66 protein-coding genes (2 of these 66 cut by a window edge) are annotated in these 54,260 nt (G+C 62.6%); 15 read left to right on the forward strand and 51 right to left on the reverse strand.

The genetic code is table 11. The features are described 5' to 3' along the window. The 5 genes from DIE03_RS15575 to DIE03_RS15590 form a co-directional block, all read left to right on the forward strand. Positions 1–775, forward strand: the 3' portion of a protein-coding gene (locus tag DIE03_RS15575) for an MFS transporter (RefSeq protein ID WP_124451771.1). 482 nt of this gene lie to the left of the window's left edge; only the last 775 of its 1,257 coding nucleotides appear in the window; its start codon lies beyond the left edge, outside the window; it ends in the stop codon at positions 773–775. Positions 776–989: 214 nt separating this feature from the next. Continuing rightward, a complete protein-coding gene (locus DIE03_RS15580) occupies positions 990–2,090 on the forward strand; it encodes a nitronate monooxygenase family protein (protein WP_124451773.1) in 1,101 nt (366 codons plus the stop codon). 117 nt (positions 2,091–2,207) lie between these two features. Beyond that, a complete protein-coding gene (locus DIE03_RS15585; RefSeq protein ID WP_124451775.1) occupies positions 2,208–2,579 on the forward strand; it encodes a GFA family protein in 372 nt (123 codons plus the stop codon). Then, entirely contained in the window at positions 2,576–2,704 is a 129-nt protein-coding gene (locus DIE03_RS38750) for a hypothetical protein (RefSeq protein WP_260434894.1), read from the forward strand. The genes DIE03_RS15585 and DIE03_RS38750 overlap by 4 nt, the downstream gene beginning before the upstream one ends. Positions 2,705–2,806: 102 nt before the next feature. Next, complete coding sequence (locus DIE03_RS15590; protein ID WP_124451777.1) at positions 2,807–3,262, forward strand: MarR family winged helix-turn-helix transcriptional regulator; 456 nt, start codon at positions 2,807–2,809, stop codon at positions 3,260–3,262. Positions 3,263–3,310: 48 nt separating this feature from the next. On the opposite strand, the gene DIE03_RS15595 is transcribed toward DIE03_RS15590, so the two are convergent. The 5 genes from DIE03_RS15595 to DIE03_RS15615 form a co-directional block, all read right to left on the reverse strand. Further along, a complete protein-coding gene (locus DIE03_RS15595; RefSeq protein WP_124452008.1) occupies positions 3,311–4,027 on the reverse strand; it encodes a GNAT family N-acetyltransferase in 717 nt (238 codons plus the stop codon). A 167-nt stretch (positions 4,028–4,194) separates the two neighbouring features. Continuing rightward, a complete protein-coding gene (locus DIE03_RS15600) occupies positions 4,195–4,524 on the reverse strand; it encodes a DUF4148 domain-containing protein (protein ID WP_124451779.1) in 330 nt (109 codons plus the stop codon). A 74-nt stretch (positions 4,525–4,598) separates the two neighbouring features. Continuing rightward, positions 4,599–4,928, reverse strand: a complete 330-nt coding sequence (locus DIE03_RS15605) for a DUF4148 domain-containing protein (protein ID WP_124451781.1) — start codon at positions 4,926–4,928, stop codon at positions 4,599–4,601. 66 nt (positions 4,929–4,994) lie between these two features. After that, positions 4,995–5,414 (reverse strand): organic hydroperoxide resistance protein, encoded by a 420-nt coding sequence (locus DIE03_RS15610; protein ID WP_124451782.1) that lies wholly within the window; start codon positions 5,412–5,414, stop codon positions 4,995–4,997. Positions 5,415–5,692: 278 nt separating this feature from the next. Further along, positions 5,693–6,157, reverse strand: coding sequence for a RidA family protein (locus tag DIE03_RS15615; RefSeq protein WP_124451784.1), 465 nt, complete (start codon positions 6,155–6,157; stop codon positions 5,693–5,695). Positions 6,158–6,372: 215 nt separating this feature from the next. Here DIE03_RS15615 and DIE03_RS15620 point away from each other — a divergent pair, with 215 nt between their 5' ends. Next, positions 6,373–7,338 (forward strand): LysR family transcriptional regulator, encoded by a 966-nt coding sequence (locus DIE03_RS15620; protein ID WP_124451786.1) that lies wholly within the window; start codon positions 6,373–6,375, stop codon positions 7,336–7,338. A gap of 45 nt (positions 7,339–7,383) precedes the next feature. Here DIE03_RS15620 and DIE03_RS15625 read toward each other — a convergent pair whose 3' ends face one another. Both DIE03_RS15625 and DIE03_RS38290 read right to left on the reverse strand, forming a co-directional pair. Beyond that, positions 7,384–8,091, reverse strand: coding sequence for an SDR family NAD(P)-dependent oxidoreductase (locus DIE03_RS15625; protein ID WP_124451788.1), 708 nt, complete (start codon positions 8,089–8,091; stop codon positions 7,384–7,386). Between the two features lie 225 nt (positions 8,092–8,316). Continuing rightward, complete coding sequence (locus tag DIE03_RS38290) at positions 8,317–8,457, reverse strand: hypothetical protein (RefSeq protein ID WP_185658166.1); 141 nt, start codon at positions 8,455–8,457, stop codon at positions 8,317–8,319. Between the two features lie 434 nt (positions 8,458–8,891). Between DIE03_RS38290 and DIE03_RS15635 the strand changes: the two genes are divergently transcribed. Together DIE03_RS15635 and DIE03_RS15640 are read left to right on the forward strand one after the other, a co-directional pair. Beyond that, the gene (locus DIE03_RS15635; protein ID WP_124451790.1) at positions 8,892–9,908 is read left to right on the forward strand and encodes a hypothetical protein; all 1,017 of its coding nucleotides are present in this window, start codon (positions 8,892–8,894) and stop codon (positions 9,906–9,908) included. Positions 9,909–10,231: 323 nt separating this feature from the next. Further along, complete coding sequence (locus DIE03_RS15640; protein WP_260434896.1) at positions 10,232–10,741, forward strand: IS21 family transposase; 510 nt, start codon at positions 10,232–10,234, stop codon at positions 10,739–10,741. Positions 10,742–10,865: 124 nt separating this feature from the next. Here the strand turns inward: DIE03_RS15640 and DIE03_RS15645 are convergent, their stop codons facing one another. Beyond that, a complete protein-coding gene (locus DIE03_RS15645; protein WP_124451792.1) occupies positions 10,866–11,585 on the reverse strand; it encodes an SOS response-associated peptidase family protein in 720 nt (239 codons plus the stop codon). 103 nt (positions 11,586–11,688) lie between these two features. Here DIE03_RS15645 and DIE03_RS15650 point away from each other — a divergent pair, with 103 nt between their 5' ends. Beyond that, a complete protein-coding gene (locus DIE03_RS15650) occupies positions 11,689–12,027 on the forward strand; it encodes a hypothetical protein (RefSeq protein ID WP_124451794.1) in 339 nt (112 codons plus the stop codon). Between the two features lie 152 nt (positions 12,028–12,179). Here the strand turns inward: DIE03_RS15650 and DIE03_RS15655 are convergent, their stop codons facing one another. The 27 genes from DIE03_RS15655 to DIE03_RS15785 all read right to left on the reverse strand — a co-directional run bounded on the left by DIE03_RS15655 (position 12,180) and on the right by DIE03_RS15785 (position 33,816). Next, positions 12,180–13,145, reverse strand: coding sequence for a hypothetical protein (locus tag DIE03_RS15655; RefSeq protein WP_124451796.1), 966 nt, complete (start codon positions 13,143–13,145; stop codon positions 12,180–12,182). 78 nt (positions 13,146–13,223) lie between these two features. Next, the gene (locus DIE03_RS15660; RefSeq protein WP_124451798.1) at positions 13,224–14,306 is read right to left on the reverse strand and encodes a phage late control D family protein; all 1,083 of its coding nucleotides are present in this window, start codon (positions 14,304–14,306) and stop codon (positions 13,224–13,226) included. Continuing rightward, entirely contained in the window at positions 14,306–14,824 is a 519-nt protein-coding gene (locus DIE03_RS15665) for a phage tail protein (protein WP_124451800.1), read from the reverse strand. The genes DIE03_RS15660 and DIE03_RS15665 overlap by 1 nt, the downstream gene beginning before the upstream one ends. Before the next feature lie 9 nt (positions 14,825–14,833). After that, a complete protein-coding gene (locus DIE03_RS15670; protein ID WP_124451802.1) occupies positions 14,834–18,094 on the reverse strand; it encodes a hypothetical protein in 3,261 nt (1,086 codons plus the stop codon). Continuing rightward, a complete protein-coding gene (locus DIE03_RS15675) occupies positions 18,091–18,204 on the reverse strand; it encodes a GpE family phage tail protein (protein WP_124451804.1) in 114 nt (37 codons plus the stop codon). Before DIE03_RS15675 ends, DIE03_RS15670 begins: the two co-directional genes overlap by 4 nt. An 11-nt stretch (positions 18,205–18,215) precedes the next feature. After that, positions 18,216–18,521, reverse strand: coding sequence for a phage tail assembly protein (locus DIE03_RS15680; RefSeq protein ID WP_124451806.1), 306 nt, complete (start codon positions 18,519–18,521; stop codon positions 18,216–18,218). 56 nt (positions 18,522–18,577) lie between these two features. Then, positions 18,578–19,087: a phage major tail tube protein gene (locus DIE03_RS15685; RefSeq protein ID WP_124451808.1), complete on the reverse strand. Its 510-nt coding sequence runs from the start codon at positions 19,085–19,087 to the stop codon at positions 18,578–18,580. A gap of 47 nt (positions 19,088–19,134) precedes the next feature. Further along, a complete protein-coding gene (locus DIE03_RS15690) occupies positions 19,135–20,322 on the reverse strand; it encodes a phage tail sheath protein (RefSeq protein WP_124451810.1) in 1,188 nt (395 codons plus the stop codon). 69 nt (positions 20,323–20,391) lie between these two features. Then, on the reverse strand, positions 20,392–20,724 hold the full coding sequence (locus DIE03_RS15695) for a hypothetical protein (protein WP_124451812.1): 333 nt from the start codon (positions 20,722–20,724) through the stop codon (positions 20,392–20,394). Between the two features lie 50 nt (positions 20,725–20,774). Continuing rightward, the gene (locus tag DIE03_RS15700; RefSeq protein WP_124451814.1) at positions 20,775–21,200 is read right to left on the reverse strand and encodes a tail fiber assembly protein; all 426 of its coding nucleotides are present in this window, start codon (positions 21,198–21,200) and stop codon (positions 20,775–20,777) included. Beyond that, complete coding sequence (locus DIE03_RS38295) at positions 21,197–24,823, reverse strand: phage tail protein (protein WP_185658167.1); 3,627 nt, start codon at positions 24,821–24,823, stop codon at positions 21,197–21,199. Before DIE03_RS38295 ends, DIE03_RS15700 begins: the two co-directional genes overlap by 4 nt. A 2-nt stretch (positions 24,824–24,825) precedes the next feature. Continuing rightward, positions 24,826–25,371: a phage tail protein I gene (locus DIE03_RS15710; protein WP_124451816.1), complete on the reverse strand. Its 546-nt coding sequence runs from the start codon at positions 25,369–25,371 to the stop codon at positions 24,826–24,828. Further along, the gene (locus DIE03_RS15715; RefSeq protein WP_124451818.1) at positions 25,361–26,272 is read right to left on the reverse strand and encodes a baseplate J/gp47 family protein; all 912 of its coding nucleotides are present in this window, start codon (positions 26,270–26,272) and stop codon (positions 25,361–25,363) included. The genes DIE03_RS15710 and DIE03_RS15715 overlap by 11 nt, the downstream gene beginning before the upstream one ends. After that, entirely contained in the window at positions 26,269–26,649 is a 381-nt protein-coding gene (locus DIE03_RS15720; protein ID WP_124451820.1) for a GPW/gp25 family protein, read from the reverse strand. Before DIE03_RS15720 ends, DIE03_RS15715 begins: the two co-directional genes overlap by 4 nt. Then, complete coding sequence (locus DIE03_RS15725) at positions 26,646–27,380, reverse strand: phage baseplate assembly protein V (protein WP_124451822.1); 735 nt, start codon at positions 27,378–27,380, stop codon at positions 26,646–26,648. The genes DIE03_RS15720 and DIE03_RS15725 overlap by 4 nt, the downstream gene beginning before the upstream one ends. Before the next feature lie 120 nt (positions 27,381–27,500). Beyond that, positions 27,501–27,971 carry a phage virion morphogenesis protein gene (locus tag DIE03_RS15730; RefSeq protein WP_124451824.1) on the reverse strand — a complete coding sequence of 157 codons (471 nt, stop codon included), beginning with the start codon at positions 27,969–27,971 and terminating at the stop codon, positions 27,501–27,503. After that, positions 27,968–28,444: a phage tail protein gene (locus tag DIE03_RS15735; RefSeq protein WP_124451826.1), complete on the reverse strand. Its 477-nt coding sequence runs from the start codon at positions 28,442–28,444 to the stop codon at positions 27,968–27,970. The genes DIE03_RS15730 and DIE03_RS15735 overlap by 4 nt, the downstream gene beginning before the upstream one ends. Next, the gene (lysC, locus tag DIE03_RS38560) at positions 28,441–28,686 is read right to left on the reverse strand and encodes an Rz1-like lysis system protein LysC (RefSeq protein WP_260434897.1); all 246 of its coding nucleotides are present in this window, start codon (positions 28,684–28,686) and stop codon (positions 28,441–28,443) included. The genes DIE03_RS15735 and lysC overlap by 4 nt, the downstream gene beginning before the upstream one ends. Then, positions 28,574–29,014 (reverse strand): Rz-like lysis system protein LysB, encoded by a 441-nt coding sequence (lysB, locus tag DIE03_RS38760; protein ID WP_124451830.1) that lies wholly within the window; start codon positions 29,012–29,014, stop codon positions 28,574–28,576. The genes lysC and lysB overlap by 113 nt, the downstream gene beginning before the upstream one ends. After that, complete coding sequence (locus DIE03_RS15750; protein WP_124451832.1) at positions 29,011–29,460, reverse strand: D-Ala-D-Ala carboxypeptidase family metallohydrolase; 450 nt, start codon at positions 29,458–29,460, stop codon at positions 29,011–29,013. The genes lysB and DIE03_RS15750 overlap by 4 nt, the downstream gene beginning before the upstream one ends. Before the next feature lie 30 nt (positions 29,461–29,490). Beyond that, positions 29,491–29,895: a phage holin family protein gene (locus tag DIE03_RS15755; RefSeq protein ID WP_027808298.1), complete on the reverse strand. Its 405-nt coding sequence runs from the start codon at positions 29,893–29,895 to the stop codon at positions 29,491–29,493. Then, positions 29,883–30,326, reverse strand: a complete 444-nt coding sequence (locus tag DIE03_RS15760; protein ID WP_124451834.1) for a hypothetical protein — start codon at positions 30,324–30,326, stop codon at positions 29,883–29,885. The genes DIE03_RS15755 and DIE03_RS15760 overlap by 13 nt, the downstream gene beginning before the upstream one ends. 7 nt (positions 30,327–30,333) lie before the next feature. Further along, on the reverse strand, positions 30,334–30,540 hold the full coding sequence (locus tag DIE03_RS15765; protein ID WP_124451836.1) for a tail protein X: 207 nt from the start codon (positions 30,538–30,540) through the stop codon (positions 30,334–30,336). Further along, positions 30,540–31,040 carry a head completion/stabilization protein gene (locus DIE03_RS15770; RefSeq protein WP_124451838.1) on the reverse strand — a complete coding sequence of 167 codons (501 nt, stop codon included), beginning with the start codon at positions 31,038–31,040 and terminating at the stop codon, positions 30,540–30,542. Before DIE03_RS15770 ends, DIE03_RS15765 begins: the two co-directional genes overlap by 1 nt. A 102-nt stretch (positions 31,041–31,142) precedes the next feature. Continuing rightward, positions 31,143–31,829 carry a phage terminase small subunit gene (gene gpM, locus DIE03_RS15775; RefSeq protein ID WP_124451840.1) on the reverse strand — a complete coding sequence of 229 codons (687 nt, stop codon included), beginning with the start codon at positions 31,827–31,829 and terminating at the stop codon, positions 31,143–31,145. A 9-nt stretch (positions 31,830–31,838) separates the two neighbouring features. Next, the gene (locus DIE03_RS15780; protein ID WP_124451842.1) at positions 31,839–32,891 is read right to left on the reverse strand and encodes a phage major capsid protein, P2 family; all 1,053 of its coding nucleotides are present in this window, start codon (positions 32,889–32,891) and stop codon (positions 31,839–31,841) included. 46 nt (positions 32,892–32,937) lie between these two features. After that, positions 32,938–33,816 carry a GPO family capsid scaffolding protein gene (locus DIE03_RS15785; protein WP_124451844.1) on the reverse strand — a complete coding sequence of 293 codons (879 nt, stop codon included), beginning with the start codon at positions 33,814–33,816 and terminating at the stop codon, positions 32,938–32,940. A 153-nt stretch (positions 33,817–33,969) separates the two neighbouring features. Here DIE03_RS15785 and DIE03_RS15790 point away from each other — a divergent pair, with 153 nt between their 5' ends. From DIE03_RS15790 to DIE03_RS15810, 5 genes are all read left to right on the forward strand, one after another. Beyond that, a complete protein-coding gene (locus DIE03_RS15790) occupies positions 33,970–35,787 on the forward strand; it encodes a terminase large subunit domain-containing protein (protein WP_124452012.1) in 1,818 nt (605 codons plus the stop codon). After that, entirely contained in the window at positions 35,787–36,824 is a 1,038-nt protein-coding gene (locus tag DIE03_RS15795; protein ID WP_124451846.1) for a phage portal protein, read from the forward strand. Before DIE03_RS15790 ends, DIE03_RS15795 begins: the two co-directional genes overlap by 1 nt. Positions 36,825–37,245: 421 nt before the next feature. After that, positions 37,246–37,500, forward strand: coding sequence for a type II toxin-antitoxin system HicA family toxin (locus tag DIE03_RS15800; protein ID WP_015875749.1), 255 nt, complete (start codon positions 37,246–37,248; stop codon positions 37,498–37,500). Then, complete coding sequence (locus DIE03_RS15805; RefSeq protein ID WP_124451848.1) at positions 37,497–37,889, forward strand: type II toxin-antitoxin system HicB family antitoxin; 393 nt, start codon at positions 37,497–37,499, stop codon at positions 37,887–37,889. The genes DIE03_RS15800 and DIE03_RS15805 overlap by 4 nt, the downstream gene beginning before the upstream one ends. 117 nt (positions 37,890–38,006) lie before the next feature. Beyond that, positions 38,007–39,818 carry an ATP-dependent endonuclease gene (locus tag DIE03_RS15810; protein ID WP_124451850.1) on the forward strand — a complete coding sequence of 604 codons (1,812 nt, stop codon included), beginning with the start codon at positions 38,007–38,009 and terminating at the stop codon, positions 39,816–39,818. A gap of 93 nt (positions 39,819–39,911) precedes the next feature. Here the strand turns inward: DIE03_RS15810 and DIE03_RS15815 are convergent, their stop codons facing one another. The 11 genes from DIE03_RS15815 to DIE03_RS15860 are packed head-to-tail and all read right to left on the reverse strand — an operon-like array spanning position 39,912 to position 45,960. Next, entirely contained in the window at positions 39,912–40,841 is a 930-nt protein-coding gene (locus DIE03_RS15815) for a chromosome partitioning protein ParB (protein ID WP_124451852.1), read from the reverse strand. Between the two features lie 3 nt (positions 40,842–40,844). Further along, positions 40,845–41,117: an ogr/Delta-like zinc finger family protein gene (locus DIE03_RS15820; RefSeq protein ID WP_124451854.1), complete on the reverse strand. Its 273-nt coding sequence runs from the start codon at positions 41,115–41,117 to the stop codon at positions 40,845–40,847. A 1-nt stretch (position 41,118) separates the two neighbouring features. After that, positions 41,119–41,397, reverse strand: coding sequence for an ogr/Delta-like zinc finger family protein (locus DIE03_RS15825; protein ID WP_124451856.1), 279 nt, complete (start codon positions 41,395–41,397; stop codon positions 41,119–41,121). After that, on the reverse strand, positions 41,394–43,298 hold the full coding sequence (locus DIE03_RS15830) for a replication endonuclease (protein WP_124451858.1): 1,905 nt from the start codon (positions 43,296–43,298) through the stop codon (positions 41,394–41,396). The genes DIE03_RS15825 and DIE03_RS15830 overlap by 4 nt, the downstream gene beginning before the upstream one ends. Before the next feature lie 30 nt (positions 43,299–43,328). Next, the gene (locus DIE03_RS38300; RefSeq protein WP_174914010.1) at positions 43,329–43,472 is read right to left on the reverse strand and encodes a hypothetical protein; all 144 of its coding nucleotides are present in this window, start codon (positions 43,470–43,472) and stop codon (positions 43,329–43,331) included. Between the two features lie 16 nt (positions 43,473–43,488). After that, positions 43,489–43,704 (reverse strand): hypothetical protein, encoded by a 216-nt coding sequence (locus DIE03_RS15835; RefSeq protein WP_124451860.1) that lies wholly within the window; start codon positions 43,702–43,704, stop codon positions 43,489–43,491. A 1-nt stretch (position 43,705) separates the two neighbouring features. After that, the gene (locus DIE03_RS15840; protein ID WP_260434898.1) at positions 43,706–44,629 is read right to left on the reverse strand and encodes a DNA adenine methylase; all 924 of its coding nucleotides are present in this window, start codon (positions 44,627–44,629) and stop codon (positions 43,706–43,708) included. Then, positions 44,626–44,856: a hypothetical protein gene (locus tag DIE03_RS15845; protein ID WP_124451862.1), complete on the reverse strand. Its 231-nt coding sequence runs from the start codon at positions 44,854–44,856 to the stop codon at positions 44,626–44,628. Before DIE03_RS15845 ends, DIE03_RS15840 begins: the two co-directional genes overlap by 4 nt. Beyond that, entirely contained in the window at positions 44,853–45,032 is a 180-nt protein-coding gene (locus tag DIE03_RS15850) for a hypothetical protein (RefSeq protein WP_124451864.1), read from the reverse strand. Before DIE03_RS15850 ends, DIE03_RS15845 begins: the two co-directional genes overlap by 4 nt. A gap of 30 nt (positions 45,033–45,062) precedes the next feature. Continuing rightward, positions 45,063–45,365, reverse strand: coding sequence for a hypothetical protein (locus tag DIE03_RS15855; RefSeq protein ID WP_124451866.1), 303 nt, complete (start codon positions 45,363–45,365; stop codon positions 45,063–45,065). Between the two features lie 7 nt (positions 45,366–45,372). Beyond that, positions 45,373–45,960, reverse strand: coding sequence for a hypothetical protein (locus tag DIE03_RS15860; protein WP_185658168.1), 588 nt, complete (start codon positions 45,958–45,960; stop codon positions 45,373–45,375). A 346-nt stretch (positions 45,961–46,306) separates the two neighbouring features. Here DIE03_RS15860 and DIE03_RS15865 point away from each other — a divergent pair, with 346 nt between their 5' ends. Further along, complete coding sequence (locus tag DIE03_RS15865; RefSeq protein ID WP_124451870.1) at positions 46,307–46,645, forward strand: DUF3693 domain-containing protein; 339 nt, start codon at positions 46,307–46,309, stop codon at positions 46,643–46,645. A gap of 109 nt (positions 46,646–46,754) precedes the next feature. Here the strand turns inward: DIE03_RS15865 and DIE03_RS15870 are convergent, their stop codons facing one another. The 5 genes from DIE03_RS15870 to DIE03_RS15890 form a co-directional block, all read right to left on the reverse strand. After that, the gene (locus DIE03_RS15870; RefSeq protein WP_124452016.1) at positions 46,755–49,928 is read right to left on the reverse strand and encodes a multidrug efflux RND transporter permease subunit; all 3,174 of its coding nucleotides are present in this window, start codon (positions 49,926–49,928) and stop codon (positions 46,755–46,757) included. A 76-nt stretch (positions 49,929–50,004) separates the two neighbouring features. Further along, entirely contained in the window at positions 50,005–51,639 is a 1,635-nt protein-coding gene (locus DIE03_RS15875; RefSeq protein WP_124452018.1) for an ABC transporter ATP-binding protein, read from the reverse strand. Further along, a complete protein-coding gene (locus DIE03_RS15880) occupies positions 51,639–52,742 on the reverse strand; it encodes an ABC transporter permease (RefSeq protein WP_124451872.1) in 1,104 nt (367 codons plus the stop codon). The genes DIE03_RS15875 and DIE03_RS15880 overlap by 1 nt, the downstream gene beginning before the upstream one ends. Further along, on the reverse strand, positions 52,696–53,748 hold the full coding sequence (locus DIE03_RS15885; protein WP_124451874.1) for a microcin C ABC transporter permease YejB: 1,053 nt from the start codon (positions 53,746–53,748) through the stop codon (positions 52,696–52,698). The genes DIE03_RS15880 and DIE03_RS15885 overlap by 47 nt, the downstream gene beginning before the upstream one ends. Positions 53,749–53,760: 12 nt before the next feature. Then, positions 53,761–54,260, reverse strand: partial view of an extracellular solute-binding protein gene (locus tag DIE03_RS15890; protein WP_124451876.1) — the 3' portion only. It continues 1,384 nt past the right edge of the window; the window shows 500 of its 1,884 coding nt (coding positions 1,385–1,884); its start codon lies beyond the right edge, outside the window — the gene reads right to left on this strand; its stop codon occupies positions 53,761–53,763.

Below are 54,260 nucleotides of genomic sequence, written 5' to 3' on the forward strand. Positions count from 1 at the left end.
CATCCTCTCGACCGGCGCGCTCGCGGGCAACCTGGTCGGGCCGCTCGTCGGCGGATTGCTGCCGGGCTGGGTCGGCATTCGCGGTACGTTCTTCGCCGGAGGCGCGATGATCGCCGTCGCCGCGTTGCTGACGATCTTCGTCGTGAAGGAAGACTTCCACGCGGGCACCGACGCGAAAACGCGCACCGCCGGCGCGGCCGCAGGCTCCGCGCACCGCACGAATCGCGCGGCAGTCGCCGCGTTGCTGGTGACCGCGATGATGGTGCTGCTCGCGAACATGTCGATCGAGCCGATCATCACGGTCTATATCGGCGGCCTCGGCGTAGGCGGCGACCACCTCGCACGTGTCGCCGGTGTCGTGATGGCGTGTTCGGCACTCGGCAGCATGCTGACGGCCGCGCGGCTCGGCGCGCTGGCCGACCGGATCGGCAGCTGGAACGTGATCGTCGGCTGCCTGCTGCTGACCGCGCTCGCGATGGTGCCGCAGGCGTTCGTCACGCACTGGTGGCAGCTTGCCGCGCTGCGCGGGCTGATGGGCATGACGCTCGCGGGGCTGCTGCCGTCGATCGGCAAGCTCGTGCGGCAGTCCGTCGACGAGCGTGCGACGGGACAGATGCTCGGCTACCTGCAGTCCGCGCAGTTCAGCGGGCAGGTGATCGGCCCCGTGATCGGCGGGCAGATCGGCGTCGCATTCGGCCTGCATTCGGTGTTCTTCGTGACGGGCGCGCTGCTGGCCGCTTGCGCCGGGCTCGCACATTGGGCACGCGGCCGCTAGCGGCCGGCCTGCGGATCGACGCCTGGCGTAGGATGGGCACAGCGGCTCGCGCCGCATCCGGAAGCCAGCGGCACCGCATGGCCGCCCATCGTTTTCTCGCGACCGGCTGCGCGCGAAGTCCGACCTACGCGCGTCGATCCGAACCCGACTCACGCGCTTCGGCCTGCATGCAGCCGAAGCGTTTCGATCACGGATATCGCAGGAGGCAAGCGACATGAATCAACCGACCCACAACCGGACACTGTTGCGCACGCTCGGCATCCGCGCACCGATCGTCCAGGCGCCGATGGCCGGCGTCAGCACGCCGGCGCTGGCCGCCGCCGTATCGAACGCGGGCGGGCTCGGCTCGCTCGGCGTCGGCGCGACCAACGCCGACGGCGCGCGCAAGATGATCCGCGACACGCGCGCGCTCACCGGCCGGCCGTTCAACATCAACGTGTTCTGCCACAGCCCGGCCCGCGCCGATGCAGCGGTCGAACGCGCGTGGCTCGACTGGCTTGCGCCAGTGTTCCGCGAATACGGCGCGACGCCGCCCGCGTCGCTGGCGGAGATCTACACGAGCTTCATCGCGGACGCCGCCATGCAGGCGATGCTCGTCGAAGAAAAACCGGCCGTCGTCAGCTTCCATTTCGGGCTGCCGTCCGCGGACGTGATCGCCGCGCTGAAGCACGCGGGCATCACGCTGTTCGCCTCCGCGACGAATCTCGACGAGGCACGGCAGATCGCCGCCGCGGGCATCGACGCGATCGTCGCGCAGGGCATCGAAGCCGGCGGGCATCGCGGCGTGTTCGATTCGACCGCGCACGACGATCGCCTCGGCACGTTCGCGCTGACGCGCCTGATCGCGCGCGAATGCGCGCTGCCCGTGATCGCCGCCGGCGGCATCATGGACGGCGAAGGCATTGCCGCCGCGCTCGCGCTCGGCGCGCAGGCCGCGCAGCTCGGCACCGCGTTCGTCGTGTGCCCGGAAACGTCGATCGACGACGGCTATCGCCGCGCGATCCTCGGCGACGCTGCGCGCCGCACGACGCTGACCGCCGCGATCTCGGGCAGGATCGCGCGCGGCATCGCGAACCGGCTGACCGCGCTCGGCGACGACCCGCACGCGCCGGCCACGCCCGCGTACCCGATCGCCTACGACGCGGGCAAGGCGCTGCACGCGGCCGCGAAAGCGCGGGGCGAATTCGGCTACGGCGCGCAGTGGGCCGGGCAGGCCGCGCCGCTGGCGCGCGCGCTGCCGGCCGCCGAACTGTTCGCCGCGCTCGAGCGCGAAACGCGCGCGGCGATCGAGCGGCTGCAGCACGCGCTGGACTGATCGCGCGAGCCGGAGATTTGCAATGATCTGTATCTGACCGGACCGCGGATACAGCGCGATACAACCACCGCGCGCGGGTTCGCTATAAAGCAGGCATGACCTCTTCCGGAGTCCATCATGTCTGCCACGTGGTTCAAGGGATCCTGCCATTGCGGGGCCGTCAAGTTCGAAGTCAGGACGGCCATTACGCCGGCCGTCCGCTGCAACTGCAGCCTGTGCCGCCGCCGCGGCGCGCTGATGAGCCCGATGTTCGCTGCCGCCAGCCTGAACATCGTCGAAGGCGAGGGCGCGCTGACGTGCTACCGCTTCAACACACGCACGGCCCGTCACTATTTCTGCAGCCGGTGCGGCGTCTATCCGTTCCATCAGACGCGCAAGGACCCGGCATGCTGGCGCGTCAATCTCGGCTGTCTCGACGGCATCGATCCGTACGCGCTCGACGCGACGGTCGCCGACGGCGCGAGCCTGTCGGTCGTGGAGGACGCATGAAACGCTGGCTGATGATCCTGCTGTTTGCCGCAGGCGGGCTCGCGACCGAAATCGCGCATCCGGTGCAATGCTCGCTGCTGTCGATCAGCCGCCGGCAGGCCGGCAAGCGTCGCGGGCAGGGCTGACGTCACACCGGTTCATCGAGGCCGATTATCATGCTTCCGATAAGATCGCATGCGATATATAATGTGTTCGTGTGCGACCGTTCACGTCGCTGGAGGAAGCCCATGAAACCGACCGAAACCCCATCGATCGCCGCGCCGAAGCTGTCCGAGTTCCTGTGCTTTGCGATCTATTCGACGAACCTCGCGTTCGGCAAGGCGTACAAGCCGATCCTCGACGAGCTCGGCCTCACGTATACGCAATACATCACGATCATCGCGCTGTGGGAGCAGGACAACCAGACCGTCGGCCAGCTCGGCGAGAAGCTGTTCCTCGAATCCAATACGCTGACGCCGATCCTGAAGAAGCTCGAGGCGATGGGCTACCTGGAGCGGCACCGCGATCCGTCCGACGAACGCCAGGTGCTCGTCAGCCTGACGAAAAGCGGCCGCCGCGTGCGCGAGAAGGGCCTCGACATGGATCTGGTCGAAGCCACCGGGTTGAAGCCGGACGAATTCGCGAAGATGCAGAAGGCGATCGTCACGCTGCGCGGCAACCTGATCCGCTCGACCGAAGCATAAGCCGATGAACCACCTGCGGCCGGCGCGTGCCTCGCGTCGGCCGCGTCGTCATGCGTGCGCGTCGCCCAGCACCAGCAGGCGCATCTCGCGACGCACGACGAAACCGAGCGCGACGTAGCGCTCGATCGCCACCTGGTTCGTCGTGAGGACGTGCAGGAAGGGCGTTTCCGATCGCGCGCCGATCGACGCAATCAACGACCGGATCAGGCGCGCCGCAAGGCCTTGCCGCCGAAACGCGGCATCCACGCACACGGCGCTGATCTCCGTATACCCGTCGAGTTGCATCCGCTCGCCGGCCATCGCGGCCAGCCGGCCCTCGCTGCGCACGCCGATATAGCGGCCGAGCTCGAACGTGCGCGGGCCGAACGGGCCCGGCTGCGCGGCGGTGGTCAGCGCGAGCATGTCCGGCACATCGGCTTCGCCGAGCGTGACATGCTCCGTTTCATACGCCGGATCGGGTGTTCCTTGCCAGACCATTTGCAGCAGCGCCGCGCGCCGGATGACCGTCAATTCCGCAGGCGGTTCGATCTCGTCGGGCGTCACAAGCGCCGTTGGCCCGTGCGCGGCAACCAGTTCGCGCAGCGCGTCGAACGAGGCCGCGCTCGTGTCGGCGATCGCGGCAAACGGCGCGACGGCCGCTGGAAATCGCCATACGTGCTCATTGCCGAGCGCGAAGCGGCGCTGCTTGCTCGTGAGTGCATTCCAGACAACCCGGTCGAGCGCGTGCGCATCGCCTGTCGCGTTTCCGGTCGTAGCATCCCGCATCGGGTGCTCCTCGATTGATGGTGGGGTGCCGCACAGCATAGACCTGTTCGGTCGAACAGGTAGTGCCGTCGATCCGGATTCCGTCACCTCAACGATAAAAGCGCATGCGATTATATCGCATGCGCTTTATATGATCGGGATGGACGACTGTTTTCGTCGCGCCGTGCTCAATGACCGAAATAAATCGAGCGCTCGGCCGTGCGAACCACGTTGCGGCTGCCGGATTGCGTCGCGCTGCCGGCATCGCTCCCGTAACCGGCTGCCTGCGCGTCGGCCGCGACGGCACCGCTGTCGTGAATCCGGCTCAGCGCCGCCTGGATATTGGCCGGATAGTTCGGATCGTTGGGACGGTTCGGCAGGTAGCCGGCCTGCTGCAGCGCGGCCAGTTCCGCGCGCACCTGCGCACGCGTGACGGTGGTTTCGCTGGCGAACGCCGGTGCTGCAACGGCGGCCGACACGGCGACGAGGAGGGTGGCAATCAGTCGGGTCTTCATCATGTACCTCGAGACGGAAACGGGGATTCAGGGGATGCGCACCGGACGCCGGCCATCGGCGCCGTTCGCGGATTCATTCAATGGCCGAAGTAGATCGAGCGCTCGGCGATGCGCGTCGCAGGCCGGCTGCCCGACTGCGTCGTGGCGGCAGCGTCGCCGCCGTAGCCGGACGACGTGGACGAGTCGGCCGCCACGGTGTCGTTCGCATGAATGCGCGTCAACGCGGCCTGCAGGTCATCCGGGTAGTGCGGATCGTTCGCACGGCCTGGACGATAGCCGGCCTGTTCGAGCTGGACGAGCTCGGCACGCACTTGCGCACGGGATACGACGGCCTGGTCGGCAAACGCCGGTGCGGCAGCGGAAGCGGAAACAGCCACGAGAAGGGCAGCGATCAATTGCGTTTTCATCATTCACCTCGATAGGAAAGGAATCGGATCTTCGGCAAGGCGGCGTTCGGCCGCCCGCCACAGCGTTCAGGCGATACGGATGTCGACGTCGATGTTGCCGCGCGTCGCTTTCGAATACGGGCAGGTCTGGTGCGCGGCGTCGACGATCTGCTGCGCGACCTCACGGTCGAGCCCCGGCACGCTCACGTTCAGCCGGGCCTGCAGGAAGTACGCGTTGCCGCCGGTGCCGAGATCCACTTCGGCGTCGACCGCGAGCTCGGCCGGCAGCGTCACCTTGGCGGCACGCGCCGCAAGCTGCATCGCGCCGATGAAACAGGCCGACCAGCCGGCTGCAAACAGCTGTTCCGGGTTGGTGCCGGTGCCGGCACTGCCCGGCGACGACAGCTGGATGTCGAGGCGACCGTCGGAACTGCGCGCCGCACCGTCGCGGCCGCCGGAAGTCGTATGCGTCTTGCCCGTGTACAGCACTTTTTCGATCTTGCTCATCATTTGCTCCGTCAGTTGTCTGGTTTGTTTCAGATGCGATTCGATCGCATGCGACGCAGTTTGATCGCGTCGAGCCCCGTCGTCAAGCGCATTCGATTAAATCGCATGCGATATTTTGTATTTCAATGTATCTGGAACGTGTCTCGCCTTTCGGGACAAGGCTTTCGGATGATCAAGCCCCGATATCGAATAGATCGACGACTGGGCCGAAATTCGGGCAGGGCACACGCAAACGCCCACGGAAGTGCGAAATGGCCACCCGCAGGGCGGCCGCTCCGTCACGCTGCGTCGATCTCGGCGATCACGACGAGGATCACGGCCGCATCGGCCGGCAACTGGCGCTGGGAAAACGCGGAACGCGCGTGTCCGGCCTTCTCGCCGAGCACGGCGGCGAACAGGTCGGATGCCCCGTCGATCACGGCCGGCTGCCCGAAAAAGCCGTCGGCCGAACTGACGTGCCCCTCGACGCGCACGATCTTGCGCAACCGATCGAACCCACTCAGATGCTTGTGGATCTGCGCGAGCACGTTCAGCGCCGCCAGCCGGGCAGCGTGCTTGCCTTCGTCGACGCTCAACTGCTCGCCGACGCGGCCGGTACAGACGACCTTGCCGTCGACGAGCGGCAATTGGCCCGACACGAACAGCAGGTTGCCGGCTTCGCTGACGGCCGTATAGCTGCCGAGCGGCGTCGGCGGTTCGGGTAGCGTGAGGCCGAGTTCGGCCAGCTTCTGTTCGACGGTCATGTCGTACTCCTGGGAGATCAATGGTTCGGGTGGCCGGAAGTGCCTGTCAGTCACTGTAGTCAGGCGCCCGAAGCCGGTAAATGTCAGCCGCGCAATTGATTCGGGACGCCATGTAACGAATCACGTGCGCGGCGCTGGCTGGTTTCCCGCTCGATATTCATGCACACTCGGTGCTCCATCGCACGCCACATGCGGAAGACGGCAGGAACCGCCCCATGCAACGTAAATTCGACGACCTGCTGCTGGGCAGCATCGAGCTGTTCTGCCTCGCTGCCGAACTCGGCAGCTTCACGCTGGCGGCCACCGCGGCGAGCGTCACGCCGGCCGCGGTCAGCCGGTCGGTCGCGCGGCTCGAGGAGCGTCTCGGCGTGCGGCTGTTCGTGCGCACGACGCGGCAGATTCGCCTGACCGATTCCGGCCGGCGCTATTTCGAGCAATGCCGCGATGCGCTGTCGCAGCTCGTCGACGCGGAACGCGAAGCGACCGGCCAGCAGGCGACGCCCGCCGGCGTGCTGCGGATCAGCATGCCGACACCGTACGGACACTATCGCGTGCTGCCGCTGTTGCCCGCGTTTCGCGAGCAGTATCCGGACGTGCGCGTCGAAACCCACCTGAGCAACCGCAACATCGACTTCGCCGAGGAAGGCTTCGATCTCGCGATCCGCGGCCGCGCGCCGGCCGATTCGAACCTGGTCGCGCGCAAGCTGGAAGATGCCGAACTCGTGATCGTCGCGACGCCCGATTACCTGAAGCGCGCGGGCATGCCGACCGCGATCGACGATCTGCATGCGCACGAGTGCATCCAGTTCGAACTGCCAAGCAGCGGGCGGCCGATTCCCTGGCTGTTCGACGACGGGTCGGACGAACTCGACGTTGCGACGACCGGCAGCTACGGCACCTCGGGCGACGTCCTGGCCGGCGTGACGCTCGCACGTAGCGGCGCGGGGCTGTTCCAGACCTACCGCTTCATCGTCGAACAGGATTTGCGCGCCGGCACGCTCGTGGAAGTGCTGCCCGGCCTTGGCGGCCGGTCGCGGCCGTTCATGCTGCTGTATCCGCATGCGCGCTATCTGTCGTCGCGCGTGCGCGTGTTCGTCGATTTTCTCGTCGAGCAACTGGCGCGTGCGCCCGCCAAACAGGCGGGCCGCGCACGCGCCAAGCGCGCCACCGTACGGCGCTAGGCCAGCCGGCGCGTCATCTCGATGCTGGCGCTCAATGCCTGACGCTTAATGCCCGGCGCTCTGGCCGCCGTCGACATGCAGGATCTCGCCCGTCACGAACGGCGCCGAATCCAGATACAGGATCGCGTCGACGATGTCGCTCATCTCACCCATGCGGCCGACCGGGTGCAGCGACGCGAGCGTCGCATGCGTGTCGGGCGCATGCATCGGCGACTTGATGACGCCGGGCGACACCGCATTCACGCGGATGCCGGCCTTCGCGTACTCGATCGCGAGCGACTTCGTCGCCGCATTCAGCCCGCCTTTCGTCAGCGACGCGAGCACCGACGGCACGTTGCTGTTCGCGTGATCGACGAGGCTCGTCGTGATGCTCACCACGTGGCCTCCGCCATGTTTCTGCATCGCGTCGATCGCACGCTGCGTGACGTGGAAGAAGCCGTCCAGGTTGACGCTCGTGATCTGCGCGTAGTCGTCCGCGGTGTATTGCGTGAATGGCTTCGCAATGAACACGCCCGCGTTGTTGACGAGCGTGTCGACGCGGCCGAAGTGTTCGATTGCTGCGTCGACCACGCGGCGCGCGACGGCCGGATCGCCGATGTCGCCCGCGACGGTAACGAGATCGGGATCGTTCGACGGGCCGATCGAGCGGGACGTCGCGACGACGCGATGGCCGCGTGCGCGAAATGCGTTGACCGTTTCCGCACCGATGCCTTGCGATGCGCCGGTGACGATGATGACTCTGGATGTGCTCATGATGTGCCTCGACAGGTGAATGGTGTTCGGCTTCAGTGCCGACCGGATCGATGAATCCGATGGGCAGACTGTAGGCGCGCCGGTCGCGATTTCGAACACCCACCGTGGAGCAACAGTCTTGCGTCGCGGGAACAAATGCGGGGGAGGCTGGTTGCCGCGGTGGCAACGGAAGCGCCGCCGCTTGCGCCTTGCTGGTCGGAAAATCGGCGTCGTCACTCGACGTCGTCACTCGACGTCGCGCTCAAGTGCCTCATTGCGGTGCGTACGACTGCTGAAGCGTGGCGCGATCTCGGCGAAGAGACCGATTTTCCGGCGACTCGACGCGCGGATTTGGCTGCCACGAAACGCGTAGTTGGACAAACCCATGTGCCTATCAGGATAACTTTTCTTATCATAATAGCGTCATTAAAAATCCAAACTTGCGTCCATGGAAACGCGCTCGACCCGACACGCTCCTATGCCCTGATGTCGAATGTGACCCCGTCAGGGCAGGGGAATTGCCGTAAAAGCGTGTTTGCAGTGGTCGGTGTGCATTGAAGTCGCTCTTCGGCGATTTCGCGAAGCGGGCGTAACAAGCGGCCATTAAAGAGGGCGCGCAAGCGTTGGCGTCGGCCACCGCGTTGATGCCGCACAATCGCATCTGGCGAGGAGGTGTGCGGTTGCATCGCCGATGGCTTCGTCGTCGATGTGGCCGCACGATGTCGTGCATGCGATGCACGCCAGCCGCCTGACCGGACGCCGCCTATAATCGCTATCAACCTTTCCAGGAAATCGCGGTTACAAGGTGAGGGGGTGTCCAAATGGGAGAGTGCCGTTACATCTGTTCGCGCTTCGTCCTCGCAAGCTCGATCGCTGGTCTGACAATACTGACGGTTCCGGTACACGCGTACGCCGAGGATGCCCCTTCGAGTAGTTCATCGAGCGGGCTCAAACCATCGGAGAGAACACTCAACGTCTATGCGGTGTACGGCGACGGACGCGCGACCGAGGGTGGCGATATGCATTGGCGTGCGTACGAAGTCGGCTTCGGTGACGTCTTGAACGATTATTGGTCGGTCTACCTCGCGTACATGAACGAGGGGCATCCGCTGAATCACCACCGTGACGGTTTTGCCGCCCTGGGTTCGTTTCGTTGGCCGGTCGGCAGTCGTGTGGCGCTCGAATTTTCGGCGGGCCCGTATTTCAGCATGGACACGACCCATGTCGACGACCAGCCACGCAATGACAAGCGCTGGGGCGTGCGCGCGTCGGCAGCGGTGCGGTATTACGTCGTTCCAAAGCGCTTCTTCCTCAAGGTGCAGTACAACCACGTCCAGATGATTGGCGGCTTCAATTCCGATGCGGTGCTCTTCGGCATCGGCTCGGATTTCGGCGGCGATCCTGGCCCGGCGTTTTCGGACGGCAAGACGCAGGTCAGCGTTTGGGCCGGTACGTCGCAGACGAACCGTCCTCAAGTGCCGATCGAAAAGGGATACATGGTCGAAGTCAAGCGGCCGCTCGGCAATGCGTGGGCTTATTCGGCGAGCTTCATCTACGAAGGCAACAATGGCGTTGCCGGCCGACGAGGCGTGGCCGCGCAATTCTGGTACGTCGCGCCGATCAGGACCAAATGGACGCTTTCGGCAGGTGTCGGCCCGTATCTCTCGCGGGATCGGGACGATGCCTCGGGCAGGACGCGACTCAATGCGTTGCTCAGCGCGCAAGTGACCTATCAGGTCACGAACGATTGGGCGGCGAGCTTGCGCTTCAATCGTGTCGCAACCCGCAACGACAAGGACCAGGACATGTTCATGGTCGGCGTGGCGCGTAATTTCTAGGCGTTCGTTCTTCTGCGCCGGTGCATTCTGTCGAGAATGCGTTGACGCTTGCATCCGTTCGTTCCAGCCATCGCAGCCTCCGGCGCCGGACAACCGGCGGCCGGACAGCTTACGCACCCCCGAAGCGGACATTTCTAACTGGCTCAAACCGGACATTACTAAATGGCCGTTACATACAAACTGTCGATAATTATGATTATGTCAAATTGGTTTGCTAACTTCTCCGATGCTTCGCATTGGCTGCGGCACTGCTTTCGTCTGAGCAAAGATCGCGGGTTTACGATAGTTTACGCCCGCCTTTCCGCAGCCCTACACAATACATCGTGTCTGACCAAACACGCCACGGCACGCTGCGGGAGTTTCTCGACCTGATCGACGGTCTATCGACCGGCGAAATTGCCCGTCGATTGCGCTGCTGCACACGCACTGTTCGCAATTATCTCGCCGGGCGCGCCCCGATCCCTTGGCACCGTATCGAAATGCTACGCTTGCTCGCGCTTCAAGCGCTTGGGGAAATCGGTCGGGGTTCGGCCGTCGATGAGACTCCCGTCGTCGCCACACTCGATCCAGATCCGGCCGCGCCGGACGTGACCCCTGACGAAATGCTCGCATGGGTCGGCGTCCACTCGCCGCATCACCTGTCGAGCAAGCGCAGCCTCAAACTTTACGTGCGCGGATGGAATGTGGTGGACAAGATTCGACGCGCAAAATCCGAAGGAACGTTTGCAGCCGTACTTGCGCGCTGGCGCACGCTGGCGGTCGAACTGCCGCGTATGTGGCGCTCTGGTCCAATGTGGACCGGAATCGGTCCTCCGGCATTCGAGCCAAAATGAGCGGGATCGCAAACTTTCACCGTATCGCGATCCCTCGCCAGCCTAGCGACAGAAAAACAAGGACGTCTATGACCATTCTGGGGACGCCGCGCGTGCGGCGTGTTCTCTCGCGCTCGTTCCGGGCTCAGTTCTCTGTCTTTTTCTCGCGCGGCGCAGCCTCTGCATGTAGCTCTTGCTCCGACAGCAACGTGAAAAACGATCGTGCCTCTTCAGCAGTCGGACACCGCAGCCAATCGTCGTACGCACCTTGTCGAATGATGACCACGGAGCGTTTTTCTTCCGGCGCGCCCGTCCTGGCATCTCGGTTTCGGTGAAACTCGCGCAACAGAGGGTGTTCGTCAGCATTGACAGTGATCATCGACATTGCATGCATTACCTGCCCACCGCTGGCTTGTATCGTGCGCCAGATCCCTGCAATCGCACATGGTTCACCTGTCGCGAGCCCGATGCGCCAGCGTTCGTTTGTGCGATCGTCCGGGGTGTATTTGGGTTCATAGAACCACGACGCAGGAATCAAGCAACGACGCCCCGCACGCCACGAAGGCCCGTAAAGCGGCGACTCGCCGATTCGTTCCGCACGTGAATTCACCGTGTCCCGAATCAGTGGCACCTTTTTGCCTTCTTCCTTCGCTCGATCCCGTGCGTCTCGCTGCAATGCCTTCGGCCAGAAACCGAAATTTGCCAACAGCGCCTCTGGTCGCCCTTCGTTCAATCTGACGATCGGGGCCAGATAGTCGGTGTAGATTTCACGCTCCCAAGGCTTTTCACGCCATAGATCACCGAGCCCGATCTTAAGCTCACTGAGGCCCGGATCTTCGTCGGGCGCGCGGTAGTTCGTACACATAGCGGGGTCCGATTGGAGAGGTTCGCCTCATCTTACGCCGATCGTTGACTTCGGCTCGCGCGCCTTGGATACTGTATAACTATACAGTGTTTTTTGTACGATCATGAAGCGCGACGACGACGCGAACGTGTGGGAATTCTTCAATGAGCGCGCCGCGATCATGACGTTCGATGCCGGGATACCGCGACACGACGCTGATTTTCGCGCGATGGTCCGCACGCGCCTTTACTTCGAACCGCGCGGTATCACCATGCCGACGGGCGGCTATTTCTCGTGCTACTGGAACAGCGAATTCGGATGGAATGACAGCACCGGCACGGCCGTGACGTTTCCATGCGCCGTCGTCCTGCTTTCCATGTGGTACGCGGCACAAATTGAAGCCGACCGGGCCGGGCGATGCTACACGTGGCTGTTACGGCCCCCTGATGTCCGGCATTGGTAGCCCCCCATCGAATCATCCGAACAAAACTAACCACGGTGCGGACTCTCCACATCTGACGCAATCCTCTACAACAAAAAAAGCCCGCTCATGCGGGCTTTTGGTGCTTCGAGGACTTACTTGAATGTCGCTTGCCGTCGGCGAGGTAGCTTGTCTCAGCCCGAGGTAAATGAGGCTCCAGATCCCGCCGTGAAAATTGCCTGAAGGTGTGCTCGCAAAGCCGCCTCGACTTTACTTTTCCCTTCAATGGTGTTCTTGTACATCAAAACGCGAAATGGAGAAACGTCGAATGGTAATTTGATGCCCTCCTCCGCTATCAAGATAGTTGGCTTGCCTTTTGCGTGCGCGTATCCAACCTCGTAATAAACATTCGGGTTGCTTGGTGTTATTTCCGCGATTACGACCGAGGCCTCATTGATCTGCTGAATAATATCGTTAATTATCAATCCGGGACCATATTTCTCATCCACACGGATAACGTCAATCTTTTGATCCAAGCAAACTGGCTTTATTACACTGTCGTACAGTTCATTATATGGGGTTGAAAACTGCATTACAACAAAGGCTTTCGGCTTCTGCGACGAAACGTGAAAATCTGAAAATGCAACCTTCCCTTTGGATAGAGAATATAGGCCAATCGGTCGCCCATTGAGCGCGATCGGCAGAATCGTATCAACCACCGGAACGCCATTTACCTTAAGCACCACCCGTTGGCCAAACACGGAGACTGACAATATATATTCTCTGCCAGGAGAAAGATTCTCCAAATCCCCTGAACTTGCATTATCGAAGGGCACCCACCGTTTTCCGTCGAATGCGGTCACTGAGAACATCGCACCTTGGAACGAGCCCAACCCGGCTACTAGTTGAGAATTGGCTGCTGGGTTTGCAGCTAAGCATATCGATGCATTAAATTTTGTACCAACCTGTTCCGCGACAACCTTGACCGATATTGTTCCACTGAGAAAGCTCGAGTCACATAGTGCTAAACCAACAGCCGCGCCGTCAGGATGTGAAACTTGCTTGTCGTCTAAATATGTTATCTCGCGACCATTGAATACGACACTTCCATCAGGATTGAAAGTGAAGTCCCCGAATAACGGTACCCAGTTTATGTTCATGGCGCAAACAGGTTAGGAAGGACGACACATACTACTACGGACCCAGCCTCCGTCTATCAAGTTGCGATGCCCCGCTTTCTACTTCCCTCCCTTGCGAAAGTGCGTCCGGTGTCGACTCGTCGTCGGATCGTCGCGCATCTCCATTTCAAGCGACGTAGTGAACCCGCCATTTCCGTCCAGGCGGGACGTTACGCGTTTCACGAGCCACGGCGTTTCGTCTATGTCCGGCTTGAACCCCTTCGCTGTTGCGGGCATTTCCGGATACACATCGGCCCGGCCGAGCGCCAGCGAAATGTCGAACGTCGCCTGCCCGCGCTGCGTGCGCGTGTACTCCGCTTTCGCTGCGGCCGTCGCTTCCGCCTGCGTCGCGTAGGTTTCCGGCAGCAGCTTCACGCTGCTGCCGTTGTCGCCGCCGACCGTGACCGACTGCGCGCGCCCCTTCTTCGATGAGTGCCAGCGCGCGCGAACGGACGAATAGCTTTCGCGCTGCGACACGTGATAGCGGTACGAGTCACCGCTCGATCGCAGAATCTGAATCGCCGGCAACGGCTTGCCGCTCGCGGTTGCGCCCGCGCCGATCGGCAGGAACAACAGCCGCCCGTCCTTCACGGTCATAACGGCGTCGTACCGCTTGGCGAGCCGCGTCAAAAATGACAGGTCGCTTTCGCCCGTTTGGTCGATGTGATCGATCTTAATTTTGCCGAGCGCTTCACCGACAACCGGCGTCATTTTATGGCGCACTGCGACCGCTTTCACAATCGCGCTGATGGTCTGCGCGTGCCAACTTTTATCCCGGCGTTCGTGCATTGCTCCCGTCATGGATGCCGATCGCGCGCTGATCGTGATCTGATCCGGCGCGCCGTGGAATTCCACTTCATCGACCGTAAAACTGCCCTTGTCGACCAACGGTTGACCGACCCACCCGAGCATCAGTTTTATCGTGACGCCGCGCTTTGGAATCGCCAGATCGCCGCGCGTGTCGTCCAGAACGAGATCGAGTCTGTCAGCTTCGTCCGCGCGGGACTCACTCAGCGTCAGATAGATCAGATACGGGGCGATGCTACGGGAAATGTCGCGCCCGTCCAGCGTGATCCAGTAGTCGCATTGCGGCACGATGCGACCTGCATCCGCCGATTTCTCACGTGTCGGCCTTGTCGACATTACTTCCCCTTCTTCGCACGCTTCGTCTTGCCCGTCTTGATGTACGGCGGCGCTTCCGACATCGGCGCGTTGTCCACCTTCCCGTTCGCTGGCGCCGCTTTCTCATTCTGCGACCCGCCGTCGACGGTCGCGCCCAATGCCTCGTTATCCGCGACCTTCAACGTCAACTCGAACTCGATTTTCAGCGCCACGCCAAGGAAGTTGAAGTACGAGTGTGTTTCGTTCAGCGAATCCACCGTGAACGCGCCGTATATGCGCCCCGTGCCATCGACCAACACGTGCGCGTCACCGACGTTCGCCATCGCTTCGAGAATGTCGAGCGAAAGCGGCGTGCCGATTTCGCCGGTCGCAATCATCCCTTCAATCCTGATCGTGTCCTCACCCTGCCCGACGTATTGCGTGCTGTCGCGCGCGCCGACGCGTGAATTGCTCGCGTGCTTCCACGTCCGCTGACGTTGAAACTGATGGAACGGAGCGATTTCCGTACTGAAAACGAACTGCCCGAGAGAAACCAACATGCCTCACCCTCACCCGATATCCGAAAGACTCGACCCACCGCGTCGACGGCGTTCACGCTCGGCATCTTGCAGCGCTCGACGCACCGCTGCCTCGATATCGGCGGCATTGCCCGACGGAACGGAAATGTGGAACTCGTAGTGATTTACGGTCGGCTCGCCCCCTCCACCTTGACGACCACTCCCGGCCGACGTCGCCGACGCTGCGAGCGGCCCGCGCTGATCTATCAGCGGTCGATACTGTTCGGCCCGAACCGGGCTCTGCATCGGCTCCATCGACGCAGCCAGTGCGGTCCCCGCGCCCGTCGCCGCGCCGAACGTCACAGCAGCAACGCCCGCGAGTCGCGCGGCCGACGATGCAACACGCACACGCTCACCGTCGATCCCGTTCGCGGCCCCCTGCCCGATGAATCCGCCCAGCTCGCCGAATACGCGGCTAGGGCTGTGAATGCCAAGCTTTTCCTTGAACCACTCCACCGTCGAACTCGCAACGTTCGTGATCGCATCCTTGACTGATTTCAGCCCGTTCGTGATGCCATTGACCAAGCCTTGCATCATGTTCGCGCCGAAGTCTACGAACTGCTTTGACGCCTCCGCTGCCGACACGATCAGGTCGCCCAGCCACTTGCCGAACGCCTTCCCGCTCGACGCGGCCTTGTCCAAACTTTCCTTTGTCGTATCGACCGGCCCGAAAAGTTTCTTGAACCAGTCCCACGCGGCCTGCACCTTTTCCAGCAGCCAATCCCACACCGGTTTCAACGGTGCGAACAGTTCGCCGAGCGACGCAAACAACCCGGAGAAAATGCCGCTCAACGGCGCTAACCCTTCTTTCAGACCTTCCCAGAAGCCGGAGAAAAACGCCTTGATCGGCTCCCAATATCGAATGATGAGAAGCGCCGCGACCGCGATAGCCGTAATCACGAGCCCGATCGGGTTCATGAGCGCCAGCCGCCCGACGAACAGCAGCGTTTGACCGAGCCCGGCAAGCGCACTCGTTACGCCCGTGATCGCCCCGCGCGCCCCGCCCTTCACGATGTTGACGCCACCGCGCACGGCGTCGCCGGCGATACCGCGCACTCCGCGGCTCGCGACATACTGGCCCGCGCTCACCACGCGCCCGGCGATCGCCGCCCGCTTCACGGCGGCGGCACGCCCAAGTTCACGCATCGCGCTCGTGCCACGCTTCGCGCTCGCAACGGTATCCGCCCCCCACTTCACCGACGCGTCGCGTGCAGCGCGGTAGGCGGCAGGAATTCGCGTGGACACGGATCGCGCGAAATTGCGTGGCGATGATGCGTCCCATGCGACCGCCAGCGTCGACCGCAAACGCGACGCCGTTTTGGTTGCCGCACCGCCTGCCGAACTGAACACCTTCGTGACCTTCGAGAACCGCCCGAGCGCGCCCGATCCGACATTGATCCCGCCGACCGCCGCCTTGCCTTCGACGCCGAGCATGCGCAGGCCGAATCGCACCATCGCGAGCGGGCCGATCAACGCCGCGAGCCCGATCATGAGCGTTCCACCCACGCCGAGAATGACGCCGAGCGCGGCCAGCGAGATAAGCGCAATGCGGGTCGCTTCGCCGTGCTGGCGGGTGAATTCCGTCACCCGCGACAGCAGCTTGGAAGTCAGTTCGAGCCCCCGGTTATACAAAGGCAGGATTTTTTCGCCTAACTCAGCTTCGAGCGTGGCGCGCTTCGCGAGCGCGTCCATTTCCTTGCCATAGGCGATATTCGTCCCTTCGTTGTAGAGCGCTTCGACGCCGAACGCCTTCGGTGCGTTCTCGCGGTGCTTCATGATGTTCGCGCGCTCGAGAAACAGCGATGCGAAAAAGTCGCCGCCCTTGCGCGACGAAAACAGATGGCCGATCTTCGATACAACCTGCATGTCCGTCAGATTCCCTTTCGGGTTGAGCTTCGGGATTACCTGTTTCATCAAGAATTCGAATGGGTCGGTCTTGTATAGCTCGATCTTGTCGAGCGCTTCGGGCAGGATCTTTGTAACGTGCCCGGTTTTCCCGTACTGGACGGACTTCTTGCCGATCAGTCCGGCTTTCACCAGTTCTTCGCCCGACTGCTGCGTAGTGCGCCCCTGCGCCCAGTTCGTGTATGCGCTCATGAGCCCCGTACCGGCACGGAAGCCGCCCATTTCCTGCATCGTGTGCAGCAGGCCGAAATAGAACGCGTTGTCGCCCAACTGCTTCGCGGCGATGCCGCCCGTCTTGATCGCGTTCAAGAAATCTTCCGGCTTCACGGTGCCGCCCGACGCAACGTAGGCTTTCGTCGCATTGTCGACGGCCTGTTTAAACGCCTCCGGGCTCTTGAGCGATCCCCGCAATTCCGTCGTCTTTACGAGGTCCATCAGCATGTTTTCTGCGACCTCGCCGTGCCCCTCGCCATACCCGCGCCGAGCCATCACGGATTCGATGCCGACTTTCATCTTGGCGAGCAACGGGGCCATTTCCTCTGCGTGGTGCATGTCCCGCGTGATGGTGTACGTTTCTTTCAGCAGCTTGAGCTTGTCGAGCTTGCTTAGACCCTTCACGTCGATGCCGTCGGCGAACTTCGTTGCCTCGCCGAGCTTTGTTTCACCGACGCCGAGCGCGCGGAATTGCGATACCTGTTGTTCGTATTCCTTCGCCTCGTTCAGCGTGTGCCCCAAACCACCGAGCACCCGACCGCCGACGGTACGCGTCGCGTATCCGGTTACAGCCATCCCGGCCGCGAACGTCTGCGATTTCTGCAACTGTTCACGCGCTGGGACGAGCGCGGCCTTGCGTGCCTGCACCGCCTTCAACTTGCGTCCTTGATCGGACAGCGCGTCGTTCGTGCGCGTGATGCTCGAATGTAGCGAGCGCTCGTATTCGGCGAGTGTCCGTGTACCTCGCCCCGCCTGCTGCATCCGGCTATTCAGTTCGCCCAGGCGGTCGCGCTGGCGCGCCTGCTGCGCCGTCAGGGATACGACAGCAGCCGACGCGCGACGCAATGAATTCTGCATGCGTACCGTCGGCTCCTTCGTATCCCGGATTTTCGCGCTCAGTTCCGCGACGCCCGCGCGCGCCTCTTTCAGCTTCGTTGCGGTGCGCCCCATTTCCGCGCGCAGGGACTTCATCGCATCGACCGACCGTTTCTGATTCTGGAGTTGCGATAGCTTCTGTTGGAGCGTCCCTAACTCCTTCGACGCGGCCCGGCTACCGCCGATGATCTTCTTCAGCGGCGCGGTGATTTTCTCCACCATGCCGAATACGACACGCAGTTTCAGTTCGTTGTTCATTGCTTTTCGTATCGTTCGCGCGCGCGCTCGCGCCAATCCATCAATTCAGAAACGGACATGCTGTCCATGACGGACGGCGACCAGTGAAACACCAGCGCCACGTCCGCCATTGCGTCCTCGATTACAGGCGGGAATCCATGCTTTCCCGCATAGCCTTCGTCAGAAAAAAACCACTCATGACGCCCCCGATTTGCAGCAAGTCGGCCGGGTCGAGCTGTGCCACGTCGATTTCGTTCAGCGTCGGGGTCGTGATGCGGGGAATTACCTTCTGCAGAGCGGTCACGTCCAGATTCACCAGTTCCGTGAGCGACACGCCGCGCAGTTCGCCAGCCATCGGCTTACGCAGCGTAACGGTCGTGATTTCGGTGTCGCCGCGCTGAATCGGTTGATCGAGAGTGATCGTGTTGTCGGTTGCCTTCGTTTTCATTTCGTTCGGTCCTTCGAGAATGGTTGAGTGGCCCGGATCAGCCGGGCCGAGTGAAGTTAGACGCCGATGATCTTGCGCACGTCGGCGAGCGAGTCGATCCCGCCGATGTTCAGGATCGAGTTGAGAACATCGATTTCGATTTCGGTGCTCCCGTTGATCGACAGCTTGTAATACGCCAGCGGCATCGTCGCCTTCACCGTCGTGTCGTCGCCGGGCTTCGCCGTGCCGAAGTCCAGTTCTTTGAAGCGGCCACGCACGACGATTTCGACGGCCATCCACAATTCGGACGTTTCGTCCTGATACGCGCCAGCAAAGCGCAGCATCACACCGTCGGCCGTGCTTTTCCCGTACAGGCGCAGCATGTCGCGCTCGATGCCGCCGAGCGTCCATTCAATCTCCATCGCCTCCTGACCGAGATCGATCTGAACCGGCCCCGGCATGCCGCCGCCGCGATATTCCTCCATCTTGCGCGACAGCTTCGGCAACGTCAGTTCAGGCGTCTTGTGCAGGTACGACGTACCGTTGACAAACACATTGAAGTGTTTCAGTTTGCTGGGCATCCCCATGTTCTTTTCCTCCCTTCAATCGTGCGCGGCCGTCGCCGCGCGCCGTGTTAGCTGTTGACCTGCGACGCGAAGTCGACCAGATACGAATCGGTGATCGTCTGACGCAGCGTGAGGTTTTCGAGCGGCGGAACCGGCGTGTAGTCGTAATCGACCACCAGCTTGCCGTCGCGCAGTTCGGCGACGCCGTTGCGGTCCATGTCGTAGCTGGCCGACGCACCGATCAGATAGCCGTTCGTCGTCATCGAACGCAGCTTCGCGCTGATGCTTTCGATAATGTCGCGCGGCAGCTTCGGCACCATCGCGCCGTCGATCGACGGAAACTGCGCCTCGGCGATCGTGTCTGCGAGCACCTGCCCGGTGCGGGTGTAGTTCTCGAACTCGAAATCGGTATCGGCCGAAGCGGTACGCGAACCCCAAAACCGAAAACCGTCACGGCTGATAAGCGTCGTCACCTGATTCTCGTTGAGGAAACCGGCATCCGTCGCCGGGTTTTGCAAGTCCCACGAAACCGGCTTGCTGATGCCCTGCACACCGTTCACCGCGACGTTCGACAGCGTTTTGTGCCAACCGACGAGCTGATCGATTTTCGCTCGCATGCCGACCGCATACGCGACAGCGGGCACGACTGCCGCTTGCGACGTAACGTCGTCCCATGCGATGAAGTCCGGCCAGATCACCATGATTTCGCGCTGACCGAACGTCTTGCGGTAGGCCACGGCGTCCTCCTTCGTCGCAACCAGTTCGCCATCCACGCCGCGCGCGGCGATGTACGCGAACCCGCGCAGCATTTGCGCGGTCATCGCCAGCGCGTTCGCGACCGGCTGCGTATCGAGCCCCGGCGCAGCGAGAATGCGCGGCTTGACCTGCACAACGCCCGGTGCGGATTCGAGCGCCTTGATACCGGTTTTCGTGCCGTCCGGGTTCACCGAGCCGATGACGTTCGACGTCGTTTCGTCTGCATCTTTCCCTTCCGGGACACGCACGACGACGACGAACGGGCGCGCCTGCTTCGAAATCGCGTCGAGCGTCTTGTACAGCGTCCCCTTGCGCCCTGCCCTGCCGAGCGCTTCAACAACGTTCGTGATGAGCACGGGCTTGTTCATGGGGAACGCGGCGGCGTCAGCATCGGAACCCGTGCATACGACGCCGATAATCGCCGTCGAAATCGTCGTGATGGGACGGACCCCGGAACGGTCCTCCACTACGGTTACGCCGTGGTGATAGTCCTGCGGCATGGTTAATTCACTCCTGTGATATTGGTTTGGCGCGGCCCGGATCAGGACCGCGTTTCAGGTTCTCGAGCGTCAGTCGGCGACGATATCGGCACCCGCGAATGCGTACCGGTTCGTCCCGTACTGACGCAACATCGCGTCGCCGTTCTCGCCTTCCGGCACCGGAGCCACCAGCACGGATTCGACATACGCTTTCGGGTCTTTCCCGCTTTTCGGCACGCCCTCCACACTGAGCATCGAGTTTGCGAGCGGCGTCAAACTCGCTTTCCTCGCCGCGTCGTCGTAGAAGCTGGACATTTGCACCGACGTGGTGTTGGTCGTGTAGCTGATCGTCACCGAGTCGATGCGGTGCGTGCTTGCCGGTGCGCCGGTTTGTTCGACGGTGATGGTTTTTTTCAGGGTCATTGCTCAAATCTCCAATCAAGGTTCAGTAAATACGTCGCCGATTGTTCGGCTCAGATAGGCGCAGTCGGCCATACAACATTCAGCGGAAACCCGGCTTGCTGCGGAACGTCGCGCAACTCGGCGCGGTACTTTCTTAGCGCCGCCTCGCGATCGGCGTCCCCCGAATCGGCCGCACGCTCGACCAACGGGTCGACCTGCAACAGCAGCGCATCGCGCTCACTGCGCACGCGTGCGGCCGCGTCGACCACGGCGAATTCCGCCTGGAATTCCGGCCACCAGTTCAACAGGTCTGCGGGTGTCGGTTGCGGAATGTCGCGAGGCTCCCAGATCGGCACCCACGCCGATTTCGTTTGTTCGAGCGACTTCTCATCGACCGGGTGCGCGACCCAGTAATCCTTGCAGCGCACTAGCTGCGGGAATTTCTTCGACAGAATGAAAGCCGCTTGCTCGACGTGGAGCATGAATTTGTTCGTCATTGGTTTCTCAGAAGTACGCCGTAAACGACGATCGCATTGGCGGTCCCGTTTCCGGGGCCACTCAGACCGCACATAACCCACGGCGCTGGCAGTGCGCCGCCAAGTCGGTCGACGGTGCCGAAGTTGTTCACGCCGGAATCCCATTGCACACGCGCACCGGCACCGGCTCGTGCGTTGATGTTTCCCCAAATGTCATCAATCTCGGCGCTCAGGTATCGGCCGCGCCACGTTAGATTCAGGTTCCCGTCGGTGGTGAGAATCTGCGTTCCACGCAGGTACACCGTCCCCCAATCGTCGACGCCGAGCGTCGTTGCGTTGTATGCGCCGTTGATGAACTCAAAACCGCCGTTGTCACGTGCGCGCAGGTACGTCCACGAGTCGAATCCCGGCCGGTTGTTCCGCAAGCCGATGTCAGCCTGCCAACCGTCACGATTCAGGGTCGGGCGGTTGTAGAAGCGCGAAAGCGCCGTGACGTGGATATCGGTATTGAACTGGACGCGGTTATCAGCGTTGTAGACGACGATCACGTTCGACTGCCACGAACCGTCGGCCTTCATGGTCGCCCACGCCGAATAGCTGCCGTTCATCGTGCCGTGAAACCACGCCTGCGAGGTGCCATCAGCACGAGCGAGCACAAAGCCGCGCGCGTCCGTGTTGTTCGGTTGCTTGACCCGCAGATCGCCGGTCATGGTGTCGCCAGCCTTGTTCACCTTGGTGTTCGGATCGAAATTTCCCTGATCCCACACACGCGCGCCGTTCACATAAAAGCCGCCCTTCACGTCCCACTTGCCCGCGCGGAAGTCGTAATACCCGTTCACGCTTCCGTCGTAAGCACGCATACCCATGCCATACCAGCCCTTCAACGCGAAGTTGTAAGTGCTGTAGCTCGCGTTGTCGCCCGTGCCGTCTTCGAACCCGTTTGCCCCGCCTCTGGATTGCAGATAGAGCGGTGCGCCCATCGTGCCGCCGACGTTCTTGTCGAGGGGCGTCACGTTCATCGTGTCCCACGGGGTCGCACCGGCCCACGTCGGCCGCTTGACGAAATTGACCTGTTGCGTCAATCGCGGAATGTCCAGCACGCGGCGTTGCGTCGTGCCGTCGTTCTCGAAAGCGCTGATTGCGAAATCGTCGGTATCGGATTTGCCGATCGTGAAGCGGGTCGCGTTGCCGTTCTGAAAGTACATGGTGGCCCACGACGATCCGCCATCTACCGTAACGCCGCGCCCACGAATCAGACCTTCGGCGTTGAGAATCGCACCAGTGTCGACAGTCGTACCGATCAATACGCGCCCGCCGCTCTGCATCAGCATCATGTTCCCGACGGCCGAACCGTTACCGCGCGTGATCCACATAGCATTCGTGGAAGCCGAGTAGGCGTCGTTGACCGTGCGCAGTGCGAGCGTCCCGTCACCGCCCTGCATCAACTCCCATTGCTTCTGATCGGCCGCACCACCTTCGCGACGCAGGACGATCGACGTCTGCCCCGTACCGCCACCGTTCGTCGCGACGAGAGCGCCAACGCCGCTCGCGCCCTTGATCGACCCATTCGCCTTGATCGGGCCATTCACCTGAATCAGCGCGTCGCTACCGTCATCACCGGTCTGTCCGACAACGAACTTACCGTTTGCGGTAACGCGCGCGCGCTCGGTTCCGCCTGCGCTCAACGTCATCGCGCCCGCGCCGATAGTGGAACTACCATAGAAACCGATGTTCGGCCCGCTTGCGCCCTTGTACATACCGATCAAGCCTGAGTCACCAGCGCCCTGACCGTTTATGAAGTAGTTCGCCGCGCGCATGCTTCCGGAGACTTGAGCTACGTTCACTCCGTCATCGGCCGTCACGCCGATCGTCATCCGACCGCCCGGCACGAGCTTCGCGACTTCGGAGTTGCCTGCGATCAGTTGCAGGACACCTGTCGCGCCTTCGCTGCCGACGGACACGTGGCCGTTCGACCGAAAGTAGGCCCAATCAACACCAGTGTTAGCCCACGCGGTAGTTTTTCCATTGCCGAAGCGATGGAGCCCGCGCGTAACCGCGTTGCCGCCGACCTGCAACATACTGCCGTCATCGGCTGGCGGGCCAATGATGACGCGATTGGTATCGCCCGCGAGGAACCGCATGGTTTCGCGGCCGTTGTTCGTGACCGCAAACACACCGTCCGAGATATGGAAAAAGCCCGTGTCCGGTGCGCCGTCGTTCACAAACGAAATACCCGGCTCGTTCACGCTACCTTCGGCCGCGCGAAACTGCCCGGTCATCGTGACACCCGTCGTTTGCGCCGGGTTCGGCAGATTCGCGGTGTTCCACACTTCGTTGTCGCCGACCCGCAGATTCTTCTTTGCGAAGTCGAAAGCGAACATCGCGCCGGTCGATGGCACAAAGAATCCAGCGCGGTCGCTACTCCCGAAGAAGTAGCCGCCGCTCGGCCCCATGATGGCGCGCGCTTCCATGCCGCCATTGCTGATGTTGACGATGCCCTTGACGTTCAACTGCCCGCCAACATAGGTGCTTCCCGAGCCCGTACCATCCAGCGTCACAGCGCCCGTCTTGGCGTCGATCATCAGCGGTCGCAGGCTGTTCCATGACGCGCCGATGCCGCTTCCGTCAGATATCAGCAGATAGAAATTCGTACCGTCGTTTCGCAGAATCACATCGCGGCCGTTCATCAGCCGGAAGTTAGCGCCGCCGCTATCGAGTCCCGCCGACGCTACGCCACCCGAGTACAGGCCCGTGCCGCCGACTTGAAGCGCGGTCGCCCCGTTGTCGTCCATGTTGCCGACGATGACCCTGCCGCCGTAAGTGATCCGCATAGCGCGAATCTGATTCGCGTCGCTGTTCGAATCGTTCGGCGTGCGGTTGATATAGAAGTCCAGGTATTCGCGGCCCCATGTTCCGGCATCAAACCCCGCACGCAGCGACGCAATGAGTCGCGCATTGGTGTCGGCCGTGCCAGCCGCAAACGTCCCGTGAAAGCGCATTTTCGCGGTGCGATTCAGTGCGCCCGACGCAGCCGCGACGACAAGTTGCGCATCCTGATCGGTCGGGGTCGACGTGACGCTCACCGGCCCGGTGAGTTGCGGGCGCACCAGCGGCGCATAGCGATTCGCGGCAGTCTTAGGCGTGAGCGCGCGCACCGCGTCCTTACCCTCGTTTACCTCCTCCTGTGTCGCAATTTCGATGACGCCCTGCACCGTTTCCGACGCGGGCGGATTCAGGAACGACGCGTCACCGAAAACAAGTTTCGCCGCATCGATCGACACGAACTGCATGTCAGCGGACAACATCAGGTACGCGGCAGGCGACTTTTCCATGATCGGCGTGCTCTGCACGTACACCGCCGCGAGCACACCGTTTTCCATATACAGGCCGTAGCCGAACAACGAATACTGATCGTCGGTCGTGTCCTGAATCGTCACATGGATGGTGTCCTTCGCGACGTTCTTCCCGCCGAACGTGTTCACGCGCTTGCGCTCGTTCGGCATTGCCTGCATGTCCGGTTTGAACACGAACGCGCCCGTGCAAAGACCGATTTCGGTCACGCGGTGTTCGTTCGTTCCCGTGTTGCCTTGCGCGACCAACGCGGCGCGCCCGGCATCGGTTACCTGAATGAAATTTCCTGCCATGTTCATTGTTCCGTCAACGTCAGACGACGATAGAGCGCTGCCTGTCCACCAGCCCCGACCCCAATCGAGCCACTGAGCGAAAACCCCTGCGTGAAGGTGTAGTGAGCGCGCACGGGCTTCGAACGATCGACTTCGCGCAAAATGTCGGCGATGTAGTCCGCGGTCGGCGGGTTGCCGTCACGTGCGGCCACGGTCATGAATAGTTCGAACGTGTACGGTGCAGCGGGCGGCGTTTGCTCGAACCATTCGCGAAGAACGATGTTCCCGCCGAAGCTTTCGACAACATCGCGCACCGCTGCCGCCGTGCCGTTTTTGCGAGCGATCGGGATTGCTGCTTTCACGCGTGCCCGGCGCACCTGTTCCGGCCATTCGTTTTTCCATGTGACGACACCCAAATGCCATGCGAGCCACGGGAGCAGATCAAGGGGAATCCGATCCGCGTTCATCAGGTCGCGCAGGGGAACCGGAACGTCACCGATCGGTGCATTGGCTCGCGCCGCTGCACGCATAAGGGGCGATGCGTTCGGCGGCAACAGGTCATCCGCCATACACGCCCCCGTGCTTCACCTTCAACGACGAGCAGAACGACGCCTGCGTTGACGTGATCGCAATATCGTTCGCGGGGGAAATGAGCACGACGCGCTCGACGCCTTCGGCATGCAACGCGGCATAGATCCCGGACAACGGGATTTCGCGACCGTTGCGCCGCGAGTTGTCGGCGAACTTCTGCGCGCGCGACTGTGCCTCGGTGATGACCACACCCGAATCCGGCCCCGCGTATGTGTAGATGATTGCGTCGATGCCGTACTTCACGATTTCGGCGCTTCTGACCATTACCTTGTCCGTCAGCGGGCGAACGTCGTCAGCGCTCAACGCCGCTGCGACCGCATCGATTACCGCTTGCGGTGCCGTGCCGTCGCCCTCGCGCACGAGCACCGACACGAGCACTTCACCCGGATTCGGGCTCGACGCCGACGCATCGAGCACCGAGCCGTGCGCCGCGCGTGCGTGCGAGCGATACGCGCCTTCCGGTCCTGCAACGGAATAGCCTTGCGGCGCAAGTTGTGTGCGGTCGCGCAGGTCTTCGTTCGACTCCATCACCGGATCGGTGTCGGTATCCGGATCGCCCGGCGTGACCACCAGACGTTCAACGCCGAGCAGCGCGGCGAGCTGATCCAGATCGCCGTCCATCGCGAACGCGAGCATCAGCGCACGCGCTGCATCGTTCACGCGCTGGCGCAGGTACATTTCGCGATACACGCTTTCTTGCAGCAAGATCGTGATCGGTTCGGATTGCAGTTCGAGCTTCGCCGCGACGGCCGCGCGAATCTCGTCAGGCACGAGCGCGAGGAAACCGGCCTTGCGCTCGGCAAAAAGGGATTCGAAGTCGATTTCTTCGACTACGTTCGGCGCGGGCAGGCGCGACAGGTCGATAACGCTTTGGCTCATGCCCGAACCCCCGCCACGTCGACGGACGATTTCACGCTGACCGGAATCTGCCGCCCGTTCACGGTCTTGTATCCCTCGATCAGAATCGGCACGCGGCCGTTCCGGAAATCGCCAGCGGCCAGCACAGCGGCATCGAATGCCACTTTGGTGAGCGTGAGACGCGGCTCCCACCGCATGATCGCGGTCGCGACCGCTGCGTAGACGCGCACGAGCAATGCGCGGTTCGCCGGGCCGTCGATCAGGTCCGGCAGTTCGGAGCCGAACGTGCGACGTTTCACGCGCGAGGCGAGCGGCGTCGACATGATGATCGCGAGCGATTGCGACAGGTGCTCGTCACCGTCGATGAACTCGCCGGTTTGTGCGTTCATGCCGCTCATGCGCCCGCCGTAAGTGCGGTGGACGTGATCGCGAACTCACCCTGTGCCCGGTGCGGATGGCGGATCAGGCTGACGCCGCCCGCCTGATGGTCGGCGGCGGTCACAACGCCCGTGAACGCGGCAGGTCCGTTGATACGCATGACGGGACCGGAGCCGCCCTCACCTGTCTGGCCGTCGGCACCCGACAGGAACACGAACGGGCCTTCGACGGTGAGCTTGCCCTTGCACGTCGTCTGTTCGGCGTCGAGCGTGATCGTTTCAGCCTTCACGGTCGCGTCCTTCGTTTCCACGACGACCGATGCGGGCGCGACCATGCGAATGGTTGCACCGGCAGGCAGATCGACCGTCAGCGCGTGCCATTCCTCGTCATACGAGATACGTGCGCCGTCATCGAACTGCATCACGTGTTCGGCAATGTTCGTGCTCGGCGCGGGCCGATCTTCGGAATACAGCGCGCCGGAGACGATGCCTTGTGCAAGGTCGCCCATCGGGCAATCGATCTTGACCTGTTCGCCGAGCGTCGGCGCGCTCCACGTGCGCAACGAGCCAGCGCGTGCCGTAGTCCAGCGAAGCCAGCCGGATTGGAGCCCCTGTCCGTCCGATTCCTCATCGCCGATCGCGACGCGGCACACCGGGTTTTCCGCGTCCGATGCGTCGATTGCGATCACGCGACCGAGCAGCACGCTATTGCGTGCGACCCGTCGCGCTTCATTTGCTGCCGCTTGCTCCACTGTCGATGCTCCCGAATATCACGTGAACATCATGGCGCGCGCGCGAACGCCCGGCGAGCACATGCGGCCGTGCTCGTGCCGGGTACAAAAGGCGTGGAAATATGGGGTGTTGCGGGAGAATCAACCGCGTGAAATGCGGCCTTCGAGATGTGCAATCAGGCGCGCCCGGATCGACTCGCGATCGTGTGCGGCGACCCCGACGAGCGCTCGGCGCGGGTACTGGTATTCGGGACCGTGCGGCGCGACTGGCGCTCGCTCGCCGTACTGGTGGACCGCTGCGATTCGGGCGATGCGGCCCGCAAAGCCCACCGCCGCTTCGTCGGGGCTGGCTTCGACCTTCAACCAACGCGCGGTGCGCAGCTTCTGGAACATCGCCTGTCGCCGGATGCGTCCCTTACGTGATCGCGCACTTGCGCGCTTGCGGGGCTCGTATGGCGCGCCGTCCGGGTTCAACTGCTGCGCGATGCGGTCGGACTGATGCCGCCGCATCTCGCGTGCGACCCCCATCAACGCGACCCGCCGCTGCGCCGGAGAAAGTCGTGCGAGAAGTTGAATCGCCAGCATTTCGAGCGCGTGCAGATCGTCGCTCATTTTTTCGGCCACGCCCCTGACGCCAGATCACGGCCTGCGACCCACGCAGCAGCATCCCAATCAGTATTCGCGGGCATGCTGTCATCCACGTGCGTGAACGTCCGTCGACCGTCACCGTCCACTCGTGCGACAACGCTTTCAGTGAGCTTGACGCGAACCGACAGGTCAACTGCGCTGTTGTTCAGCACGTCGGCCTCGAACTCGATCCCGTGCGCCGCGTTGTCGCGATTCTGGAACAGATCGGGTTGATTCGACTGCGCCCACAGCACAATCGCCCCCATGACCGCATCCGTCGACCCGCCGAATTCCAGCATCACGAGCCGCACGAAATAGCGGTATTCGAAAGACGCGGTTTGTCCTGGCGTTGCCGCGATGTGCCCGCCCTCAACGAACATCAACAGTCGGTCGGGATTTTCAGGAAGCCCCGGCACCGCCGCCGTGATCGCGGCGCGAAGCGAATCCGATTTCTTCACTTCGCGCCCACAGTAGCCGTCGCCGCCGGGTCGCCAGCATCGGCCCGCGCCTGACAGTCAAAAATCATGTCCACGACAGCCGCACAACGCGCCCACGCGGCTTTCACGGCCGTAAGCGTCGTGCTCATGTCACCGTTCGTTTCTGGCGCCGTTGCAGACATCGTGCAGCGTGTCACCGTCGGGCACGTGTTGAACGTAATCACAGGCCCCGGTGATGGCGGGACTTGCGTGCAAGCGGGCAATGCCAGCAGGCAGGACAGTATCAGCCCATGCACGAGATTCGGGCGTTTCATTGATGATCCTCCGGGTAGCGTCCTCGATCCGCTTCTGTGCGTTGTCGATCTTCGATTGCGTGACGCCGAGCCGCTGTTGCAATTTGGCGTTTTCCTGCGCCGTCGCGAGCAACGCGGCAATCGTGTTGTCACGCGCCGTCACGGTTTCGCGGGCCTTGGACGCGTCGTCCTGCGCGGCCCGCAGGTCGCCGCGCAGGTCTTTGACGTAGCTCACCGCCCCCCATGCCGCGAGCGCGGCAACGGCGACAGCGAGCAGCCGTCCGACGAGCGGGTTCATGCGCCGACCGTGTACGTCGCGTGCTCACCGCTGAAACTCGCGGTCAGCACCTGTCGGCGGGGCTTCTTTCCGTCAGCGGCGAGCCCGATATGCACCCACCGCCCGCCCTCGTGAATGACCTGATCGAACGGCAGATTCGACGCCGCGAGCTTGCGCACCACGTCGAGCGGCGAGCCGAACGCGGGGCAGACGAAATCGGCCGCGAGCCCGTGAAGGTGCGCGCTGTCCGATACGCCGCCGACCGCGCGATTCAGCGCCGGGCACCGGTAGCCGGACGAAATCAGCATCGGTTTTCCGCCGAGCAGCACGCGGGCCTGTTCGAGTGTCTGAGCGAGGCGACGCAGGTTGTCGACCGCTTCGGCCGACGGCGTGTTGTCGATGCCGCGCTTGCGCGCTTCGGTGCTCGCAATCAGTTCGGCGAGCGAGAAATGGTCCGTCAACTGCATGTGTTCTCCCTGAATCCAGTCGTGAAAAATCTATCGGCTCGCGTCGACGCCGCGATCAACCTCGCGCAGCGCGCGGCCGAGCATCCGATCGAGCACCCGCGAACCGCCGTAGCCGGACAGCGTGATAACGCCCGCCTCCAACACGGATTGCAGATCGAGCCATTCCGACACGAAAAACGCGACCAGCCCGGCGACCAGCGACACAACCGTGTCTTTCGCGATTTCCAACGCGACCGAGCGAACCGGCGGATCGTCAGCGGCCAGCTTCTGCAACGTGCTCGCGAGCCCGCCGATAAACGACAGCAGCAGGCACACCGCGAACGCGGCGGCCGGAATGTGCGCCAGATCGTCGCCGAACGTAATCGACGCGGCCCACGCCGACAGCGGCCATACCATCAGCATCCAAAGCCAGTGGTAACGAATCAGGTTTTGCACACAGCCCTCCGATGACGTTTTTCGAATAGATCGTGAAATGCCATCGCCAATGACGCGACGGCCATAGCGACGGACACCATGTAAGCGCCCCACGCATCGCCAAGGACGGGCGCGAGCACAAAGGACGGGACGAGATAGCCGAACGCCGCGTACACGTACAAGCCACGCCGCATGTCAGCGAGCCACGCACATTCGAACCGGCCCCCAAGAATCACGTTCGAAAGCACATCCGCCGCCTGCATGGATGCGACGCCGAGCATCGCGTAAAACGGCGCGTAGACCAGCAGTCCGCCGTGCCCGAGCATCATCAGCGCAAGCGGATACTGCGTGATGCCGCTGCGCGGTGCGGTCGCCAGCACCGCCACCATGTAGGCGATTCTCACCACCGTGGACAGCGCGCGGCGATCATGGGTGTTGGTGAGCCTTTGCATGTCCACCTCAGTCAAAAATTTGAATCAACGGAGCCGTACCAGACACCGTGGCCGGGTCGGGAATCTCGACCGCGAAGCCGATCGGCAGGAATAGCCCCACGTCGGCGATGCCGGGGTTCGCCTCCAACACCGCCTCCACGACGCCATCGGTTCGGCCGAGCACGCGCCAGCAGAGTGCGTCGACCGTTTCGTTTTGCAGTGCGTGCGCCTTCATCAGATCAGGTCCACCGTCATCCGACCGCGCGCCATCATGTCGGACATCGCCCAATACGCATCACGGCGGGCGTCATCCGGCACGCAATCGAGCGCATCAGCGCGGCGTGCGCCGTCCTTCGACGTGTCGTAATCCCGGTAGCGCTCGATCAACTGCGCGCGCGCCCACCCGTACACGGCGCGCCGGAAGCGCTGTATCTGGACGTTCTCCCCGTCGATTTCGAGCCGCGACGTAGCCGACAGATCGCCCGCCCCGGCGCGCTCGTTCTCGGCGCGCCAGTCGGCCAGCACATCACACGTGTGTGCGATGCCTTCGATCAACGCCTCACGTAACCGAGCGTCCGTGATCGTGCCGTCTACAAGCCGCAGCACAGCGCGCGCGTTGCGCATGTCGATCGTCGGATACCAGCTATCCACCCGAATGACTGGCGCGACCGACGGATCGTCGGGCGCGGGTGCAGTGGCGGCAGGCACCGGAGCGGTGGAAATCAAGTCGCTCATGTCGGCACCGCCGCGATGTAGGTGTGGCGGTGGACGCGTGCCGTTTGGTGAGGCTTTCCGCCTACCGCCCGGCACGCGTGCCGCCACGTCGCGAGGGACACGTTACGCATCCACGCCCTCACCGTCGGGCATGGATGCAGATTCATTGCCGGACAACGCCGCTTCGAGCCGCGCGATATCGCGCTTGACGCCGATCTTGTCGTTCAGGTCGAACGCGCGCCGAAACGCGGCGAGCGCGACCGCCGGTTCGTTCGCGGCAGTCGCGAGCCCATACGCCTTGAACAGCTTCGCCCGGATCTGATCGACCATATCGAACGGCTCGGTCAGATCGATCACTTCGGCCAGCATGTACGGCGGCACGTCGGCCGCGTCCGCGAATTCTTCGGCCACGGTAGCGGGTAGCGTCCGTTCGAACTGCGCAGGCATGGTGAGCCCGTGGCGGATCGCGTAGCGCGCGATATCGAATGCGCCGCCCATGTCGCCCGCATCGAGCCGCCACAGCATGATCGTGACCAGCACATCATCCTGACCGCCTGCGTCGCGGTTCAGTGCCTCACCGACGTATGGCACGTAGTCCGTCAGGATTTCTCGCTTGATCGCAACCTTGCGCGCGACGGACTGCGTTTCCTTCAACCGTCGCTGATCGGTCGCGAGCTTGGCGCGCATCATGTCGGACGCCCTGTCCTGGCCGCGCTGCACGCTCGCCGCAATCGGCGCGTCAGGCTCGCTCACGGCCACCGATGCGGCGACGCGCATCAGGTGCCGGGTGATCGGGGTATGCCTCACCATGCCCGCCCCTTACTGGCCTGCGCCCGGCGTGGCCGGATCGTCAGCGCCGGGAGCACCCGCGAACACGATGTTTTCGAGCAGACAGCCCGCACCGAAGTCCTCGATCACATACGCTTCGTTGCTCGACTCGTAGAATTCGAGCTGATCGCGCTTCGGGTTGTCGATGATCGCGCGGCGACGGCCACCGATTTCCCAGTAGATCGACAGGTTCGACAGCATCGTGACCAGCATCTTGCCGCGCGGCATGAACGGAACTTGCATCGCGCTCACGTTGCCCATGCGCTTCTGGCTGATGACGAGACTTGCAGCCAACGATTCGGTCGGCGGGTTGTCCCGGTTCACGATGGGGAAATACTTGTCCAGCATCGTGTCCCGGCCACACAGAACCATGAGGCCGGTATCGTCCGCGTACCACGGCTCGATCAACGAATTGATCGCCTCATACACGAGCGCGTCGATATTCGCGTAGTCCGCACCAGCACCACCGATCACGATCTTGCCCTTCGCCTTGCCATCCGCGACAACCCGGCTCGGCGCTTGCTCGCGGTACTTCTGGAGCCAACCCTTGTTCACGTCCTCCAGATACGGGTTTTTCGAGCGGTCGGACGTGTTGACCCGGTTGATGCCGTTGAAGCCGATGCGGATGCGATCGAGCGCCTGTTGCTGCGCGTTCGCATCGCGCACCATCGTTTGGAAATTCGGCGTCGTCGCCCACGCGTCCAGCTTGGGATAGCGCAGGTGCGTGTCGAAATTCGTCTGCGAGCAGAAATAGCGGTTCGGATCGAGATCGGTCAGGTCGACCGTTTCGCGGTCCTTCACCTTGGTGTCCGTCGTGCTCGCGATCGGAGCACCGACCAGCAGGCCCAGCTTTTCGCCCTCCTGCGCCGTCACACCTTGGACGTTGATGCGTTTCAGGAGTGCGGCCGATTCCTGAATGCGCTTTTCGACCTTTTGCTGCACGCTCGGCACGACCGAAAATTTCTTCGATGCGTCGGTGACGCCGTTCAGGCGTGCGATGTTCGCGGTGTAGCGCTCGACCGCACGTTTGGTATTTTCCAGCATGTTTTCTCCGATGAATCGGTGTTTCGCCTAGATGCACTGACCGCGATCAGCAGTCCGTCGCATCCCATTCGCCGCCCGTAGCGGTTGGCCGTTGCGTGCCGCCCGGCTCGCCTTCGAGTCGCTGCGTCAGCGCGCTAAACGCTGCGCGATCCTTCGCGCTTTCCGTTTTCAGCGCATCGATTTCGAGCCGCAAGCCCTCGATCAGCACCTGTTGCGACGCGCTGTGGTACGACAGACGCGAGGCGATATCCGTCGGAATTGCCCCGCTATTCGAATCCGCGGCCGGGGCCGTCCCTGCACTTTGTGCCGGTGCCGGTGCCGGTGCCGGTGCCGATGCGCCACCATTGCCACCGATCCCGAACAGTTCAGCCAGCTTCGACGTCACGAGCGTGGTGAACGATGCGGGGGTCATGATCGGGGCCGCAGCGGGTTCGTCGTTGAACAGTGCGGTGCCGATTTCGACGGCGACCGAAAACAGGTTTTCGGGCGCATGCTTGCGCGACTTGAAATGGTCCGGGTGTTGCTGCGAGAACGACAGGATTTCCGTTCCGAGACTCGCCGGGCTATCGGTCACGCCGAGGCCGACCAGATACGCTTTCCCGGACTCGGCGAAATTCGGCGCAATTTCGATGCTCGAATAGACCTTCTGGCGTGCCTTGTTCATCGCCTTCAGATCGTCGGTCGGATCGATCTGCGCGAACAGCGCCAGCTTGCCGTCGTCAACCGTGCGGGCCTCGACTGCGCGCACGTCGCCATACGCACGAAAGTCACCGGTCGGCAGGACGCCGCGAATGTGTTCGAGAAACACGCGCGCGCCATACGTCGTCGCCGGGTTGTACGTGTCCGCCATTTCTTGAATCTGCTGTCGCGTGATGGCGCGACCGTCCGTCGTCGCGCCCTCCGTTGCCACCCGCACAAACTTCATCGTGTTTTCTCCCTGTAGGTTCCTGTGCGCTGATTAAGCGGTTCCGTCATCGTGCGCGTGCGCCGCTGCCCCATCAACGCGGTGCGCTGCGCGTGCGGCCGGGTACAAATTCATGCAGTCGATTTCGCCCGCGCGCGCGCATACGCTCGACGCATGGAAAAACCTGCAAACCCTTTCGCCGATTTCCCGGCTGCAAACGACAAGACCGAAACGAATGTGACGAGCCTCGCGACGCGACGCGTCGCACGTGATCTGTTTTGGGGCGGATGGAAAATCCGATCGATTGCCGAATACATCGGTGAACCGCGCTCGACTGTCGAAACATGGAAGCAGCGCGAGGGATGGGACAAGGCAACGTCTACGGACAAGGTGTCCGACGCGCTCGTGCAACGAATGCGCGTGTTGATCGCGAAAGACCCGAAGCAACCCGGCGACTTCAAAGAGCTTGATCTACTCGGCCGCGAAATGGAGCGGCAACAGCGCATGCAGGTGCGTGCCGAGCGCATCGAGTCAGGCGCGACGGAGACGAGCACCGCGAGCGGTAGCACGCCGCGCGTTTCGTCGCGCTCGTCGGGTCGAAAGACGACGCGCAACTCGATCACCCCGGAGCAGCAACAACGCATCCTCGACGCGATCCGCGATTCACTGATCGGGCATCAGCGCACGTGGTACGAGAACCGCCATTTTCGCCGTCGGAACATCCTGAAATCCCGGCAGATCGGCGCGACGTTCTATTTCTCGCATGAGGCGTTCGGGCGCGCACTCGAAACCGGATACAACCAAATTTTCCTGTCCGCGAGTCGCGCACAGGCGCACGTGTTCCGCGCGTATATCCAGAAATTCGCATGGGATGCGGCGCAGGTCGAACTAACCGGTGATCCGATGTGGCTCCCGAACGGTGCGGGCCTGATTTATCTCGGCACCAGTTCGCGCACGGCGCAGAGCTACAACGGCGATCTGTATTTCGATGAGTATTTCTGGACCAGCAATTTCGCGACGCTCAACAAGGTTGCGATGGGGATGGCGACGCATTCGCATTTGCGGATGACGCACTTTTCCACGCCGTCCACGACGACACACGAAGGCTATCCGTTCTGGACTGGAGCGCACTTCAATCGCGATCGACCGGACGACGAGCGGGTTGAAATCGACGTCTCGCACACGTCGCTCGCGCGCGGGCTCGCGTGCGGTGATGGACAGTGGCGGCAGATCGTGACCGCCGAGGATGCGATTGCATCCGGGTTCACGAAACTCGATCTTGAAGATTTGCGCCGCTCGAACAGTCCGGCCGACTTCGAAAACCTGTACATGTGCCAGTTCGTAGACGACACCGCTTCGGTGTTCTCGTTCCGGCTCGTACAGGCGTGCATGGTCGACTCATGGGATGTATGGACGGACGTGAAGCCGTTGCTTGAACGCCCGTTCGGCTATCGCCCGGTCTGGATCGGCTACGACCCCGCGCTTACGGGCGACTCGGCCGGGTGCGTTGTCATTGCACCGCCCGACGAACCGAACGGGAAATTCCGCGTTCTCGAGCGCCATCGATGGAAAGGCATCGACTTCGAAACGCAGGCAGACAAGATTCGCGAACTGACGCAGCGCTACAACGTCACGTATATCGCGGTCGACACCACCGGCATTGGTCACGGCGTCCATCAGCTTGTGCGCCAGTTCTTCCCGCGCGTCGTCGGCCTGAACTATTCGCCCGAACTGAAAAATCGCCTTGTCCTGAAAGGCATGTCGGTGATCGGGAAAAAGCGCCTGGAATTCGATGCGGGTATGACAGACCTCGCACAATCGTTCCTGTCCATCCGGCGATCGATGACGCCGAGCGGCGCAAAGATGACGTACACCGCCGCGCGTAACGAAGAAATCGGCCATGCTGACCTTGCATGGGCCTGCCTTCACGCGCTCGACAATGAACCCCTCGAAGGTGCGAGCCGCGCGCGCAGCACCGTGGAGATTTGCTAATGACTTCCGACCTCGTACCCACCGCACACGATATCGCCACACGCGCACCGCTATCGTCGGTCGAATCGTTCACGTTCGGCGACACCGTTTCCGCGATGGACGGAGGCGACATTCTCGACTACGCCGAGCTGTGGGCCGTCGATGATTATTTCGAACCGCCCATCAGCCGCGAAGCCCTCGCGAAGTCTCTGCGCGCCGGTACGCACCACGCGTCCGCGCTGTACTTCAAACGAAACGTGCTTGCGTCGACGTTCATCGAGCATCCGAAGTTTTCGCGAGACTCGTTTCGTCGACTCGCGCTCGATTTTGTAGTTTTCGGCGACGCGTATCTTGAACGAGAGCGCAACCGCACGGGCGGCGTTCGCAGCTACCGCCCTTCCCCCGCGAAGTACACGCGGCGCAAAACGGATCTGCAAAATTTCGTGTTCATCGACGGTTGGCTGAACCGCCACCAGTTCGAAACCGGCTCCATCTTTCAACTGATGGAGCCCGACGTAAATCAGGAAGTCTATGGCATGCCCGAATACATCGCTTCTCTACAGTCCGCGTGGCTGAACGAATCGGCGACGCTGTTCCGGCGCCGCTACTACGCGAACGGATCGCATGCCGGGTTCATCCTCTACGTGAACGACCCGAACATGGACCCGGAGGACGTGGACGCGATCCGGAAAGCGCTGCGCGATTCGAAGGGCATCGGCAATTTCCGGAACCTGTTTCTGCATTCAGCGGCACGAGGCGGCAGTGGTGAGAAAGGCGCAGTTCAACTGATCCCGATTTCGGAAGTCGCCGCGAAAGACCAGTTCTTTGACATCAAGAACGTGACCCGCGACGACTCGCTTGCGGCGCACCGCATTCCGCCGCAGCTTATCGGCATCGTGCCGAGCAACACCGGCGGGTTCGGTGCGGTCGAACCGATGGCACGCGTGTTCGCCCGGAACGAACTGGTGCCGCTCCAACAACAATTCCTGAAAATCAATGAGTGGGCGGGCGAGGAAATCGTGCGGTTCAACGACTACGTGCTGCCGGTCGCTGCCTGACCGCGCGAAGTGCCAAATTTGGCACTTTGCGGTGCTGCGTCTGGAATCTCGCGGCGCGCGGCCGTTTGCGTCTGGAAAATCCCCCCGAACATCGCCGAACCCCGCCCCGCGCGGGGCGCGGGCGGTCGCACGGGTTGCGTCTGGAATCGCCGTTTCGTTTTAGCCCGCAGGCGCGGAGGGGACTGCGATATTCCGGGGCGGAAGTGTGATCCGCCCCCACCTACCGCCCGCGCGCGACGGCCCGCCCGAGCCCGTATCGAACCCGCCACGGGCCTGCCGCTGCCGCGTCCGGCGCAGGACAGCAACACGCACGCGAACCGCGCAGAAGCCCGGAGAATCGGCCGGGCGCGCCGTCGATACCATTCGATGTGATATCACTTTTTGATTGCACTCTGATAGCACTTTCTGCTATCATCAAGGCATGAAATCGAAACACGCCCGCACCCTCGCCGCGATCTTCACGAAGCCCACATTGGGCGGGATCGTGTTCTCCGATATTGAATCGCTCGTCGCCGCACTCGGCGGCGAAATCCACGAAGGCGCAGGGTCGCGCATCGCCTTCGAACTGAACGGCACGCGTCGCTATCACCACCGCCCGCATCCGGGCAAAGAGGCGAAGCGGTATCAGGTGGAGGACTTGCGCGACTGGTTTATCGAAATGGGAATCAAGCCATGAACAACGCCATGACTTACAAGGGATATTTCGCCCGGATCGATTTCGACGGGCGCGATAACATTTTCGTCGGCCACGTGCTCGGCGTGGACGACAAAATCAGTTTCCATGGTGAGACGGTGGACGAGCTTACGCGCGATTTTCATGCGGCCGTCGATCACTACCTTGACGACTGCAAGCGAGCAGGACGCGAGCCGCAAAAGGTAGCGTCCGGCAAGCTGATGCTGCGTATCGATCCGACTGTTCACGCAACTGTCGGTATCGCTGCCGCCCTGTCGGACGAAAGCGTCAATCAATGGTCGGAGGAGGTACTGGGGCGTGCGGCCCGTGAAGTGTTGGCGCGAGCAGGTTACGCCAGCGACGAGAAAGCCACCATGTCAGGCACCCCCTGAACAGCGCAGGAAACACACAACCGCATATACTTGGCCGACGACTTGTGATTTCGTCGGCCATTTTTTTGCAATCAGTTGTCATCACACATCAATCTATACGTTGTTTCGGGGGACAGCATGGAGTTAATTAACCAAATAGAAATTTCGTATTTTCGCTCAATCCACAAAGGCCATATTGAAGATTGCTCCGGTACGAATATCATTTTTGGGCGCAACGATTCCGGAAAAAGTAACTTCTTACGAGCGCTCAATCTGTTTTTCAACAACGAAACCAATCCCGGCCAAAAATTCTCATTCGCACGCGACTTCAACCATACCCGCAGAGCTGGAGCGGACGTCGCGCAACAGGCCGGCAAGGAACTGAAGAAATTTGTTTATGTGAAGATTTGGTTTAAGACGCCAGACAACTTTAAAAATTCACTCGGCGCGACGTTTTGGGTCAAAAAACAATGGAACACAACCACCGAGGAAACGCCGGATTTTTATTCGTCAATCAAGGACAATAAATCAAAAACATACTTGACGCGACTCTTAAACCAAGTTCGATTTCATTATATTCCGGCAATCAAGGATCGAAGGATTTTCGAAAAACTTCAGACCGAAATATATGATGTGATATCTCGCAATGTCCAGTTTTCAGATTCACTTCGCAACTTCTCTCAAGCCCTACAACTTAGAACGGCCGAACTATCATTTGATTTAGCGGATAGACTGCGCATCAATAGCGTGGTATCAACCCCACAAGACTTAACAGATCTGTTCCGGTCACTCGATTTCGAAACGAAAACGGAGCAAGGCGACCTACATAGTCTGACGCTGCAACGAGGCGATGGCATTCAGGTTCAACACATCCCTCCGATTCTCGCATTCATTTCCGATAAAAGTGCCGCCAATTTTCATATTTGGGGATTTGAGGAGCCGGAGAATTCTCTTGAGTTGGTAAATGCGATCAAGGAAGCGGAGACATTCCGATCATTCGGGGCATCGGGAAATAAGCAAATATTTTTGACAAGCCACAGTCCCGCATTTTTCTCACTGAACAACGATGATGTGTCGCGTTATTTCGTATCAAAATCCGAGATTATTGACGGTCGCCCAAACTCTACAATCTCCATAATCGACGGCGACGCTGATAAATCTCCAGCAGATTTAATGGGAGAACTCCCCCATTTGACGGTAATTAGCTCATACCTCGGAGCAGCACAGAAAAAGATTGACGACCACGCTGAGGCAAACCGTCTTTTGAATGCCGAACTAGCGGAATCAAATTTGCCTATCCTGTTTGGCGAAGGGGCATCCGACGTTCTTATCTTCGAACAGGCATGGCGCGTTCTGTTCGGTGAAGAACCGAATATGCTTACCTTCGTAGGAGGGAATGGCACAACAAAAATGGAGGCACTTGCCAAGGATGGCCGTGTCCTCCAAGTTGCGGCGCGCGCACGACCTCTGTTCGCTCTAGTTGACAATGACAAGGAGGGACGCGACCTGTGGAGCAGTGGTCACTTGAATGGGGGCGAACGCTGGTATAAGCACAACTCCAACGGTGTACATTGGTGCCGCCTACCATTCGAGAAGGGATTTTCGGACTTTATGACGAGATTGAAAATTCCAGACGCCTTCTGGCCCGGAACGCTCGAAAACCTGTTCCCGGTCGCGCTTCGCCAGGAAGCAATCGAACAAGGAGTTTTCGCCCTTGGCGACAGCCCCTATGATGAACTCCTGAAGTCAGGGGCTTTTTCACGTGTGCTGCCTTACTGCGCGCCACGCGATGACCTCGCGAATCTTTATGTGATGACGCCACACTCTGACTACAAGGTTCGATTCGCTGAATGGGTAATCGCTCAGAGCGCCGATCGGCCACAGATTTTTGAATCACTTCGAACCACGCTTACCGGGGTACGAAACGAGATTGCGAAAAGGCAAGCGTAATTAGATTGCTTGCACGGCATCGCGGCGTATGTCGCCGCGATGCACTCGTATCGTCCCAACAGGAACCGCTGAGACTGGCTGTTCACTCGCACATCACGCGTTCTCAACGTACGCGCGCGCGTTGTTGATTGCATCCCGCAAATTCGCACCCTCCCCCGTCACCGGAGTTTGCACGAGATCGGCTACTTCGACCTGAAACACTGGTTTCTCGCCCGCACGGTGCATCCGTCGAATCGCGATGTTACCTTGCGTCGCGAGCCAGTCCAGCAGATCGGCATCGTTCAACCTGGCTGTTTCCTTCTTCGCGCCGACCGATTTCAGAGTCTTTGGCGTTACCTTCTTCTTTCCGGACGCCTTCGCGACTTCCCTCGCGGCCTGCAACTTCCCCACTGCATCCGCGCCTGACTCTTTCACGAGATGCCGCGCGGCCGTGGCCGACACCTCGCCAGCCTGCACCGCTTCGCGAATCGCCGTAGGCGCAGACAGCAACGTGAGCGCATTTCGCACCTTCGTGATCGAGCACGGCAAGCGCCGGGCAATCGCTTCTTCGGAGATTCCGCGGCCGAGCATGTCTTTGAACAAAATCGCCTCGCCGAGTGGCGTCAGCTTCCGGCCGTTGTTGTCCTGATACTTGCCGAATAGCCGATCTTCTTCCGTGGTCCCGCGTTCCTCGTTTACGACCGGCACCGCTTCGATGCCCGCGCCCTCGCTGTTCGCAAGCTGGACAGCATCCCATCGTGTATGGCCGTCGGACAGGTACAGAAAGCCGTCGACAGCAGCGCACACCTTGAGGGGCTTATGGCGAAAGAAGCCGTTGACCTTCATCGAATCCGCGTACTCGCGCACCGCTGCCGGATAGTCCGGGTCGGCAAGACGGGGCGCATTGAAGCCCGGCCGTACACGAATCGCATCGAGCGACACCATGTAGATATCCGCGCTCCCCTGCCGGAACTGCTTCATGATCTGTTTCACATTGCCCGGCACCAACTCCATTTCGGCCTGCGTGCTCGTTGCTGCATCCATCGTTCAATCCCCTTTAAAGTACCCCGGCGACGATGTGTCGCCATCATCAGAAACAGACCCGCTATCCGGCGAGTCATCGAAAAGCGAAAGCGACTCCCGCCGCTCGGTGCGCTGCACCGGCCCCTCGGGTGTCATCGTGAGCGCGGTTCGATACGTGTGACCGCACAGCACGTTGTCGCACTGGAAATCCACGTTCCAACACAGATCCGACGTGCGCAGCATCACGCGCGCGATTCCCCGCGCCTTGCAATGCGGACATGGCATGGTCCACCGCATGTCACAACCCGGCGCGCTTCGCCGTGCGCGAATTGATCGTGCCGCGCAGCGGATCAGCGCGCACGATCGGCAGATCGAGCCCATCGCGCGGCGACGCCGACGGCGAAAGTGAATACAGGATTTCGAGCGACGCGGGCGCGCGAAATCCGCAGTCCGGGCAGTAGAAGTACAGGCGGCGCATGGTGTCGCTCATCGGTTCGGAGTGACGCGCCTCAATATGCCCGTCGCACGCGGGACACTCGATCGTCATGTCATGCGGATCGCGATAGCTGGCGTTCATACGGCTCCCGATTGGTTAGGTTGCGTGTTCAGCGTGGCGGCCTGTTCGTAGTCGGCCAGCCAGTCGGATACGTCGTGCGCGGCGAGCGCGTGAGCGGCGTTGTGGCGCGTGCCTCGCAGATCGACGGGCGAATCGATGCGGAACGACTCCGCGTATTCAAGCCATGCGTCGACCGGCGTTTCAAGCGCCTCGACGTGCTCGGGCTGCTGCGTACAGTTATTGACACCAGTCCAAGGGCGGGCGGCTTCGCCACCTCGCCGAACCACTCGCCACACGTGACGCGTCGACGGAACAAAGATTTCCGTTTCGCGGGTGTACGAGCAAAGCCCGTCAACAATGCTCGCAATGCCGATAGCCTCGACGCCGTGCGGCACGCGCACGGGAGCAATGCCATACCGCCCCTCGCGATGCTCGATCGTGTGTCGGATGTAGACCATACGGGCCTCGCCCGCGATACCGCCCATTGCACGCGAGTACGCAGCCCAATCGGCGGGTTTGTCGTCGCGCTTCTGCGCGGCAGTCCATGCGGCGACGATGCACGCGGATTCTTCGATGGCGGGCAGATCGTCCTCTTTGACGCGGCGCAGCTCGCGCCACACGCCGACCGGCGCACCGCCGAACTGCTGAAACTGTCGGATGCCCCACAGTGCCGCCCACGTTTCGACGCGTGCCGATGGCGTGATTTCGTCGTCGTCCCAGAAATCCGACTGCACGACGTAGCCCTCATTCGTCTTGTGCTCGCCGACTGCGTGACCGTCGATGTTCTTCGAGATGTATTTGGCGATGTACCCGACGGCCGAACCCTTCGCCTTGTCGATCAGTTCGAAGCGCACGCGGTGCTCGCGCGCGCCGGGTTCGTTCCCGGAGTCGCGCAGCCCGTGCTTGCGCATGATTTCGCAGAACCGCTTGATATCGTTCGAGAACACCAGCCCGTGCCAGTGCGGCGAGCCGTCGTGATGCGGCTCCGCAACGCGCATGCCGAAGTACGTCACGCCCTCGCGGCTCAGTTCGGCGCGGATGCGTTGCCATACCTTCCGCAAGTACGCCTGCCCGTCGCGCGGCGTGACGCCCGCATAGTTTGGGTTCGGCTTAAACCAGCTACCGGTTTGCCGGACAGCATGAAATCGGCTCGGGCACGTCAGCGTGAACATGACGCCGCGATACGACGCGCCGTCGGCCAGTTCTTCGAGTCCGCGCAGTCGCGTGAACAGTTCGCCCCGCTTCAATGCCTTGTTCGAAATGCCCTTCGACGCCAGTTCGGCGAGCGTGAAGCGCTGGCCGTCCTCGTTCTCCATCGTGACCGCTTCGAGCGTGCGCGCGTTGCGCCGATTCTGCGCAATACGACGCCGCACGGCCTCATCGCTCGCATACGGCTCCGCTTTCAGGTGGACGAAGTGCAGCCGAATGTTCGAGTGCTCCAGCCCGCGAATGTGCATCTTGCGCAACTGACGACGCCACCACAGTTCGCACTTCACGCGCGCGACCTGATCGGCCGGATGCTCGAAATTCGGCATGTCGATACCGTATGCGCCGCACGTCGCGCGCGCGACGACGAGCGCATCGGCCAGTTCAAGCCCATACGCGCGCATCGTCACATCGGACGCAATGCGGCGGGCCTTCATGCAGATTTCGTGATCGGTCGCATCAGGCGACACCGGCATGCCATCGGGCGCGTGGACGTCGAGAAAGTCGCGCAGCGTGTTCGCTGCTGCTGCCAGATCGAACATATGCGCCGCGTTGAACCCGGTACGCTGGCGGTACGTGCGCGCGCTGTCGCGCCCGGCGTCGCGCGCCTGTTCGAGCGCGCGGCGCATCCACTTCACGGGAAGGCGTTTCTTAGCCTTGTTCGCTTCGGGTAGTTTCGGAACGCTGCTTTCCGCGTCGCGCGCGTAAATCCACATAGAGACGGCCGGGAATCGAGAGAGGGAACGTTAAGCGGGTTGCGTCGATTTAACCGGCCATGCGGGCTCGGTGCCTTCTTCGGGGTGCGTGCCGCACCATGCCAGCGCGAACACGATAGTGAGCAGCCAAATCGCCCACAGCGGGAGCGGCTTTTTCTCGGGCGTTTGCTTCATGGGGTTGTCCTCTTGATTACCGGAATTGAAAACGTCGTTTTGACAGGTCGCGCAGGAGCGGTCGGAGAACGTGCATCGCGGCTGCTTCGGCTAGATCGGATTCCGCAGTGCGCGCCGGGCTCGTCAGTTCGGGGGGAGTAGCAAGCACGCCCGCACCGATGCCGAAATCCGCTAGATCCTCGATCAGCAGTTCGCGCGTCGTCGTCGTGCTGTCGGCGCTCGACTCATCCATGTCAGCCCTGCGCGCCTGCGACTGCGAACAGCGGCAATTCATCGATCACGTCGAATCGTTCGACCTCTCGCGGCTCGATCCCTGCCGCCGCGCACGCAGACGGTGATATCCAGATCACCTCTTCGCGCGGCACGGTGCCCGCTTGGCTGTTCGCCCGCGTCTTGCGCGTGAATCGAGCCCACCCGGCAAGCGCGCGCTCATACATTTCCGACGCGTAACCGCTCACCACGGCCATGCCGCGAAGGTTCTCGAGCATCGCCAGCAAATCGACATGCTCAAACGTGGACATTTCGCAACGGTAGTCGCGGCCGATGCCGCGCGAGACGCTGTTGCGCACTTCCGGCAGATACGGCGGATCAACATAGAACAGCACGCCCGGCGCGTCGTATCGTGCGATCAGGTCAACGGCGGGCATGTTCTCGATCATGGTCCCGCGCAGACGCGCACTGATTGGGCCAAGCCTGCCCGGATACCGCTTCCACTGCCCTGGCCCATCCGACCACACATCACCCGCGAATCCGATCGGGTCATTCAGCGGCCGTGTCGCGCCCATCGAGCCGAAGCCCATTTGTGCGCGGACACATAGGCGTCGTGCGCGCTCGATCGGCTCATCTGTAGACGACCATGCGGCGTCGAACTCCATGCGCGCGTATGGCGTCAGTTCGAGTGCGTCGATCAGGCGCGCACGCGACGCGTCGTCGCGCACCACACGGAAAAGGTTGACGATTTCGCCGTCCAGATCGTTGTAAATCTCGACGTGGCTTCGCGGCTTCTGGAGAAGAACAGCGGCCGAGCCGCCGAACGGCTCGACATAGATATCGTGCCGCGGCAAGTGCGACAGCACCCACGACGCGACACGAAACTTGCTGCCCATGTAGCTGAGAAGCGGCGCCGTAATGCCTGTTTCCGTTGCCACCCGCGTCACGCTGCCTCCGCGAGCATCGGGCGAAGGCAGTCACGCGCTACAAGTAACGCCACGTCGCGCGACATGCAGCAGTCGGGGGCAATGCCGCCTTCTTCGTACCAGTGGAATGCCGAGCCGTTCGCCGTGAAGTACCCGCCACGCGAACCGCGCTCATAGAAAGGGCCGGTTTCGACGATGCCGGGTTCGATCGGGCGCGGCGCAGCAGCTTGAAGGTCCGCGAGCGTCATGCGGACCTCACGATGGTGAATGCACGCTCGACGTGGCGAACCGTCGCCGCCAGTTGCTCGGCCTCATCGCTCGCGCGACGACGTGCGATGTGCTCCGCGTTGCTTGCGCGGATCACCCGACGAATTGCGAGCGTTTCCGCGTCACGTTGATTAGGAATGCTATAGACAAGAGCCATTGAATCACCCCGCTATTTGTGTTCGTTCTATCAGGTGGGTTTGACGCCGAACTGGAGAACCGCCTTAACGCGGTCCTCGCCGTGGCGCTGAATCAGCAGATCGATTTCGCGTTGCGCGGCCTTCCGGTGATCGCCCCGGCATACTTCGAGCGAGTGCGTGGTGATCTTCGCTGCGATGCCACCGGATTTCGCCTCAGTGACTGCCGCATACGCCTTGCCGACAACGCGGGTCACGAGGAAATTGAATCGAACGCCGCCGATCGTCTTGGCAGTTTTCGCCAATAGCTCGGCGTCGATCGTCTTTTCGCGCATCGCGTCCGCGACCTTGACCATTTTCGTTTCAGGCTGCACGCACGCCCCCTACCGCGTTCACCGGTACGAAGAACACCCGCGCGCCCAATCGCTCAAGCCCGCGCAGGAACACCGCATAATCCGCAGTCATGGCGTCCGTCGGGAGCATCACGACCGTGACACTTTCGTCCGCGCCAGCCGGATCGAAACCGAATCGCGAGCGCGGCAGTTCCTGCGCCGCACGCCGTAGCGCTTTTTCGCGCTCGTCGTCCCGCGTTGCGTTCCTCGATACGACGCCGGCAAGGCGAATCGCATCGGCCCACAGTTCGCACTGGTGATGCGACAGCAGCGCACGAGCGTTCACGATGATCCGATCCGCGCATTTCAACTCGCGATACAGCGCGTCGACGCCACCGCGTTCAATCGCGTCCTTCCGCTCGTCGGCACGAGTCATCCCCTCGCCGATCACGTTGTCACGCTCGTTCGCGTTCGACCATTGGATTTTCTGGTCGAACGTCAACACAGTGAGCACCGTGCGGATGACCGTGTGCGCGGCCCGCAGTTCGTCGCGCAGTTCGTTTTCGAAGTTTTTCATGCGGCCCACCCTGCCTGTTGCATGCCCGGAATCGAAGTCCATTTCTGGATAATTCCAATCATTGCGTCCATGAGCGCACGGAAATACGGTGCGACGGATTGGCGCGCGAGCGCCGAAGGTGTAAGCGTTTGTTGCAGCGAAACGTGCATTTGACTTCCCCTTGTTCAACCCCTTGAACGGATACAGCGTGAAAGTCGCCCGGCAGACGGATAGCTAGTCCGTCACCGGCGGGGTTGGAAACCGGTGCCGGGTCGACGGAACGGAGAATAGTCTCATCCGATGAAACGTGTCAATAGCTGATACGTCTCAGCAACGGAGACAGTTGCATCTGATGAAGCGTCGCAGTACCTTTGACGCCGGGTTGAATTGATTTAAAAGGGGTTTGTCAATGAAAACGACAGTCGATTGGCTCGACGCGGTGAAAGCCCGCCTCGACCTTCCCTCCGACTACGCCGCAGCCAAGGTGCTGGGCGTGACGCGTGGCGCGGTCAGCAAGTACCGCAACCAGCAATCAGTGTTTGACGAGAAAACCGCAATCCGCGTAGCGGAAATTCTGAACGTCGATCCGTTCGAAGTGATCGCCGCCGCGCACGCCGAAAGCTCGCGCGACGACCGCACGAAAGCAATTTGGGTGCATGCTTTGGAAGTTTTTTCCAAGGGCCTACAGGGTTTTCGTCGGCTGGCGCTACCCGCTAACGCTTGTGGGGCTTTGATCCCACAGGTGTAACGCCAGCTTTAGTTAGCAAACCTTTTTATGATTATGTCAAATACAATATTTCCGTCCGAATCCGCGCCATCCCGCCATTGATCCGACCGAAAACAACCCGCTGCCACCGTCAATCGACCTCCAGATCCCCGACCGTTTCCGCCCCCCGCGCGTCGCGCCGCGTCCCGGCAGCCTGCCGACCGCGCCGGCCTGCAGACACCACCAGACGAAACGCAACCGGCGCAAACACGAGCCCGAACAGCGTCGCCGCCAACACGCCTCCAAACGCACCCGTGCCGATCGACCGCCGGCTTTCGGCGCCCGCGCCCGTCGCCAGCACGAGCGGCACGACGCCCAGCAGGAACGCCATCGACGTCATCACGATCGGCCTGAATCGCGCGGCGGCCGCGTCGATCACCGCCTGCCGCAGCGACATGCCGTGCGCGGCCAGATCGCGTGCATACTGCACGATCAGGATCGCGTTCTTCGCCGCCAGCCCGACCACCGTGATCATCCCGACCTTGAAATACACGTCGTTCGGCATGCCGCGAGCGAGCGCCGCCGCGATCGCGCCGATCATGCCGAGCGGCACGATCGTCAGCACCGACAGCGGAATCGTCCAGCTTTCGTACAGCGCGGCAAGCGCCATGAACACCGCGAGCACCGACAGCCCGACGAGCAGCGGCGTTTGTCGCGCAGCGACCTGCTCCTCGCGCGCCGCATCGACCCAGTCGAAGCCGATCCCGGCCGGCAGCGCGCCGGCGAGCCGCTCCATCTCCGCCATCGCCGCACCCGAACTCGTGCCGGTCGCCGCCCGGCCGCTGATGTCGAGCGACGGATAGCCGTTGTAACGGTTCAGCATCACCGGGCCGATCGTCCAGTGCGGCGCGGCGATGGCCGACAGCGGCACCATGTCGCCGGTGCGGTTCGGCACGGTCAGCGCCATCAGTTGCGTGTCGGTCGTGCGGGCGCCCGGCTCGGCCTCGATGATCACGCGCCGCATGCGGCCCGACGCCGGAAAATCGTTGATGTAGTTCGAACCGAACGTGCCGCCCAGGAGCCCCGCGATCCGCTCGAACGGCACGCCGAGCGCATACGCCTTCGCACGATCGACGTCGAGCTCGATACGCGGCGCGTCCGGCAGGTCTTCGAAATGCACGGCGGCCAGCAGCGGATCGGCCTTCGCGCGCTCGGACAGCTGCTCGCGGGCCGCCTTCAATGCATCGAGCCCGACACCGCCGCGATCCTCGAGCCGGAACGTGAACCCGTCGGAATGCCCGATGCCGCGCACCGACGGCGGCAGCGACGCCTCGACGTCGCCGTCGAGAATCTCGCCGAAACGCCGGTTGAGCCGGTCGCGCAACGTCATCGCGTCGACGTCGCGCTGCGCCCAGTCCTTCAGCTCCACGAACGCCATCCCGACGTTCTGCCCGCTGCCCGCGAAACTCCAGCCGATCACGCTCGTCACGTTCGCGATCGCCGGCTCCGCGCGCAGGATCGCCTCGACCCGCTCGACGGCCACGAGCGTGCGCGCCTGCGTCGCGCCGGCGGGCAACTGGATCATCACCTGCAGTTGCCCCTGGTCCTCGGTCGGCAGGAAACCGCCCGGCATCATCCAGTACAGCAGCGCACAGCCGAGCACGAGCGCCGCGTAGACCGCGACGACGATACCGGTGCGGCGCACCGCGAACACGGCGACGCGGCGATAGCCGGCCTCGACTCGCGTGAAGCCTGCACCGAACCGGTCGGCCAGGCGCGCGCTGAGGCCGCGTCGTCGCGCGTTGCCGGCTCCGCGATCGTGCGGCGCGACCGACTTGAGCAGGTTCGCGCACAGTGCGGGCGTGAGCGACAGCGCCATGAACGACGACACCAGCATCGACGCGATCATCGCCACCGCGAACTGGCGGTAGATGCCGCCGACGGTACCCGGAAAGAACGCCATCGGCACGAATACGGCGGTCAGCACGGCCGTCACGCCGACGATCGCCCCGCCGATCCGCTTCATGGCCCGACGCGTGGCGTCGCGCGGCGACACGCCCTCCTCCATCACGCGGTGCACGCTCTCGACGACGACGATCGCGTCGTCGACGAGGATGCCGATCGCCAGCACGAGACCGAACATCGTGAACACGTTGATCGACAGCCCGAACGCCCACATCGCGACGAACGCGCCCATCAGCGTGACCGGAATCACGACCGTCGGCACCAGCGTGTAGCGCAGGTCGCGCAGGAACAGCCACATCACGCAGAACACCAGCACGACCGCTTCGATCAGCGTCAGCACGACCTCGCGGATCGCGATCGTCACGAAATGCGCGCCGTCGAACGGGATCTCGATCGCGACGCCCGGCGGCAACGTCCGCGACAGCTCGGCGAGCCGCGCACGGATCGCGTTCGACGTTTCGAGCGCATTGCCGCGCGGGCCGAGCTGGATGCCGACCGTCGCGGCCGGGCGGCCGTTCAGCCGCGAATAGAACGAATAGTCGTCGCGGCCGATCTCGACGCGCGCGACGTCGGCGACGCGCACCGCCGAACCATCCGTCTTCGACTTCAACACGATCCGGCCGAACTCGTCCGGCGACGCGAGCTGCCCCTTGACGACGATCTGCGCGGTGAGCTGCTGGCCGCCCGGAAACGGCGCGTCGCCGATCGCGCCGGCCGTCACCGTCGCGTTCTGCGCGCCGATCGCCGCGATCACGTCGTCGGCGCCGAGGCCGTATTCGCGCAGCTTGTGCGGATCGAGCCAGACCCGCAACGCTTCGTCGGCATCCCACAGCTCGGCCGCGCCGACGCCCGGCGCGCGCTTCAGTTCACGCAGCACGTAGCGGTTCAGGTAGTCGCCGAGCTGCGCGGAATCGCGCAGGCCGTCGGTCGACGTCAGCGTGACGAGCATCAGGAACGTGTTCGCCGCCTTGAACACGCCGATCCCCTGCTGGACGACCTGCTGCGGCAAGCGCGACTCGACCTGCTTCAGCCGGTTGTTGACGTCGACGAGCGCGATGTCGGGATCGGTGCCCGGCGAAAACGTCACGTCGATCTCGAGGTTGCCGTGACCGTCGCTGCTCGTCTCGTAGTACAGGAGCCCGTCGGCGCCGTCGAGGCTTTCCTCGATGATGCTGCCGACGTCGCCGTCGACCGTCTCGGTCGACGCGCCCGGGTATGCGGCGGTGATCACGACGCGCGGCGGCGCCAGGCGCGGATACTGCGCGATCGGAAGCTGCGGAATCGCGAGCACGCCCGCGACGACGATCGCGAGCGCGACGATCCACGCAAAGACGGGACGATCGATGAAGAACGACGGCATCGACATGCGTCAGCGCACCGACAGCGTTGTGCCGCGCGGCTCGCGCTCGGCCTGGGCGCGCTGCGCCCGGTACACGTCAATCATCGGTTCTCTCTCGGGAGTCGCGCACCGGCGCCAGCATCGACGACGCAAGCAGCGCACGCGTATACGGATGGGACGGCGCATGCAGCACGTCGAGCGTATCGCCCTCCTCGACCACGCGCCCCGCCTTCATCACGACGACCCGGTGGGCCATCGCCCGCATGACCGCGAGATCGTGCGTGATGAACAGGTAGCTGAGTTTGTACTTCTTTTGCAGATTCGTCAGCAGATTCAGCACCTGCTTCTGGATCGACACGTCGAGCGCGCTCGTCGGCTCGTCCAGCACCAGCAGTTCCGGCTCCACCGCCAGCGCACGCGCGATCGCGATCCGCTGCCGCTGGCCGCCGGAAAATTCGTGCGGATACCGCAGCATCGACTCGGCCGGCAGGCCGACCTCCTGCAGCAGCGCGGCGATCCGCGCACGCCGTGCGTCGCCGGCCACCTGCGGCCGGTGCACGGCAAGCCCCTCGCCGACGATCTGCTCGACCGTCATCCGCGGCGACAGCGAGCCGAACGGGTCCTGGAACACGACCTGCATCCTGCCGTACAGCGTGCGCCTGCCCCCCGTCGTCCGCAGCGTGTCGAGCGGCAAGCCGTCGATCTCGATCGCGCCGGCCGCCGGCCGCTGCAGGCCGAGCACAGTCGCCGCGAGCGTCGACTTCCCCGACCCCGACTCGCCGACGATCCCGAGCGTTTCGCCGCGCTTCAGCGTCAGCCGCACGTCGTGCACGGCGCGGAACGTCGTCTTGCCGAGCACCGCACGCCAACCTTTCGCCGCGATGCGGTAGTCGACGGCGAGATCGCGCACGTCGAGGATCGTCTGCGCCCCGGCCGCGACGGGCTCGACGGCGCGCTGCGGCGCACTGTCGAGCAACCGGCGCGTGTACGCATGCTGCGGCGCGGCGAACAGTGCGTCGGTCGTGTTCGTCTCCACCAGCACGCCCTGCTCCATCACGGCCACGCGCTGCGCGAAGCGCCGCACGAGGTTCAGGTCGTGCGTGATCAGCAGCACGGCCATTCCGCGTGCGGCCGCTTCCTGCTCCTGCAGTTCGATCAGCAGATCGACGATCTGCTGGCGCACCGTCACGTCGAGCGCCGTCGTCGGTTCGTCCGCCAGCAACAGCCGCGGCCGGCATGCGAGCGCCATCGCGATCATCGCGCGCTGGCGCTGCCCGCCCGACAACTGATGCGGAAAACTGTCGATACGCCGCTCCGGCTCCGGAATCCCGGTGCGCCGCAGCAGCGCGATCCCGCGTTCGCGCGCGTCGCCCGGGCGCAGCCCTTCGTGCAGCCGCAGGCTCTCGGCGATCTGCTTGCCGATCGTATACAGCGGATTCAGCGCGGTCATCGGCTCCTGGAACACCATCGCGATGTCCGCGCCGCGAATCCCGCGCATCTGCCGTTCGGTCTTCGCGAGCAGGTCCTCGCCGTCGAACAGCATCCGTCCGGATAGCGTCGCCTGCTGCGCGAGCCGCAGGATCGACAGCGCCGTCACGCTCTTGCCCGACCCCGATTCGCCGACGAGCGCGACGCGCTCGCCGCGGCCGATCGACAGGCTCAGGTCCTGCACGGCCGGTTTCGCGCCGAAGCGCGCCGAAAACCCGTCGATCTGCAACAACGCGTTCGCCATCATCGCCCCCCGCCGAACGCCGAGCCGCGCGCGCGCGCGTCGAGCGCGTTGCGCAACGCGTCGCCCATGAAGGTCAGCAGCAGCAGCGTCACCACCAGCGCGGCGAACGCGGAGATCGAGATCCACCACGCATCGAGATTGTTCTTGCCCTCCTGAAGCAGTTCGCCGAGGCTCGGCGTCGGCGGCTGCACGCCGAGACCGAGGAAATCGAGGCTCGTCAGCGACAGGATCGCGGCGCTCATCCGGAACGGCAGGAACGTGATCACCGGCGTGAGGCTGTTCGGCAGCACGTGGCGCCACATGATCTGCGCGTTCGTCAGCCCCATCGTGCGGGCCGCTTTCACGTAATCGAGCGTGCGGTTGCGCAGGAATTCGGCGCGCACGTAGTCGGACAGCACGAGCCAGCCGAACATCGACAGCAGGATGAACAGCAGCCACAGCGACGGCGTGAAGATCGACGCGAAGATGATCAGCAGGTACAGGTCCGGCAGCGCGCTCCAGATCTCGATCAGGCGCTGGCCGATCAGGTCGGTGCGCCCGCCGTAGAAGCCCTGCAGCGCACCCGTGAGCACGCCGACCAGCACGCCCGACACGGTCAGCGCGAACGCCATCAGCACCGACAGCCGGAACCCGTACAGCAGCCGCGCGAGCACGTCGCGCCCGAACTGATCGGTGCCGAGCCAGTTGCTCGCCGACGGCGGTGCCGGATACGGCCGCGACGCGAAGTAGTCGATCGTGTCGTAGCGATAGCGGTTCGGCGGATAGATCGCGAAATTGCCGTGCGATTCGAGCTTCGCCCGAATGTACGGATCGAGATAGTTCGTCTTCGCGGGAAAATCGCCGCCGAACTCGGTCTCCGGATAGTCCTTCAGGATCGGAAAATAATAGTGCCCGTCGTAGCGCACGAGCAGCGGCCGGTCGTTCGACAAACCATCGGCGCACAGACTGAGCGCGAACAGCACGACGAAGATCACGAGGCTCGCGAAGCCGAGCGGCTGCGCGCGAAAACGCTGCCACGTACGCCGCCACGGCGAAGGCGACGGCGCGCACGCGGGCTCAGTGGTCCAGGCGGCTGAACTGGATACGGGGGTCGACGAGGACATAGCAGATATCCGCGATGAGCTTGGTCAGCAGACCGATCAGGGTGAACAGGAACAGCGAGCCGAGCACGACCGGATAGTCGCGACGGATCACCGCGTCGTACGAAAGCTGCCCCATTCCGTCGAGCGAGAACAGCGTCTCGATCAACAGGTTGCCGTTCAGGAACGCGCCGACGAATGCCGCCGGCAACCCGGTGAGCAGCGGGATCGCCGCATTGCGCAGCACGTGCTTCCACAGCACGTCGCGCTCCGGCGCCCCCTTCGCCCGCGCGGTCAGCACGTACTGCCGGCCGATTTCCTCGAGGAAGGTGTTCTTCGTCAGGATCGTGACGATCGCGAAATTGCCGATCACCGCCGCCGTGACGGGCATCACGATGTGCCACAGATAGTCGAGCGTCTTGCCGAGCAACGTCAGGTCGTCGAAGTTGTCCGACGTGATCCCGCGCATCGGGAACACCTGCCAGAACGTGCCGCCGCCGAACAGCATCAGCAGCAGTACGCCGAGCACGAAACCCGGCACCGCATAGCCGGTCAGCACCAGCACGCTCGTCACGGTGTCGAACCGCGAGCCGTTGCGCACCGCCTTCGCGATGCCGAGCGGCACCGATACGAGATACGTGAGGATCACCGTCCACAGCCCGAGTGTGATCGAGACCGGCAGCTTCGAACGGATCACCGCCCACACGCTGCGGTGCGCAAAGTAGGACTGGCCGAGGTCGAACGTCGCATAGCTTTTCAGCATCAGCAGGTAGCGTTCGAGCGGCGGCTTGTCGAAGCCGAACTGCTTGCGGATCTGCGCGATCTGTTGCGGATCGACGCCCTGGCTGCCGTGATAGCCGCCCCCGCCTCCGCCCGCCTCGCCCCCGCGTGCGCTGCCGTGCCGCAACTGCGCAAGGACCTGCTCCACCGGGCCGCCCGGCACGAACTGCGTGACCGCGAACGTGATCGTCACGACCCCGACCAGCGTCGGGATCATCAGCAGCAGCCGCCTGAATATGTATGCCAGCATCGTCGTTCCCCGTCAGGCCGCCGGCGCCGGTTGTGTCGCCGGCTTCTTCACGAACCAGTAGTCGATGATCCAGTCCTCGTACTGATAGGAGTCCGGCACGACGGCCGGATGACCGATCGTTGCCTTGTACGCGATCCGCGCGTTCGGCAGGTAGTACTGCGGGATCAGCACGTACAGGTTGATCAGCACGCGGTCGAGCGCATGCGTGGCCGTCTCGAGATCGTCCAGCGTGTCGGCCGCGAGCGCCGCGCGGATCAGTGCGTCGACGGCCTTCGACTTCACGCCAGGATAGTTCTCGGAGCCCGGCTGCGACGCGGCCGCGCTGCCGAACCGGCGCGTCAGCTCCGCGCCGGGGATCGTCACGGGCAGGTAGATGTACGTCGTCATGTCGTACTCGAAATTGTCGAGCCGCTTCAGGTAGACGGCGCTGTCGATCTCGTGCAGGTACGCATGGATGCCGAGCGTCGCGAGCGCCTGCGTGTACGGCAGGATCAGGCGATCCATGCCGGGCT

The organism is Burkholderia sp. Bp8992, assembly GCF_003853705.1.
In the GTDB taxonomy this organism is placed as follows: domain Bacteria; phylum Pseudomonadota; class Gammaproteobacteria; order Burkholderiales; family Burkholderiaceae; genus Burkholderia.

Excerpts from the sequence above, each read along its gene's own strand:
- DIE03_RS15580 (WP_124451773.1), top strand. The coding sequence starts at position 990 with ATGAATCAACCGACCCACAACCGGACACTGTTGCGCACGCTCGGCATC.
- DIE03_RS15585 (WP_124451775.1), top strand. The coding sequence starts at position 2,208 with ATGTCTGCCACGTGGTTCAAGGGATCCTGCCATTGCGGGGCCGTCAAG.
- DIE03_RS38750 (WP_260434894.1), top strand. The coding sequence starts at position 2,576 with ATGAAACGCTGGCTGATGATCCTGCTGTTTGCCGCAGGCGGGCTCGCG.
- DIE03_RS15590 (WP_124451777.1), top strand. The coding sequence starts at position 2,807 with ATGAAACCGACCGAAACCCCATCGATCGCCGCGCCGAAGCTGTCCGAG.
- DIE03_RS15595 (WP_124452008.1), bottom strand. The coding sequence starts at position 4,027 with ATGCGGGATGCTACGACCGGAAACGCGACAGGCGATGCGCACGCGCTC.
- DIE03_RS15600 (WP_124451779.1), bottom strand. The coding sequence starts at position 4,524 with ATGATGAAGACCCGACTGATTGCCACCCTCCTCGTCGCCGTGTCGGCC.
- DIE03_RS15605 (WP_124451781.1), bottom strand. The coding sequence starts at position 4,928 with ATGAAAACGCAATTGATCGCTGCCCTTCTCGTGGCTGTTTCCGCTTCC.
- DIE03_RS15610 (WP_124451782.1), bottom strand. The coding sequence starts at position 5,414 with ATGAGCAAGATCGAAAAAGTGCTGTACACGGGCAAGACGCATACGACT.
- DIE03_RS15615 (WP_124451784.1), bottom strand. The coding sequence starts at position 6,157 with ATGACCGTCGAACAGAAGCTGGCCGAACTCGGCCTCACGCTACCCGAA.
- DIE03_RS15620 (WP_124451786.1), top strand. The coding sequence starts at position 6,373 with ATGCAACGTAAATTCGACGACCTGCTGCTGGGCAGCATCGAGCTGTTC.
- DIE03_RS15625 (WP_124451788.1), bottom strand. The coding sequence starts at position 8,091 with ATGAGCACATCCAGAGTCATCATCGTCACCGGCGCATCGCAAGGCATC.
- DIE03_RS38290 (WP_185658166.1), bottom strand. The coding sequence starts at position 8,457 with ATGGGTTTGTCCAACTACGCGTTTCGTGGCAGCCAAATCCGCGCGTCG.
- DIE03_RS15635 (WP_124451790.1), top strand. The coding sequence starts at position 8,892 with ATGGGAGAGTGCCGTTACATCTGTTCGCGCTTCGTCCTCGCAAGCTCG.
- DIE03_RS15645 (WP_124451792.1), bottom strand. The coding sequence starts at position 11,585 with ATGTGTACGAACTACCGCGCGCCCGACGAAGATCCGGGCCTCAGTGAG.
- DIE03_RS15650 (WP_124451794.1), top strand. The coding sequence starts at position 11,689 with ATGAAGCGCGACGACGACGCGAACGTGTGGGAATTCTTCAATGAGCGC.
- DIE03_RS15655 (WP_124451796.1), bottom strand. The coding sequence starts at position 13,145 with ATGAACATAAACTGGGTACCGTTATTCGGGGACTTCACTTTCAATCCT.
- DIE03_RS15660 (WP_124451798.1), bottom strand. The coding sequence starts at position 14,306 with ATGTCGACAAGGCCGACACGTGAGAAATCGGCGGATGCAGGTCGCATC.
- DIE03_RS15665 (WP_124451800.1), bottom strand. The coding sequence starts at position 14,824 with ATGTTGGTTTCTCTCGGGCAGTTCGTTTTCAGTACGGAAATCGCTCCG.
- DIE03_RS15670 (WP_124451802.1), bottom strand. The coding sequence starts at position 18,094 with ATGAACAACGAACTGAAACTGCGTGTCGTATTCGGCATGGTGGAGAAA.
- DIE03_RS15675 (WP_124451804.1), bottom strand. The coding sequence starts at position 18,204 with ATGGCGGACGTGGCGCTGGTGTTTCACTGGTCGCCGTCCGTCATGGAC.
- DIE03_RS15680 (WP_124451806.1), bottom strand. The coding sequence starts at position 18,521 with ATGAAAACGAAGGCAACCGACAACACGATCACTCTCGATCAACCGATT.
- DIE03_RS15685 (WP_124451808.1), bottom strand. The coding sequence starts at position 19,087 with ATGGGGATGCCCAGCAAACTGAAACACTTCAATGTGTTTGTCAACGGT.
- DIE03_RS15690 (WP_124451810.1), bottom strand. The coding sequence starts at position 20,322 with ATGCCGCAGGACTATCACCACGGCGTAACCGTAGTGGAGGACCGTTCC.
- DIE03_RS15695 (WP_124451812.1), bottom strand. The coding sequence starts at position 20,724 with ATGACCCTGAAAAAAACCATCACCGTCGAACAAACCGGCGCACCGGCA.
- DIE03_RS15700 (WP_124451814.1), bottom strand. The coding sequence starts at position 21,200 with ATGACGAACAAATTCATGCTCCACGTCGAGCAAGCGGCTTTCATTCTG.
- DIE03_RS38295 (WP_185658167.1), bottom strand. The coding sequence starts at position 24,823 with ATGGCAGGAAATTTCATTCAGGTAACCGATGCCGGGCGCGCCGCGTTG.
- DIE03_RS15710 (WP_124451816.1), bottom strand. The coding sequence starts at position 25,371 with ATGGCGGATGACCTGTTGCCGCCGAACGCATCGCCCCTTATGCGTGCA.
- DIE03_RS15715 (WP_124451818.1), bottom strand. The coding sequence starts at position 26,272 with ATGAGCCAAAGCGTTATCGACCTGTCGCGCCTGCCCGCGCCGAACGTA.
- DIE03_RS15720 (WP_124451820.1), bottom strand. The coding sequence starts at position 26,649 with ATGAGCGGCATGAACGCACAAACCGGCGAGTTCATCGACGGTGACGAG.
- DIE03_RS15730 (WP_124451824.1), bottom strand. The coding sequence starts at position 27,971 with ATGAGCGACGATCTGCACGCGCTCGAAATGCTGGCGATTCAACTTCTC.
- lysB (WP_124451830.1), bottom strand. The coding sequence starts at position 29,014 with ATGAACCCGCTCGTCGGACGGCTGCTCGCTGTCGCCGTTGCCGCGCTC.
- DIE03_RS15750 (WP_124451832.1), bottom strand. The coding sequence starts at position 29,460 with ATGCAGTTGACGGACCATTTCTCGCTCGCCGAACTGATTGCGAGCACC.
- DIE03_RS15760 (WP_124451834.1), bottom strand. The coding sequence starts at position 30,326 with ATGCAAAGGCTCACCAACACCCATGATCGCCGCGCGCTGTCCACGGTG.
- DIE03_RS15765 (WP_124451836.1), bottom strand. The coding sequence starts at position 30,540 with ATGAAGGCGCACGCACTGCAAAACGAAACGGTCGACGCACTCTGCTGG.
- DIE03_RS15770 (WP_124451838.1), bottom strand. The coding sequence starts at position 31,040 with ATGAGCGACTTGATTTCCACCGCTCCGGTGCCTGCCGCCACTGCACCC.
- gpM (WP_124451840.1), bottom strand. The coding sequence starts at position 31,829 with ATGGTGAGGCATACCCCGATCACCCGGCACCTGATGCGCGTCGCCGCA.
- DIE03_RS15780 (WP_124451842.1), bottom strand. The coding sequence starts at position 32,891 with ATGCTGGAAAATACCAAACGTGCGGTCGAGCGCTACACCGCGAACATC.
- DIE03_RS15785 (WP_124451844.1), bottom strand. The coding sequence starts at position 33,816 with ATGAAGTTTGTGCGGGTGGCAACGGAGGGCGCGACGACGGACGGTCGC.
- DIE03_RS15790 (WP_124452012.1), top strand. The coding sequence starts at position 33,970 with ATGGAAAAACCTGCAAACCCTTTCGCCGATTTCCCGGCTGCAAACGAC.
- DIE03_RS15795 (WP_124451846.1), top strand. The coding sequence starts at position 35,787 with ATGACTTCCGACCTCGTACCCACCGCACACGATATCGCCACACGCGCA.
- DIE03_RS15800 (WP_015875749.1), top strand. The coding sequence starts at position 37,246 with ATGAAATCGAAACACGCCCGCACCCTCGCCGCGATCTTCACGAAGCCC.
- DIE03_RS15805 (WP_124451848.1), top strand. The coding sequence starts at position 37,497 with ATGAACAACGCCATGACTTACAAGGGATATTTCGCCCGGATCGATTTC.
- DIE03_RS15810 (WP_124451850.1), top strand. The coding sequence starts at position 38,007 with ATGGAGTTAATTAACCAAATAGAAATTTCGTATTTTCGCTCAATCCAC.
- DIE03_RS15815 (WP_124451852.1), bottom strand. The coding sequence starts at position 40,841 with ATGGATGCAGCAACGAGCACGCAGGCCGAAATGGAGTTGGTGCCGGGC.
- DIE03_RS15820 (WP_124451854.1), bottom strand. The coding sequence starts at position 41,117 with ATGCGGTGGACCATGCCATGTCCGCATTGCAAGGCGCGGGGAATCGCG.
- DIE03_RS15825 (WP_124451856.1), bottom strand. The coding sequence starts at position 41,397 with ATGAACGCCAGCTATCGCGATCCGCATGACATGACGATCGAGTGTCCC.
- DIE03_RS15830 (WP_124451858.1), bottom strand. The coding sequence starts at position 43,298 with ATGTGGATTTACGCGCGCGACGCGGAAAGCAGCGTTCCGAAACTACCC.
- DIE03_RS38300 (WP_174914010.1), bottom strand. The coding sequence starts at position 43,472 with ATGAAGCAAACGCCCGAGAAAAAGCCGCTCCCGCTGTGGGCGATTTGG.
- DIE03_RS15835 (WP_124451860.1), bottom strand. The coding sequence starts at position 43,704 with ATGGATGAGTCGAGCGCCGACAGCACGACGACGACGCGCGAACTGCTG.
- DIE03_RS15845 (WP_124451862.1), bottom strand. The coding sequence starts at position 44,856 with ATGACGCTCGCGGACCTTCAAGCTGCTGCGCCGCGCCCGATCGAACCC.
- DIE03_RS15850 (WP_124451864.1), bottom strand. The coding sequence starts at position 45,032 with ATGGCTCTTGTCTATAGCATTCCTAATCAACGTGACGCGGAAACGCTC.
- DIE03_RS15855 (WP_124451866.1), bottom strand. The coding sequence starts at position 45,365 with ATGGTCAAGGTCGCGGACGCGATGCGCGAAAAGACGATCGACGCCGAG.
- DIE03_RS15860 (WP_185658168.1), bottom strand. The coding sequence starts at position 45,960 with ATGGACTTCGATTCCGGGCATGCAACAGGCAGGGTGGGCCGCATGAAA.
- DIE03_RS15865 (WP_124451870.1), top strand. The coding sequence starts at position 46,307 with ATGAAAACGACAGTCGATTGGCTCGACGCGGTGAAAGCCCGCCTCGAC.
- DIE03_RS15870 (WP_124452016.1), bottom strand. The coding sequence starts at position 49,928 with ATGCCGTCGTTCTTCATCGATCGTCCCGTCTTTGCGTGGATCGTCGCG.
- DIE03_RS15875 (WP_124452018.1), bottom strand. The coding sequence starts at position 51,639 with ATGGCGAACGCGTTGTTGCAGATCGACGGGTTTTCGGCGCGCTTCGGC.
- DIE03_RS15880 (WP_124451872.1), bottom strand. The coding sequence starts at position 52,742 with ATGTCCTCGTCGACCCCCGTATCCAGTTCAGCCGCCTGGACCACTGAG.
- DIE03_RS15885 (WP_124451874.1), bottom strand. The coding sequence starts at position 53,748 with ATGCTGGCATACATATTCAGGCGGCTGCTGCTGATGATCCCGACGCTG.